This is a genomic window from Microcystis sp. M_OC_Ca_00000000_C217Col (assembly GCF_007095585.1).
Taxonomy (GTDB): Bacteria; Cyanobacteriota; Cyanobacteriia; order Cyanobacteriales; family Microcystaceae; genus Microcystis; species Microcystis panniformis.
On sequence record NZ_SFBV01000050.1, the window covers coordinates 1 to 42,499 of the forward strand.

The 42,499-nt window shown below is 42.6% G+C and carries 37 protein-coding genes; 19 read left to right on the forward strand and 18 right to left on the reverse strand.

The genetic code is table 11. From position 1 onward, the window contains the following. Positions 1-325: 325 nt before the first annotated feature. From EWV66_RS02930 to EWV66_RS02945, 4 genes are all read right to left on the reverse strand, one after another. Positions 326-3,307 carry a serine protease gene (locus tag EWV66_RS02930; RefSeq protein ID WP_287108497.1) on the reverse strand — a complete coding sequence of 994 codons (2,982 nt, stop codon included), beginning with the start codon at positions 3,305-3,307 and terminating at the stop codon, positions 326-328. A gap of 231 nt (positions 3,308-3,538) precedes the next feature. Then, a complete protein-coding gene (locus EWV66_RS02935) occupies positions 3,539-6,001 on the reverse strand; it encodes a CHASE2 domain-containing protein (protein ID WP_287108498.1) in 2,463 nt (820 codons plus the stop codon). Between the two features lie 15 nt (positions 6,002-6,016). Then, positions 6,017-7,144, reverse strand: a complete 1,128-nt coding sequence (locus EWV66_RS02940) for a DUF1822 family protein (RefSeq protein ID WP_287108499.1) — start codon at positions 7,142-7,144, stop codon at positions 6,017-6,019. A 2-nt stretch (positions 7,145-7,146) separates the two neighbouring features. Next, positions 7,147-8,394 (reverse strand): sigma-70 family RNA polymerase sigma factor, encoded by a 1,248-nt coding sequence (locus EWV66_RS02945; RefSeq protein ID WP_052275779.1) that lies wholly within the window; start codon positions 8,392-8,394, stop codon positions 7,147-7,149. Positions 8,395-8,666: 272 nt separating this feature from the next. On the opposite strand from EWV66_RS02945, the gene ftsH3 reads away from it, so the two are divergent. Both ftsH3 and miaA read left to right on the forward strand, forming a co-directional pair. Further along, positions 8,667-10,520, forward strand: a complete 1,854-nt coding sequence (ftsH3, locus tag EWV66_RS02950) for an ATP-dependent zinc metalloprotease FtsH3 (protein ID WP_052275780.1) — start codon at positions 8,667-8,669, stop codon at positions 10,518-10,520. 620 nt (positions 10,521-11,140) lie between these two features. Then, positions 11,141-12,088 carry a tRNA (adenosine(37)-N6)-dimethylallyltransferase MiaA gene (miaA, locus tag EWV66_RS02955; RefSeq protein WP_287108501.1) on the forward strand — a complete coding sequence of 316 codons (948 nt, stop codon included), beginning with the start codon at positions 11,141-11,143 and terminating at the stop codon, positions 12,086-12,088. Here miaA and EWV66_RS02960 read toward each other — a convergent pair. From EWV66_RS02960 to EWV66_RS02970, 3 genes are read right to left on the reverse strand one after another with little or no spacing between them, the layout of a single operon-like run. Further along, the gene (locus tag EWV66_RS02960) at positions 12,030-13,436 is read right to left on the reverse strand and encodes a DUF2079 domain-containing protein (RefSeq protein ID WP_287108502.1); all 1,407 of its coding nucleotides are present in this window, start codon (positions 13,434-13,436) and stop codon (positions 12,030-12,032) included. The two genes, miaA and EWV66_RS02960, sit on opposite strands and share 59 nt — an antisense overlap. Positions 13,437-13,448: 12 nt before the next feature. Then, entirely contained in the window at positions 13,449-14,306 is an 858-nt protein-coding gene (locus EWV66_RS02965) for an amino acid ABC transporter substrate-binding protein (RefSeq protein ID WP_287108503.1), read from the reverse strand. Between the two features lie 18 nt (positions 14,307-14,324). After that, positions 14,325-15,362: an AI-2E family transporter gene (locus EWV66_RS02970; RefSeq protein ID WP_287108504.1), complete on the reverse strand. Its 1,038-nt coding sequence runs from the start codon at positions 15,360-15,362 to the stop codon at positions 14,325-14,327. A 463-nt stretch (positions 15,363-15,825) separates the two neighbouring features. On the opposite strand from EWV66_RS02970, the gene EWV66_RS02975 reads away from it, so the two are divergent. Then, positions 15,826-16,608 carry a pentapeptide repeat-containing protein gene (locus tag EWV66_RS02975; RefSeq protein WP_287108506.1) on the forward strand — a complete coding sequence of 261 codons (783 nt, stop codon included), beginning with the start codon at positions 15,826-15,828 and terminating at the stop codon, positions 16,606-16,608. A 48-nt stretch (positions 16,609-16,656) separates the two neighbouring features. Then, positions 16,657-17,109, forward strand: coding sequence for a DUF8637 domain-containing protein (locus tag EWV66_RS02980; protein ID WP_052275785.1), 453 nt, complete (start codon positions 16,657-16,659; stop codon positions 17,107-17,109). 17 nt (positions 17,110-17,126) lie between these two features. Here the strand turns inward: EWV66_RS02980 and EWV66_RS02985 are convergent, their stop codons facing one another. After that, positions 17,127-17,777 carry a ParA family protein gene (locus EWV66_RS02985; protein WP_052275786.1) on the reverse strand — a complete coding sequence of 217 codons (651 nt, stop codon included), beginning with the start codon at positions 17,775-17,777 and terminating at the stop codon, positions 17,127-17,129. Between EWV66_RS02985 and EWV66_RS02990 the strand changes: the two genes are divergently transcribed. After that, positions 17,766-17,894, forward strand: coding sequence for a hypothetical protein (locus tag EWV66_RS02990; protein WP_287108507.1), 129 nt, complete (start codon positions 17,766-17,768; stop codon positions 17,892-17,894). The two genes, EWV66_RS02985 and EWV66_RS02990, sit on opposite strands and share 12 nt — an antisense overlap. Before the next feature lie 50 nt (positions 17,895-17,944). Here the strand turns inward: EWV66_RS02990 and gatB are convergent, their stop codons facing one another. Then, positions 17,945-19,417, reverse strand: coding sequence for an Asp-tRNA(Asn)/Glu-tRNA(Gln) amidotransferase subunit GatB (gene gatB / locus EWV66_RS02995; protein ID WP_185237368.1), 1,473 nt, complete (start codon positions 19,415-19,417; stop codon positions 17,945-17,947). Between the two features lie 690 nt (positions 19,418-20,107). Between gatB and EWV66_RS03000 the strand changes: the two genes are divergently transcribed. Then, the gene (locus tag EWV66_RS03000; protein WP_052278388.1) at positions 20,108-21,637 is read left to right on the forward strand and encodes a pyruvate kinase; all 1,530 of its coding nucleotides are present in this window, start codon (positions 20,108-20,110) and stop codon (positions 21,635-21,637) included. After that, the gene (locus EWV66_RS03005; RefSeq protein WP_287115896.1) at positions 21,628-21,777 is read left to right on the forward strand and encodes a hypothetical protein; all 150 of its coding nucleotides are present in this window, start codon (positions 21,628-21,630) and stop codon (positions 21,775-21,777) included. Before EWV66_RS03000 ends, EWV66_RS03005 begins: the two co-directional genes overlap by 10 nt. 60 nt (positions 21,778-21,837) lie before the next feature. Here EWV66_RS03005 and EWV66_RS03010 read toward each other — a convergent pair whose 3' ends face one another. Then, positions 21,838-22,032 (reverse strand): hypothetical protein, encoded by a 195-nt coding sequence (locus tag EWV66_RS03010; protein WP_002738625.1) that lies wholly within the window; start codon positions 22,030-22,032, stop codon positions 21,838-21,840. Between the two features lie 236 nt (positions 22,033-22,268). Between EWV66_RS03010 and EWV66_RS03015 the strand changes: the two genes are divergently transcribed. From EWV66_RS03015 to EWV66_RS03025, 3 genes are read left to right on the forward strand one after another with little or no spacing between them, the layout of a single operon-like run. Continuing rightward, positions 22,269-22,844, forward strand: coding sequence for a hypothetical protein (locus EWV66_RS03015; protein WP_052275788.1), 576 nt, complete (start codon positions 22,269-22,271; stop codon positions 22,842-22,844). Between the two features lies 1 nt (position 22,845). Beyond that, positions 22,846-24,525 carry a glycosyltransferase family 39 protein gene (locus tag EWV66_RS03020; RefSeq protein ID WP_287108509.1) on the forward strand — a complete coding sequence of 560 codons (1,680 nt, stop codon included), beginning with the start codon at positions 22,846-22,848 and terminating at the stop codon, positions 24,523-24,525. Positions 24,526-24,536: 11 nt separating this feature from the next. Then, entirely contained in the window at positions 24,537-24,746 is a 210-nt protein-coding gene (locus EWV66_RS03025; protein WP_002752080.1) for a hypothetical protein, read from the forward strand. A gap of 224 nt (positions 24,747-24,970) precedes the next feature. On the opposite strand, the gene EWV66_RS03030 is transcribed toward EWV66_RS03025, so the two are convergent. The 5 genes from EWV66_RS03030 to rpmH form a co-directional block, all read right to left on the reverse strand. Next, positions 24,971-25,465: a Jag family protein gene (locus EWV66_RS03030; protein WP_185237373.1), complete on the reverse strand. Its 495-nt coding sequence runs from the start codon at positions 25,463-25,465 to the stop codon at positions 24,971-24,973. Further along, positions 25,465-26,613, reverse strand: coding sequence for a membrane protein insertase YidC (gene yidC, locus EWV66_RS03035; protein WP_287108511.1), 1,149 nt, complete (start codon positions 26,611-26,613; stop codon positions 25,465-25,467). The genes EWV66_RS03030 and yidC overlap by 1 nt, the downstream gene beginning before the upstream one ends. A gap of 84 nt (positions 26,614-26,697) precedes the next feature. Continuing rightward, positions 26,698-27,093, reverse strand: coding sequence for a PH domain-containing protein (locus tag EWV66_RS03040; protein ID WP_002738951.1), 396 nt, complete (start codon positions 27,091-27,093; stop codon positions 26,698-26,700). After that, positions 27,083-27,445: a ribonuclease P protein component gene (gene rnpA, locus EWV66_RS03045; RefSeq protein WP_185237375.1), complete on the reverse strand. Its 363-nt coding sequence runs from the start codon at positions 27,443-27,445 to the stop codon at positions 27,083-27,085. Before rnpA ends, EWV66_RS03040 begins: the two co-directional genes overlap by 11 nt. 26 nt (positions 27,446-27,471) lie before the next feature. Further along, positions 27,472-27,609 (reverse strand): 50S ribosomal protein L34, encoded by a 138-nt coding sequence (rpmH, locus tag EWV66_RS03050; RefSeq protein WP_002739276.1) that lies wholly within the window; start codon positions 27,607-27,609, stop codon positions 27,472-27,474. A 90-nt stretch (positions 27,610-27,699) separates the two neighbouring features. On the opposite strand from rpmH, the gene EWV66_RS03055 reads away from it, so the two are divergent. Both EWV66_RS03055 and EWV66_RS03060 read left to right on the forward strand, forming a co-directional pair. Next, positions 27,700-29,664 carry an amylo-alpha-1,6-glucosidase gene (locus EWV66_RS03055; protein ID WP_287108515.1) on the forward strand — a complete coding sequence of 655 codons (1,965 nt, stop codon included), beginning with the start codon at positions 27,700-27,702 and terminating at the stop codon, positions 29,662-29,664. Between the two features lie 90 nt (positions 29,665-29,754). Next, a complete protein-coding gene (locus EWV66_RS03060; RefSeq protein WP_287108516.1) occupies positions 29,755-30,396 on the forward strand; it encodes an HAD-IA family hydrolase in 642 nt (213 codons plus the stop codon). Between the two features lie 109 nt (positions 30,397-30,505). Here EWV66_RS03060 and grpE read toward each other — a convergent pair whose 3' ends face one another. Continuing rightward, complete coding sequence (gene grpE, locus EWV66_RS03065; protein WP_287108517.1) at positions 30,506-31,228, reverse strand: nucleotide exchange factor GrpE; 723 nt, start codon at positions 31,226-31,228, stop codon at positions 30,506-30,508. A gap of 240 nt (positions 31,229-31,468) precedes the next feature. On the opposite strand from grpE, the gene EWV66_RS03070 reads away from it, so the two are divergent. Both EWV66_RS03070 and EWV66_RS03075 read left to right on the forward strand, forming a co-directional pair. After that, on the forward strand, positions 31,469-33,484 hold the full coding sequence (locus EWV66_RS03070) for a GspE/PulE family protein (protein WP_052275795.1): 2,016 nt from the start codon (positions 31,469-31,471) through the stop codon (positions 33,482-33,484). A 138-nt stretch (positions 33,485-33,622) separates the two neighbouring features. Beyond that, positions 33,623-34,723 carry a type IV pilus twitching motility protein PilT gene (locus tag EWV66_RS03075; RefSeq protein ID WP_052275796.1) on the forward strand — a complete coding sequence of 367 codons (1,101 nt, stop codon included), beginning with the start codon at positions 33,623-33,625 and terminating at the stop codon, positions 34,721-34,723. A gap of 13 nt (positions 34,724-34,736) precedes the next feature. On the opposite strand, the gene EWV66_RS24315 is transcribed toward EWV66_RS03075, so the two are convergent. Further along, entirely contained in the window at positions 34,737-34,892 is a 156-nt protein-coding gene (locus EWV66_RS24315; RefSeq protein ID WP_502705677.1) for a hypothetical protein, read from the reverse strand. Between EWV66_RS24315 and EWV66_RS03085 the strand changes: the two genes are divergently transcribed. After that, the gene (locus EWV66_RS03085) at positions 34,872-36,086 is read left to right on the forward strand and encodes a type II secretion system F family protein (protein ID WP_185237755.1); all 1,215 of its coding nucleotides are present in this window, start codon (positions 34,872-34,874) and stop codon (positions 36,084-36,086) included. The two genes, EWV66_RS24315 and EWV66_RS03085, sit on opposite strands and share 21 nt — an antisense overlap. 96 nt (positions 36,087-36,182) lie before the next feature. Next, the gene (locus EWV66_RS03090) at positions 36,183-36,719 is read left to right on the forward strand and encodes a hypothetical protein (RefSeq protein ID WP_052275797.1); all 537 of its coding nucleotides are present in this window, start codon (positions 36,183-36,185) and stop codon (positions 36,717-36,719) included. Between the two features lie 236 nt (positions 36,720-36,955). Here the strand turns inward: EWV66_RS03090 and EWV66_RS03095 are convergent, their stop codons facing one another. After that, positions 36,956-39,526, reverse strand: a complete 2,571-nt coding sequence (locus tag EWV66_RS03095) for a TIGR03960 family B12-binding radical SAM protein (protein ID WP_287108520.1) — start codon at positions 39,524-39,526, stop codon at positions 36,956-36,958. Here EWV66_RS03095 and EWV66_RS03100 point away from each other — a divergent pair. From EWV66_RS03100 to EWV66_RS03110, 3 genes are all read left to right on the forward strand, one after another. Continuing rightward, positions 39,498-39,809, forward strand: coding sequence for a hypothetical protein (locus EWV66_RS03100; protein WP_287108521.1), 312 nt, complete (start codon positions 39,498-39,500; stop codon positions 39,807-39,809). The genes EWV66_RS03095 and EWV66_RS03100 overlap by 29 nt on opposite strands. Before the next feature lie 232 nt (positions 39,810-40,041). Further along, complete coding sequence (locus tag EWV66_RS03105; protein WP_287108523.1) at positions 40,042-40,824, forward strand: ABC transporter ATP-binding protein; 783 nt, start codon at positions 40,042-40,044, stop codon at positions 40,822-40,824. A gap of 46 nt (positions 40,825-40,870) precedes the next feature. Continuing rightward, positions 40,871-42,205, forward strand: coding sequence for an MlaD family protein (locus tag EWV66_RS03110; RefSeq protein ID WP_052275800.1), 1,335 nt, complete (start codon positions 40,871-40,873; stop codon positions 42,203-42,205). Positions 42,206-42,499: the final 294 nt, after the last annotated feature.

Sequence of the window (42,499 nt, forward strand, 5' to 3'; positions counted from 1 at the left end):
AAGTAAACCCAACAAAAAGATTCAGACGGATTTAGGTGTTGGGTGTTGGGTTTCGCTTTTCCTGAGAATTGAGAGGTTTTCTTTAACATATTTATTCGCTCAACCCAACCTACGAAACTGTAGGTTGGGTTGAGGCACGAAACCCAACCATAAACCCAAGGAAACTAAAGTAGGTTGGGTTGACGTAAGGAAACCCAACAATACACCCAAGGAAACCCAACAAAAAGATTCAGACGGATTTAGGTGTTGGGTGTTGGGTTTCGCTTTCCCTGAGAATTGAGAGGTTTTCCTTAACATATTTATTCGCTCAACCCAACCTACGAAACTACTGATTAACATAATTTTTTAGTTCAGGATGTGCTAATAATTTTTGAACATCAGCAAAAATTTTGTTTGTCCGTAAAATCTTTTTGAGGAAATCAATATTGGCAAGTTGAGAATTAATACTTAAAGCACTTTCAGCGAGTTTTAATGCTTTATCTTTTTCGCCTTGATGATAAAAAGCAACGGCTAAAGCTAATTGAATTTCGGCTGATTGATTGTTAATTATTAGTGCTTTTTCCCATTGTTTAATTGCTTCACTTATTGACCCTTGTTCATACTTAACTAAGCCGATGCCCATCATAGCAAACCAAGCATTTTTGTTAATTTTAATAGCTTTGTTGTAGTCAGAGAGGGCTAATTCGTATTTTTGTTGGAGATAGTAAAGATTCCCCCGATTGTAGTAAGCCTCAACTAAATTAGGATTAATTTCAAGAGCTTGGTTGAAGTCAGCTAAAGCTAATTCGTCTTTTTGTTGGAGACTGTAAATACCCCCCCGATTGATGTAAGCTATAGCTAACTTAGAATCAAGTTCAATAGCTTTGTTGAAGTCAGCTAATGCTAATTCGTATTTTTGTTGGTTATAGTAAATACCCCCCCGATTGTTGTAAGCCTCAGCTAACTTAGAATCAAGTTCAATAGCTTTGTTGAAGTCAGCTAAAGCTAATTCGTATTTTTGTTGGTTATAGTAAATGCCCCCCCGATTGCTGTAAGCCCCAGCTAACTTAGAATCAAGTTCAATAGCTTTGTTGAAGTCAGCTAAAGCTAATTCGTATTTTTGTTGGTAATAGTAAAGCTCCCCCCGACCAGAGTAAGCCATAGCATAATTAGGATTAAGTTTCATAGCTTTGTTGAAGTCAGCTAAAGCTAATTCGTATTTTTTTTGCAAGTAATAGTTACTCCCACGAATCGCATACCAAAAAGCACGAGGAGCGAGATCAATTGCCTGAGTAATTGTGTCTAATCCCTCATCATAACGTTTTAACTCATATAATACTACCCATTTTATGATATAAGATTTAGGATTATTGGGAAACAGAGAAATCGCCTGATTAATCACCGTTAAGGCTTGCTCATAATTTTCTAAAGAGCGATAAACTACACTTTGCTGTTGTAAAATACTACTGTGAAAGTTCTTTAAATCTTCCCCTTTAGGTAAGGTATTAATCGCTTGTTGCAAAGCTTCTATAGCTGGTTGATCTTTATCTAAAGCACCTAACGCTAATCCCTTCCCATACCAGGCTAAATAGACATTCTTGGGGTCATTTTGCTTAATCGCCTCATCAAACGCCTTAATTGCTTCCTCATGCCTCCGTAACCGCCATAATTGTCCTCCCCTTTCTATCCAAATATCCGCCTTCGCATTGGTATTAGGGACAATAACACCAGTAATCGCTTGAATAATTTCTTGTTTTTGTTGCGGACTAACTTGGGGTTGAGCAGTGGTTAATAATTGCGGTTTTACCTTCAATCTTTCTTGCAATCCGATAAAAGTGCTAATGGGAATCCCTAAACTAAACCCTAGCTGAATTTTCCCTACCCCTGCTGTTTCCGAACTTCCATGAATCCCTATTACTCTCCCCTGAGAGTCTAAGACTGCACCGCCACTCATGCCCCCAAATGTGATGCTGGTATAAACTAATTCATAGCCTCCGGTTAAAGAAGCAACACTTTGTAATGTTCCACTTTGTTGAGTGCTTAAAGGACTTTGGCGGGTTAGTAGTAATCCCGTTTCTTTATCGTTAATTCTACCGCCACTAAACAACCATTTCGAGGGATTGTTGCCAATTTTGGGGAAGCCTGCGGCAAAAACAAAATCACCGGTATTTGGGTTATAATTCGCTATTTCCGCAACGGGATAATTGTCTCGGCTTTCAAACTGAAAGACTGCTAAATCTACCCCTTCCTGCCGAATAATGGTGCTTTTCTCGATGTTTCGAGTTTTGCCGTCGCTGGTGACGACGGTGTAGGTGTAATCAGCACAGCTGTCGGTGCGTGCCATTTCTCCGCAAAGGACGTGATCGGCGGTTAGGACGGTGTAAATATTCCCTTCTTTAGCGATAATTACGCCACTTCCATTGGCAATTACGCCACTTCCATTGGTTTTACTGCTACTATCAATCCGGACGGTGAAACCCTTCGCTTTCGTTTCTAATTCGGCGATATAGTCAGTAGGGGCGGTGGTTTCTATATCGGGGTTCACCGGCGGTAGAGGTAGGTTATAGGCGCTGAGGATTTCCGGACGGATGTAGGTTAATAGGGTATTGATGGAAATGCCCCAGTTAACCGCTCTCATCTGTTGGATTTCTGCGTCTGTGGGTTTTGTGCCGTCCTCGTAGATGTAGTTAGAGAGAATCGGATAGGCCGATCGCCCGTTAATACCGATTAAATCCCGCTCGACAAAAATGCCGCCGCCACTCATTCCCTGCACGATATCGCCACTATAACCGACGCTGTAGCCATCCCGGAGGGGTCGATCGCTCACCTGTTCGAGGGTTCCCTTTGTCGTCCGATACTGTCCCGTTTCGGCAACATATCCCGCGGCCACCACTTCTAAACCGATCCTGTTTTGATTGATGGTAAACTCCGCGATGGTGGCGATCGAATAGTCCCGGGTATCGCTAAACTCCAGCAGAGCGAGATCTTGATTCTCCGATAGGGAATTGGGGACAATGCGGGCCGCACGGCTGTGGCCGTCGTAAGTTTGTACCTGTAGGGTTTTCGTGTTGCGGGTAACGTGGGCGTTGGTTAGGATAAGGTAATTATCGCCTTTTTTAGCGATAATCGTCCCCGATCCCCGATTTGTCTCGCTAGTAATCCGAACGGTGACTCGTTGTAGGAATTGCTCCTCGGTAAGCTCCCGATCGCCCTGTGCCGTCAGAATGGGATGATTAGAAATATTTCCGGCAGCCGGGGTGACAAGGGTTAACCCGGGTTGAGGCAGTAGGGAGAAAAGAAGGATGAGGGCGATCGAAGGTTTGATCATGGCTGTTACCTAGAGTTTGCTGAATAAATGTGAAATGTAGGCAAGGTAAGAGTTTTGTCGTTTTTCTCGTGAAACAGGTGCAAGATTTTGAGAGAATCGTGCTTCAAAACCTTGCGTCTTCATCGGCCCGGGTCCTGTAGGGGCGAAGCATTCGGGCAATAACCTATCGGTGAAACCGGAGATTTTCTATCCGAATGCTTCGCCCGTACTTTTTCAGCAAGCCTTACCTAGCTATTTTAAGTAGTAAGAACGAAGAAAAAAGAAGATACCGGAGGTGGTGAGAATTGCGATCGCTGGGGGAATAATCGGAACCCAGAGACCGAAATAACTAAAGAGAAGCCAACCGATACCAGTAAGGGAAATCACAGCGATCGCCACTGTCAAAAGTACCGTTTTTACCCGAAGAAAACGCCACGTTAATAATCCCCCCACCAGGGACCAACCTAGCACCCAGAAAGCCTCCTGTAGAGGATTCCAGAAAGCGATCGAGGTACGTTTTCCTTCCATTGTATCGAGAATTTGACTGACCGCGTGCGCGTGCAAATAAACCCCCGGAATTGCTTCCGATGGGTTGCGACTAAAGGGGGTTAAAAAATCATCGATCCCGGGTTCTGTTACTCCAATCAGGACAATTTTTTCCCGGACTGATTCGGAATTAAAACCCGGATCTAAAACCTGTCGGAGAGATTTTTTCGGAGCAATTTTTATGATTGCATCGATGCCATTATCGGCGATTCGACGGTAAGCGAGCATAACTTGACGGCCGGATCGGGTATCGGATTGACTGGTTCTGTAGGGGCCGCGGTTGGATTGCAGCCAGTCACCGAGATGAGTATCCCCGATATTAATTTCTAGAATTCCCCGCTGCAGTTTATTGCAGTCAAAATCTTGATTCTGGGATTCTAGATATCGTTTGGCAATTAGGAGACTAAAACTAGGAGCATAATCTTTAAAATTACAGGACATTGAGTCAACTTTGGCCAAAGAATCCGGGGGAAGACAGGGAGAGGTGCGATCGAGTTTTGCCTGATATAAAAAACGACGAATTCGGGGAACTCCGGCAATGGTTTCGTCTGGGACTATGTTACTAAAACCACTCTGATTTTTTGGCAGTTCCGGTGGTGGGGGAAATCCGTCCGGTTGCGGGTAATTATTAAACTTACAAATCGAGATAAAATTAGGAGTATTTTGTAATTGTTTGGCTAGGGGTGGATAATCTTGACTGGCAGCGATGGGACGGAGGATATCTAAGGCGATAATTTGCGGTTCGTAGGGCAGTAATTTATTTAAAAGCTGCGATAATGCTTCTCCTGCGAGGGAACGTTTTTGATCGCTTCCGGGTATTGTTGGTCTTTTCATACCCATGCGATCTTGATATTCCCAATCTTGGCGATCAATGGTAATAATTAATAATCTTTCATCGGGTTTATCTTTGGGTTTTAGTTGCATCAGGCGATCATAAATATTTAATTCTAAGGGTTCTAAAATTCCTGTTTCTCTTATTGCCAAGACTGTCATGGCTACGGCTAAACCTAAACCGAAAGTTAGAGCAAATCGTCGCCAATTTTGTTGTTTTTTAGGGGAGTTACTAAAACTATGCCAAGTGGGGGGTTCTTCGGTGGGATTGGGGCAAACTACGGGCAGCCAACTGGCACAGGGATAGTCTTTTTCCCAGTCATCGTGGAGATTTTTTTGGGCTTCATGTACGGCGCTATAGAGAGATTTATTATTGGTAAAAGCGGTTAAAAAGTATTGCAGAAATTTGGGAGAAACGGGATCGGGTAATTTCTCGCGCATAAAGATTAGATGGGGTAATGCCATCCCTTTTTCCCGGGATAGTTGTTGTGCCAAACCGATACCATCACAGGAGTTAAATATCGCTAACTTTAACCCGTTTTTAGTAGCTTCTCCCAGAGAAAAGCTAAAATCAGCTATCTTTAATTTATGAGTTTCTGTTAGTTGAATTTCGCAATCTTGCCCATCTTCTGTACTGGCACTATGACCGCTAAAAAAGAGGATATTCCAAGTTTCTTGACGCAATAACTGATTTAATTTTTGCGGGTGAGGGGCTTTTTCCCAGATAATTTCTGCTCCTGCTTTTCCCGCAATATCGTCTAAAGTTTTGCGATCTTCTTCGAGAAATCTTAAGTCGGTGGCATAGCCTAAAATGGCTAAAATCCGAATTTTTTCATGATTTCTTAATTGTCTGGTTAAGGTATCGTATTCTGAGACAATAATGGCTATATCTGCGCCAGTATTTTGGAGGATTTCCCATTTTTCCCAGGGGAATCTTTGCAGCCAAATATTATCGGTTTGTAACCAGATACGAAAGTTATTGCCAGAGCGCAGAATTGCGGTTTTGATCGGTTCAAATTCTGGGCTATTATTCAACCATTTGTTTAAGTTATCCTCAAATAATTTGGCTTTTTCTTGGCAGTTTTTAAAAACTAAACTCTGCTGAGAACTATTGGTAATTTGTTGGGGATTGCTATCTTTTAAGACTTTAAAAAATCCCTCTAATTCACTATAGTGACGTTGCCATTGACGGTAAAGAGTTAATAACTCTAAATTAGCTGGTAGCCTTGCTTTGATCACAGTTTGGGGACGAGAATTAAGATCGGGACAAATTTCTAATTTTACTTTAAATCCCCGATCAAATGTGCCATCTAGTTCGAGAGTTAAGAGTTTAATCATGAAGTTTTTCCTCGCTTATACTTGTAAATATTCGGTTACTCTTGCCGATTCTAAAGCCACTTCAATGAAGAATTTATCCCCCAATTCAGCATCAAATCGATAACGAATAAATTCATCGTTATCTGTGGCAATTACTTCTCGAAAAACCTGGCCAGTTTCGGTGAGAATACTTAATTTTAAATGGGGGGGTAAAGTGCTTGTTTCTCCGGTGGGGTAAACAGTCGCTTGCAGGCTAAATATTTCTTGAGTTTTAGCGATAGTAATCATCAAAGCGAGGGGATTTCCCAGTAATTCTACTCCTAAATCTTTGATGCGTTTAATTTCTGTATTTTTGAAAGCTGGAACCAGTGACAGTGAGCTAAAATTGAGGATACTTTGCCAATCAATGGGGAAATTATCAGTAAACCAATTGGTTAACTTGACGGGAGATTTTTGCCGACGGGTAATTAAAATTTTTCTCCAGTTACTATTGACGATAACTGCTGCCCATTCTTGAAAAGCAATAGCTTTTCTGGGAAAGATTAACTGAGGATTAGCTAAGATGTCTAGTAAGGTTGTCAATCTATCTAAAGATAGTTTTTCTTCCATCTTTTCCTGTTCAATCTTCACTGGTTGTAATTGACACTCTCCCCATAAATCTAAAGAATCTGATCCTGATTGCAGTTGATTTCTCGGTAGAGAGTAGTTAAGATTACGCTTAATATATTGTCCTTTTTCTTTAATATCTTTATGGGTAGTAGAACCCCAAATTCTCAGATAACTTTCGGCAGTGTTTACCTGTACCGCTAGATAATAATCACCAATTAATTGAGAAATATCTACCCATTCTTGAGGAATTTCGATCGCTTCTAGATCCAGAGTTTCGCTGGCAATAACGACCACTGACTTTTCGCCTAATTTAACGGTAAAACCATTAACTCCTAGTTGCCAGAAATCTTCTTGATTTTCTACTAAGCTAACCCCAGTCATCCCTGACTGTAGATAGTTAAAAATAACTTGTTGACAAAGATAATTAACATAAAATCTCTGACGAATACTGGCATCAGTAAAACTGGCACTTTTTGCCCAACTTATCTCTTGAACATCTGCGGGTATTTCTAGCCAAATGCTATCAGGAGTTAGTTCTAACCAATCATTAACCATAATTAATCCTCCTGAGTTGTTGCGCTGGTTTGATAGTAGTATGTTAGCCATGGTTCTATTGCCTTACTAATAACTTCTCTATCGTGAGACTGGGAAGGAATATGCAGGTTTTCGCTGGCCCAGGGTAAAAACTTTTTAGCGAGGTGACGATAAACTTTATCCAGTTCCCTAGAAACCTGATATTGTTTGATAACTACCGTGGTGATTTCTGTAATCTTAGCGGCAATTGCCACTTGTCCCAACCCTAACCCATAAGTCATCTCTAGAATTAACTGAATTTGCGGATGCAGTTTTGCCTGTTGCGGCTGCTGACAAATCTGTGAAATTTCTGCCCCTAACCAAGCTAGAATTTTTTGGTGGTTTTGTTGCGACTCGCGAAAATTTTCCGCCGCTTCTAATTGCTGCCAAGGGGTATCATGGTCAGTATCTTCGATCATTTCTTCCCTCGTGGTACTTTCCTCACCCCCGAAAGGTTGCTGTAGGGAAATTGTTTTTCCTTGGGGAAATAAATAATCAAAAATAGCTTGTCCTGCATCCTGTAACCATCGGGTAATTGTCCCAGAATTGATTTTGATGGTAGAGTGGCTATCCGAGTTATAGGCAGCGGCGATTTTTTGCCAGATTTCTGGACTAGGTTCCTGAATTTTACCATCGGTTTTTATTTTTGCCTGGGCATAAATTTCTTTATAGTAATCCCAAGCTAAAAGGTAATTTTCGAGAGTTTCTCCCACTAATCCCCTCGCCAGGAGAGCTTGGCTGAGACGCGCTCCGGTAGAATTAAGTAGTAGGCTCCAAGTATTATGGCCGAATGCTTGACTAATCTGACGGATGCGATCGATTAAGCGATATTTAATCCTCTGGGTGGCAAAATTATCGAAGCGAGTGGAGAATAAAGGCTTAAAGTCAGCTAAGATAGCCTCAAAATCAAGAATTCCTTCGTTAAAGTAGTCTTCGATCTGATAATCCAGTTTAGCTTGATATTTTTGATAGATTTCGGCAGCTGCCCAGTAGCAAGGTTCCTGCAAATAAGCGTATAAATGCCCACGAAAAAGATGATTTTTGGAACCGTGATTCTGGTACTGTTGGTGAAAGAATAGAGACCAATATTCCTCGGACTCGACATTAGGATCGATTGGGCCATAGCTTTCCATGTTACGACGCAAACGCCGATCGCAATTCCATTGTGTCCTATTTTGCTGCAAAACTAAAAAGCAACAAAACTTCTCCAGCAAAGTCTCTCGTTTTTTCATCTAGCTAGTCCCCGTGGAGGTCAACTAAACTCTCTATCGTTCCACTTGCAGCTTTTATGCAGTATTTTGGCATTTTGTTACAAATTGATCATACTCGGTCTAGGAGAGTCACATTCACATACTCCCCCACCCCCAACAGCTAACCCCCATGGCGGACCAGAACAGGCATATTAAAAAAAAACCTGTCCACTGTTCCTGAGAAACGTTAACATAAGTTAACAACCCCTTAACAACCGATAAGATCATCCTCAATTTATCAGGAGTTCGACAGCGTGAACAAAAACGGTAATAACAAAAAATGGCGCAATGCGGGACTATATGCCCTATTGTTAATCGTAGTCCTTGCCTTGGCCTCAGCTTTCTTCGATCGCCAGCCAGCAGTGCAACAGACTTGGAAGTATAGTGAATTTTTACAGGAAGTACGGGAAGGTAAAGTGGAAACCGTGCGCTTAAGTGCTGACCGGCAACGAGCGATCGTACCCACCCAAGATGGAGCAAATGTATTAGTTAACCTGCCCAACGATCCGCAATTAATCAACATCTTGGCAGAAAATAACGTTGATATTTCCGTACTGCCCCAAAGAGAAGAAGGAGTATGGGTAAGAGCCTTCAGTAGCCTATTTTTCCCTATATTGCTTCTTGTTGGTCTATTTTTCTTGCTCCGTCGCGCCCAAAGTGGTCCCGGTTCCCAAGCGATGAACTTCGGCAAATCGAAAGCAAGAGTACAGATGGAACCCCAAACCCAGGTTACTTTCGGTGATGTGGCCGGGATTGAAGGGGCAAAATTAGAATTAAACGAAGTGGTGGACTTCCTCAAAAATGCCGATCGCTTCACGGCAATTGGGGCAAAAATCCCCAAAGGAGTCCTTTTAGTCGGTCCTCCGGGGACAGGTAAAACCCTACTCGCTCGCGCAGTAGCTGGGGAAGCAGGAGTCCCGTTTTTTAGCATTTCCGGTTCGGAATTCGTGGAAATGTTCGTCGGGGTGGGTGCTTCTCGCGTCCGCGACCTATTTGAACAAGCGAAAGCGAATGCACCTTGTATCGTCTTTATCGATGAGATTGATGCTGTCGGTCGTCAACGGGGCGCCGGTTTAGGGGGTGGTAACGATGAACGGGAACAAACCCTCAACCAATTATTAACGGAAATGGACGGTTTTGAAGGTAATACAGGTATTATCATTATCGCCGCCACTAACCGTCCTGATGTGCTGGATGCCGCTTTATTACGTCCGGGTCGTTTCGATCGCCAAGTGGTGGTGGATCGTCCCGATTACGCTGGCCGTAAGGAAATCCTTAATGTCCACTCCAGAGGCAAAACTTTGGCCCAAGACGTGGATCTCGATAAAATCGCCCGTCGTACCCCCGGTTTTACCGGTGCGGATCTGGCTAATTTGCTCAACGAAGCCGCAATTTTAGCCGCACGTCGCAATTTAACCGAGATTTCTATGGATGAGATCAACGATGCGATCGATCGTGTCCTGGCCGGTCCTGAGAAGAAAAATCGCGTCATGAGCGAAAAACGCAAAACTTTAGTTGCTTACCATGAAGCTGGTCATGCTTTGGTGGGTGCTTTAATGCCGGATTATGATCCTGTCCAGAAAATTAGTATTATTCCTCGCGGTCGCGCCGGGGGTTTAACTTGGTTCACTCCTAGCGAGGATCGCATGGAATCCGGGTTATATTCTCGCGCTTATCTGCAAAATCAGATGGCTGTAGCTTTGGGGGGTCGTTTAGCTGAAGAAATTATCTTCGGTGAGGAGGAAGTGACTACGGGTGCTTCTAATGACCTGCAACAGGTGGCACGAGTAGCGCGGCAAATGGTCACTCGTTTCGGCATGAGCGATCGCCTAGGACCGGTGGCCTTAGGTCGTCAAAATGGTAATGTTTTCCTAGGTCGTGATATCGCTTCCGATCGAGATTTCTCCGATGAAACTGCGGCAGCTATTGACGAGGAAGTGCGTAACTTAGTGGAACAGGCCTATCGTCGCGCTAAAGAGGTTTTAGTCAATAACCGCGCCATCTTGGACCAGTTAGCACAAATGTTAGTGGAAAAAGAAACCGTGGACGCGGAGGAGTTACAAAATATCCTCGCTCATAACGATGTGAAAATGGCGGCTTTAGCTTAAGTTTTGTAACATTTTCTTGACAAACAGCATCCTGATGGGTGCTGTTTTTTTTGTTAAATGAAAATTAATGACAAACTTAAGCTGTTAATCGGGTGTATCTCAATTTTTGTCAATCCCACACAGAGAAAACGGGTTTCTCGGAGAAACCCGTTTTCTACTCATGTAATTTGGGATTTTTAAGCGGAAACTTTCTCCTAAAGTTGATTCAAGGTAGGGTTGATTCAAGGTAGGGTTGATTCATGAATCAACCCTACCCAAACCCCGAAGCGCATTAGTTTTTCGGTGGGATGCTTACAGATAGCTGCTGATATATCTGTAATAATTTAAGAGTCACTGATAATTAATGTGGGATGTACCCCTGTTAATCAGCTTCACAATACCCAGTTTAAATGCGTCTTAAGTAGGGAGGCACAATTATTTGTAGGATGGGTTAGCGGTAGCGCAACATGAGCGGACGTTGGGTTTCATGCTTCAACCCAACCTACGTTGATCTTATATTTAATTCCACCCACCCACTTAGCTTAACAGTCCTGTCTTTTCACTGATTACTGATTACTGATTACTGTTCACTGATTACTGATTACTGTTCACTGATTACTGATTACTGTCATGTAGCATCGATGACTACTTCCTCTTTACCTATTTTAATTGTTATTTGTGGGGCAACTGCCACAGGAAAATCCAGTTTAGCCCTACAATTGGCCGAAAAGTTTAATTCAGTAATTCTCAGTGCCGATTCCCGACAAATCTATCGAGAATTTAATATTGGTACCGCTAAACCTAGCTTAGAAGAATGTCAGCGGATTTCCCATTATCTAATTGATATTTGTGATCCTCAAGATAATTTTACCCTAGCACAGTACCAAGAACAGGCTGAGGATTTAATCAACAATCTCCACTATTCTCCCCTGTTTTTAGTCGGTGGTACGGGACTTTATATCAAGTCCATTGTCAAAGGTTTAAAAATACCGAGGGTTTCCCCTCAACCGGATTTAAGACAGCAATTACAAGCTTTAGGACAATCCTATCTTTATCAAATTCTGACGCAGGTAGATGAAGATGCCGCTAAAAAAATTCATCCCCATGATCAAGTCAGGACTTTACGCGCTTTAGAGGTTTTTTATCTGACAGGAAAACCTATCTCTAGTCAGCAGGGAGAAAATCCTCCCACTTATCCGATTTTACAAATTGGTTTAGATTGTTCCCCAGAAAGTTTAGGCAAGCGGATCACTGTTCGTACTGATCAAATGATCGCCAGGGGATTAGTAGCAGAGGTGCAGAATTTGGGGGATAAATACGGTTGGGATTTGCCACTTTTGCAGACTTTGGGTTATGCAGAGATTAAGCAATATCTGCTCGGGGAAATTTCTTTAGAACAGGCGATCGATCTAATTATCCTCCACACCCGTCAATTTGCCAAACGTCAGCGCACTTGGTTTCGTGCCGATGCTGATATTGTCTGGTTTCCCGTCGATAAAGAAAATTTATTAAAATCGGTGGAACGAAAAATTATTTTGTTTCTTGAGGGGTTGTCAAGGCCCGATATAAAAACACATCATCCTGATTAAAGATTAACCGGAAGTTCTCATTTTGATTGAGTTTATTTAAGTGATCATCAATTAGTTCTGGTGAACTAGACCAACCGGGATGACGGCGATCGAGTAGGATATAATTAAATTGATTTAAATCTAGGGATTGGGAACCTTCGATCGCTAATTTGATCATTTCTCGATGGGTAAGATGGGGGGCAATTCTAGAAGTAGTCAAGACACTCTCACTGGTGGTAATTTGGGTTAGAGCTTTTTGGGTGGCGGACCAAGTATCGAGGGAATTTAAATACAGTGACCAAAAATAGCCGTATTTAGCTAAGGCAAAAAAGGCAATAATTGCCCAAGTAATTATCCATTTAGGCTGCTTCAACCAGTTACTATTATGGGCTAAAGTGGCGATAACCGCTAGAAATAAAAAGGGCAAAATTGGCAGGGAATATTGAGTGGTTAAGTTTTTTTGTGGGGCATGATCTGCTAATAAATTTAAAGCGAGTGCGGGAATAGCGGCAATTATTGGGGCAGAATAGCGCCAGGATAAACCCCAAACTAAGGGAATAATTAATAGGATGAGGTATTCTAGATTGTTGCCAGTAAAGATTTTTCCTAAGACAAGATCGGGTTTGAGGAAAAGATTAAAGATAATTGCTGGCAAACTATCTCCTAGATAACTATATCGAGAATCAGCCATTTCAATAACTGCCGATTTTCCTGTCAGGAGGGGAATTAATAACTTCGTGGTGATAATAAACCAAAGAATGCCAGTAATCATGGCAATTATTCCGGGGATTTTTTTCTTTTCCCAGAGAAGTAACCAGATACCCATTCCCAACAATGTTAAAGAGAGAATTGCTTTACAACCGAGAATAATAATGATTCCTAGACAAAATCCCCAGAGATTATTTAATCTTGCAGCCAAAATTGTCCAAAAAATGGCTGGAACTGCTATAACTTCTGGATGAAAATCAAAGAGATTAACATTAAAAATTAGGGGATAGAGCAGATAAACTAAGGCTAATGTATAAGCTTGTTTTTCTTTTAATCCCGCTTGTATTGCCAATTGCCAGAGGGGAAAAGCACCAAGAGAAAGGGAAAAAGCTTGTAAGAAAAGCAGCCAATAAACGCTAGGATAAATTTTATAAAGTAAGGCTATAGGATAGAGAATAAAAGCGATATGATCGCCTAAAATATGGTAGCCAACAAAAGATATAATCGGTGGTTTACCTTGAGAAATTAGGTAAACTCCTTGATCAAACCAACCAAGATCGAGAGCATTAGATTGAAATAAAATATGTCTGACAGCACTGCAAATAAACAGAATTATTGTCGCGCAACCAATCAACCAAAATAAATCATTTTTTTTGTGCATAATCGTTAATTTTTACTGGGATTTTTCGGGATTATTACGACAATACTGCCAGGTATCTCTAAAATAGGAAGCAACTTCAGTAAACCATGCTTTAAAAATATTTCTGTTCTCACTGGTGACGATAACCCCATTAATAAACTCTTGCCATTGGGGATCATTAGCGGGAAGAATGAAACCATAATAATCACAATTTAAAGGATTGCGCGGGATAAGTTGATAATCTTCTTCTAAGGATAAACCGAGAATGACAGCTTCTCCAATTAGCAGAATACCATCACTAGCAAAAGCATCTATTCTATTCCTTCTTAAACTTTGGATACCTCGCAGTCTTCCCGTCACTCCTTGAAATTCTTGATAGGTAGCAAGAGGATATTTTTGTCTTAATAATTCTTGAGTGGTGGTATCTCGCAAAACTCCAATACTTATACCTTCTAAGGACGAAGAAAAGTTAAAATTTTTCTGATTATCACTCCGAACTAAAAACTGAGTTCCCGTCACAAAAAAAGGACGAGAAAAACTGACACCATCAGGTATATTTTTTCTGATACTATTGGGACCACACTCGAAATCAACGGTTTTATTTTCCAATAACTGGAAGCGATTAAATAAAGTGGATTTATAAATTTTGACACTGATGATCTGGAGGTTTAATTTGTGCTTTAGTTCCCCTCTGAGCAATTGGATAAAATCTAAGCATAATCCCTGCAAATTATTATTACTATCTCGATAGCCAAAAGGAATGGCATCTTCTCTCATCGCTACTTCTAATAATCCCGTGCGTTTAATTTTTTCTAGAACCGTTTCCGACTTAGCTGGGAGAGCAGCAAAAATATTAGATAAAATAACGAGAGTAAGAATGATTAATTTCATGACTTTTGCCGAGATTATTTAAGATTTGTTATGGACTTTATCCCATTGATCTAAAATGTCTTTGAATAATAATTCATCTAACCATGTTTTTACTACCACTGTCAAAGGTAAAGCCAATAATAAACCTAAGATGCCAAACATTTGAGCAAAGAAAATTTGAGCAATTAGGGTAATTGCCGGTAGTAAAGATACCTGTTTAGCCATGACAGTGGGTGTCAGCCAATAACTTTCGACATTTTGGATAATAAAATAGAGAATCAGAATAGCGACAATTTTCCAAGGTGCATCGATAACAGCAATTAGAATGGGAAAAATCACACTAGCAGTCGGTCCGATATTAGGGATAAAATTGAGCAATCCTGCTAAGATAGCATGAACGAGAACTAGATTAATTTGTAGAACGAAAAGACCGAACCCACTTAATAACCCTACCATAGTTGAACTAATGGCAATTCCCAACAACCAATTACCCAAACCCGCTTCCGATAGGGTCAGAATTTCCTCGGCGCGACGACGATAGAAGTTAGGAAATAATTTTAAGAAAGCTTGTCGATAGGGTTGGGGGTTGGCTAACATCATCATTGCTAACACCAGCACGAATAATAATTGCAAAATGGCCGCCACTGAGTTAGAAAAGAAGGTAAAAAAGTTACTAAAAACAAAGGTTCCTAAAGGTTGTAACTGCTGGACTAAATCAGTTAAATTAGGCAAGGGTGGCAACCAATCAAATTGAAATTGTTGTCGCCATTGAATCGAGTTATTGCGGACTAAATCCCAAGCTTGCGGTAAAAGTTCAATTAATTTTTGAAACTGTTCGATAAAGGGGGGAACAATAATTATAAAAAATAAAATCACAATTCCTAGACTCGTCAGCAGGGTGATTAAAATAGCCAAACCCCTTTTAATCCCCAATCTCTGCAATCCTTTTACACATCTATTTAAGGCTACGGTAAACACGATCGCCATAAAAATCAATAATAACAGCTGTCGAATCTGCCACAATACATACAGAGCCATTATTAAACAGATAAACCCCAACCACTGACCAAATTTCACGACCTTGATTTATCCTATCGGGACAAGTTTTATCATACAGCAGTCGGTCGGCGGTCGGCAGGAGATAGGTTTTAGGTCTTGGGGTTTTGGAGTCTTGGGGTTTTGGGGTTTTAGTTCAATTTCCCCAGTTCCCCAGTTCCCCAGTTCCCCACTTCCCCACCTCCCCACCTCCCCACTTCCCCACTTCCCAACTTCCCCACTTCCCCACTTCCCCACTTCCCTAACAGCACAAATCAAGTTCTGTATCAAAAATTTGCTAATTTTGCTGTTATGTGCTATACAGTTACGCATCAAAACAGGATAGAAAAACGAGATTTTTTTAATTACCAGACATTTTCTCAAATTTTATGGCAACTCTCCCAGAGTCAAATTATCCTAAAAGAAATCCTCTCCTAGAAAATCCGACAAGACTCAGAGAAATTGTGGCCGTTAATGCTTTTATCCTTGTACTAGGACTTCGATAATGAAAGAATTGGAGCGATACTATAAAGTTTTAGGGTTAGATCATGGGGCATCTCTCGACGAGATCAATCAAGCCTACAAAGATTTGGTGTTTATTTGGCATCCCGATCGCATTCCCAAAGATAATCAGCGTCTTTTGGAAAAAGCCACCGCTAAACTGCAAGAAATTAACCACGCTAGGGAACAGTTACGGCAAATTCATCAAAATTCTCCTAAACGCTCCAATTCCCCCCCTAAAACTGAAAAACAGCCCGCCCACGCCTATAAAACTGCTTCCCCCTATCAGCCTCACCCTAGCCAACCCGGCCAAAATTCCCAAACCCACAGTCATAAAACCCACAGTCAACAAACCCACAGTCAACACAGCCACTCCCAGAATAACCATCAGGTCCACAATCATGCCGCCTGGCGCCCTCACTATCGGGATTTAAACGGAGCCGATTTACAGGGAGCTAACCTGAAGGAAAAAGATTTCTCTAGTCGCAGTCTCATCGGGGCAGATTTAAGCCATGCCGACTTAAGCGATAGCTTCCTGCACAAAGTTAACCTAGAAAAGGCTAATCTGTACAAAGCTAATCTTTTTCGCGCCAATCTCCTCGAAGCTAACCTTAAAGGCGCAAATTTACAGGAAGCCAATCTCATCGGAGCGGATTTAAGTGGGGCAGATCTGTCGGCGGCAGATTTACGCGGGGCAAAAATTGGCTTTGGTAAGCGTATTATGGTGAAATTAACTGGAGCAATTTTAACGGGAACAATTCTCCCCGATGGTTCGATTCATCAATGAATAACCTCCTGCTAATTTTGATTTTTCTTTAATAGGAACTATCACCCGATGGGCATTTATTACACAATCGCTGCTGTTTTTCTAGGGATGCAATTAGCTGGAGGAGAAAATTTATCTGCAGCGAATCCTGATTTTTTACTGCTGCAAAAAGCTCTAGAAAAACACAATTTTATCGTCAAACTTGCCCCACCACCAGTGCGAGGAGCCTACGGTTTATTTGATAGTAAAACTAGAATTATTTGGATTCATCCCCTAGTTTTTGACTTAGGTATTGCCCGACCAACATTAATTCATGAAGCTGTCCATGCCGCTCAACTTTGTCATGGAGGCAAAACAGTTAAAGCTCTTAATTTAGCCATAGAACCACCGGCAATGACCAGAAGATTTTTTATGCATTATGAGGGTTTTAGCAGACAAATTGAAGCCGAAGCCTATACTGTTCAAGTTCAGCCCGATGGTCTGGATTTAGTGATTTCTTTACTGCAAAAATATTGTCCTTAGAAAACCTGTCCATAAATCTACCAATCTCGTTCTAATTCTTCGGCTACACGACGATAATCAGCGCTGGCTTCTTGGGCATTTTTACCGCGCCAATTGGTAATAGCAACCCCGTCTAAAACGGCTTTTTCGTGGGCCTTATAATTTCTGACAAAAGCATGACAGGCGGGAATACCTAATTCTAATAAAGTATTTTGTGCTTCTAAAGTTTCCTTAAGACTACGGGAATCCACTTTTGTTAATAAAACCCGATAGGCAATTCCTAGGGGTTTAACTGCCGTGCGTACCGTGTCAATTAAAGCCATTAAATCCATCGGTGCGGGAGGAGTCGGTAAAATTAAATAATCTGATTCTGCTATGACTGCGGTAAGTAATTCGGAACGCAAAGCTGGTGGTGTGTCAATCACGATCAGATCGTACTCGATAATTTGACGCAATTCTCCTAATTTCTCTGTATTAATTTGCTTGGCTAAATCAAATACCATACCCGCTTGATTTCTTTCTACCCACCAAGTGGAGGAACCCTGCGGATCCGCATCCACCAGCAAAACACGCTGATTCTGCCCCCAAATTGCCGCTAAATTAACCGCAGTGGTGGTTTTACCCACACCACCTTTACCGTTGACAACAGCGAGAATTTTCGGGCCATTAGGCTTTAATTGCGAGGTCATTTTCAGTTATCAGTTATCAGTTATCAGTTATCAGTTATCAGTTATCAGTTATCAGTTATCAGTTATCAGTTACCAGTTATCAGTTACCAGTTATCAGTTACCAGTTATCAGATTTGAGTTTTAAGTTCACTGATTACTGTTTACTGATTACTGATCACTGAATATAACTAACCAGAAAGTTTTTGATCTAAGATTTGGCTAGTTAATTTAGGATCGGCTTTACCGCCGCTTTTTTTCATGACTTGACCGACAAAAAATCCCTTAAGATTGGTTTTACCCGCCCGGAATTTTTCTAACTCGCTTGGATGGGAGGCGATAATTTCCTCGATCAGTTTTTCGATCGCAGAACTGTCAGAAATTTGTATTAATCCTTTCTTTTCCACCAGTGTTTTTGGTGAACCGCCCTGGGTGAGAAGTTCCGGTAAAATTTCCTTAGCAATTTTGCCACTAATTGTTCCCGTTTCAATCAGTTTAACTAATTCCGCTAAGTCTGGTGCTTGCAGGGCAATTTCTGTGATCGTCAGCTTATTATTATTCAAATAAGCGGCGATATCTTGACTGATCCAGTTAGCGACTAATTTCGCATTTGCCCCGGCAATTACCGCAGTTTCAAAATATTCAGCCACGGTGCGATCATCGGTTAAAACCCTGGCATCGTAGGGGGAAAGACCAAATTCTTCCTCATAACGACGACGTTTACGAGCGGGTAATTCCGGTAATTCTTCCGCCCAAGCTTTTAACTGTTCGGGGGAAACTTCTAGGGGGGGTAAATCCGGTTCGGGAAAATAGCGATAATCGCTAGAACCTTCTTTTTTCCGCATACTAATCGTCCGTTGAGTAGCTTCTTCCCAAAGACGGGTTTCCTGTACGATTGGTTCGCCATTTTCGATCGCTTCAATTTGTCGATCGATCTCGTATTCTATGGCTTTTTGGATAGCACTAAAGGAGTTCATATTTTTGATTTCTACCTTAGTCCCGAACTTTTTAGCGCCTTTTTTGCGAACGGAAATATTGACATCGCAGCGCAGGGAACCTTCCTGCATATTACCGTCACTGATGCCGAGATAACGCACTAAACGCCGTAATTCTTGGGCATATTCCGCCGCTTCGGTGCCGGTGCGTAAATCCGGTTCTGAGACAATTTCCAATAATGGTACACCTGTACGATTAAAATCCACGAGGGAATGGGTGGAACCGGAGAGACGTTCGCTGCCAGCATGAACCAGTTTTCCCGCGTCTTCTTCCATGTGCAGACGGGTAATGCCGATAATTTTGCGGCTAACTTCCTTAGTTTTTTTATCGACGATCTCGATTTCTAGTTGACCCTGTTCGACAATAGGGAGATCATACTGGGAAATTTGATAATTTTTCGGCAGGTCGGGATAAAAATACTGTTTGCGATCGAATTTGCTATGAGGTGTGATTTTACCATCGATAGCTAATCCCAGTTTAACAGCACTGGCCAGGACTTCTTGGTTAAGGACGGGTAATACCCCCGGATAACCCAAACAGACGGGACAGACGTTAGTATTGGGGGGACTATCGAAGTTGGTAGGACAGGAACAAAATATCTTGCTTTTGGTGTTGAGTTGACAGTGGGTTTCTAAACCGATAATTGCTTCGTATTCAGTGGCAGACATATTTTCTCGCTCTAGCCGACACAGGAATGATCTGTTTACTCATTATAGTCGCGATTCTGGATCATTCCCTCCCTTCATAAAACTTAATACTGTAGTTACTAATCAATTTATACAGCCTGAATATAGCTCAAAAAAGATAATTGATTTAACCAATGTCCGCCATTATTTTTAATTTTATGGAATAAAACAGGGAAGCTTATCGATAGTTTTTCACCGATAAACCTAGCTTTTCTAGTAGCGACCACCGACCAGCGACTCCCGAAAAAGAAAACTTACCACCTCACTATGAAGATAACCGCCACAAATCGTAGCAAAAATTAACTTCTAGAGGCGGGATATTCGCTTAGTATAGAAACAGAGAGATTATACCTGAGAACTGACCCCATAACCAGCCAAAAGCAATATGAGCGGTGAAAGTGATCATTTTCTAGGCGAGTATTGCCTTAGTAAGTAGGTGGGTGTTAAAAATTGTCAGATACCTCCCTTATTAAGGAGTAAGCTAAACGGCGCTTAACCTGCATGATCCAACAGCTATAACCCTTTTGGAGTCTATATCGGTGATCCGAAGTAAAAGCCGTTTAGCTTATCCCCCCTTATCAAGGGGGGCAGGGGGGATCAAGGACAAAATCTATCTTCGATTTAATTGAAACCACTTACTTAATTGACGATTTTTACTTTTTACTTGATTTTATGTCTTTAACTCTCTCAGAACAACTCAAACGAGAACAATTATCCTACCCCCAAACTCTCCTCCATCATCTGCAAAAGTTACGGCATTTTGTAACAGTAGAAGGAGAGGAGAAATTGCAGCAGTGGAAAAACCTGATTGAAAAGGAGAATTTTCAACCTAGCACCCGTAATTTAGCCTATTATCTCGCCCTGAGACAAGAAGATATCCGGGATTTACAATTAGCTTTAATGCCCTGGGGATTATCTTCCCTAGGCCGGATTGAATCGAAAGTTTTACCGACCCTCGATGCGGTAATTGCCACTTTAGGTGCGGTTTGTCATCAAGAAGCCTCATTATTACCCAAACATCCCCCTTTAGAGGCATTTTTCCAAGGAGATCAACTTTTAGCCTCCCATAGCGCCGAAGTTTTTGGTCTGTCTTCCCCCCGGCGTCGGGTGCGAATTATGGTGACAATGCCGACGGAAGCGGCAACCGACCCCGATTTTATCGCTCAATTACTGCGTTGCGGGATGGACTGTATTCGCATTAATTGCGCCCATGATGGCCCGAAAGAGTGGCAGGGAATGATCGAAAATCTGCGCGAGGCGGTCAAAAATCCCGAAAATTTAGTCAATGGACATACCTGTAAGGTTTATATGGACTTAGCCGGCCCGAAAATCCGTTTAGAAGAGATTTTAGCCCCCCAGTCCCAAACCAAACTATATCAAGGGGATTTTCTCCTCTTAACCACCCAACCGCCTCACACTGCCCATCCTCAGTATTTTCAGGCTAATTGTTCCCAACCGGAAATTATTCCCCAAATTCCCGTCGGGGCGAAAGTTTGGATTGATGATGGTCATATTGGGGCTGAAGTTATTGCCATAATGCCGGAAGGTCTTTTACTAAAAATTACCCACGCTAGGGAGAAAGGGGAAAAACTCAAAGCAGATAAAGGCCTAAATTTCCCCGATACCGTCTTAAATATCGATCCTTTGACCGCAAAAGACCGGCAAGATTTAGATTTTATTGCCGAAAATGCCGATATTATCGGTTACTCTTTTGTACAAAAAGCCAGCGATATCGAGACACTACAGCTAGAGTTACAAAGTCGTTTGGGGGATGCTTGGCGACAAAAAGCAATCGTGGCCAAAATAGAAACACCTTTAGCCGTGAAAAATCTTCCCGAATTAATCATCCATGCCGCCGGTAAACAACCTTTTGGGGTGATGATTGCCCGGGGTGATTTGGCTGTAGAAATTGGCTATCAAAGACTAGCAGAAATTCAAGAGGAAATTCTCTGGTTATGCGAAGCGGCCCATATTCCGGTAATTTGGGCCACCCAAGTCCTAGAAAATCTGGTCAAGAAAAGTATTCCTTCCCGGGCCGAGATTACCGATGCCGCTATGGCCGAAAGGGCTGAATGTGTCATGCTGAATAAGGGGAAATATATCCGCAAAGCGGTGACAATTCTCGATGATGTTTTACAGAGAATGCAGACCCACCAAGCTAAAAAAACCCCCCAATTACGCGCTCTCCATTCTTGGGTTTAGGCAGCTTCAGTTATCAGTTATCAGTTATCAGTTATCAGTTATCAGTTATCAGTTATCAGTTATCAGTTATCAGTTATCAGTTATCAGTTATCAGTTATCAGTTATCAGTTATCAGTTATCAGTTGTTCACTGTTTACTGACCACTGAAAAAACTCCCACTCCCCCACACCTTTTCAACAGGATTGAGAATCAGAGGCAAATTAACGCATATTATTGACCGCACCACTAACTAAACCAGCGCTAACATAGCGACCATAACCATCAAGACGGTTTTGTTGAGCGATTCGGGAGGGATTATTGACGAGATCGGCAACTCCCACACCCATCATCACCACGGAGATAACTGCGATTAAGTAGTTACGGACAAAAGTTGGATTTTGGTGGCTGACTAACATGGTTGTTACCTCTCTTTCCTGTCGATAACCTTAGAATACGAGAGGGTTTGGGGTGATGTCAGTCCCATAATTCCGGGTGACAGAAGTGGAAAAAAGTGGAATCCACAGATAAGCTATGATTTTTTGTCGATTAGAATCGGTAAATAGGGAATGGGGAACAGGAAAAGGGCAGTATTCGTCGTCAATCTGGTTAAATAATCGATAAATTACCTAAAAACTCAGATATTCTCCAGAATATGACCTTAAAACCCGCGATTATGACCATAAAATTTTTCTGGCCTTTAGTTTTAGGATTATCTATTGTTATTATTGACAATGGGCAATATTTGAGAGCAGAAACGGTAACTTTGAGCGCCAGTCAACGCCAACAACTGCGATCGCTAGATGCTAAGATTATTTTACCTAACTATATCCCTCCCGGATTTCGGGCCAGCGAGATTAAAATCCTCGCAGAAGAGGGGAAAGGATACGCAGTCCTCTTTGAAAATGCCGAGAATAGCTGTTTTTTGGTGGAGGGAATCGAAAACGCCAGGGGCGATGATGGTTTAGAATTAGAGGGAACCCTAGCGCTCAATTCCCCACTATTTGGAGAAGGATACTGGCTTAATTATGGTACACCTAAAAACTCGGAATTAAGGCAACAATTCCCCGAACCTGATTTGTATTCCGATTGGATGAAAATGGGAGAATATTTTTATCGTCTCAGTGGGGCATTAATTGCCCGGGAGGAGTATGATTATCCTAATTGCCGTCAAGATATTTCCCCATCGGAAGCGGTTAAAATAATCGAATCTTTTGGAGATAACAATTAAATTGAATTTATCTACAGTCATTTCTGATCTACAACAAAGAAGCAAGGAGCGGTTAGCTTGGTCTGATTTTTGCTGGTTAGGATTAGTAATAATTTTGGGACTGGTTATTAGGTTAACACAATTAACAAGCAAACCTCCCTGGACGGATGAATTTGCCACTATGGTTTTTAGTATTGGCAATAATTACCAGATAGTGCCGTTAAATCAAATAATTTCCCTAGACACCTTATTAGCACCTCTCCAGAGCAACCATCAGGCAACTATTGCCGATGTAATTAAATTAGTTATTCAGGAGGACAATCATCCACCTTTATATTTTATTTTCGCCTATCTCTGGAATAAATTATTCTTTGATCGGGGAGAATATGTATCTTTAGAAGGAATGCGATCGCTGGCGGTATTTTGGGGAGTTATTTCGATTCCTCTAATTTATTTTATCAGTAAATTGGTCTTTAAATCCGGCTCGATCGCTTTTCTGGCGGCGATTTTAATGGCGGTTTCTCCCTACGCAGTTTTTATCTCCCAAGAAGCGCGCCATTATACTTTAGCGGTTGTATTTGTCCTCATATCTTTAGGCTGTTTTCTGAGGGCAAGCAGCAAAATTATCCACCGTCAGAGAATATCCCCTACTTTGGTTTTTTTCTGGTTAATTGTCAACTGTCTAGGGTTATTAGTCCACTATTTTTTTAGTTTAACTATCCTCGCAGAGGCAATAACTTTATTATGGATTTTATCCAATCAAATCAAACAAAAAAACTTTTGGATAACTAATTGGTGGCGTTTAAGTTTAGTTTTTTTAGGTAACTTGAGCTTTATTATTATTTGGTTTATCACCTTTGTCCCCAAAGATTATGGCAATCAGATGACCGGTTGGATTCAGAGAGACAATGATAGTTTTTTAGCAGTAATTAGCCCCTTTTTTCAATTGCTGGGAACATTAATTACTATGCTTTCCCTGCTCCCCGTTGAATCAGAATCTTTAATAATTATCTTGATTTCTGGGGCAATAATGATCGGTTTTTTTCTCTGGATTATCCCACAATTAAAAACAGCATGGCTAGACTCCTATAAACCCGAATTAGGCATTCTCTCGGCATTTTTTCTCAGTTCAATTGCCATTTTCTTTGTCATCACCTATCTGCTTTCGATCGATATTACCCGGGGAGCTAGATATAGTTTTGTTTACTTTCCCTCGGTAATTTTAATTCTAGCAATTTTATTAGATAATTGTTGGCAAAGGAAGCAGAAAAGAATAGTAATTATTGTCCTTATCATGGCTTTAGTTAGTTCCCTAAGTGTGACTTTTAATTTAGGCTATCGTAAGTATTATCGGCCAGATAAATTAGTTACTACTATCGAAAATAATAGCCGTTATCCGTTAGTAATTGCCACTAGCTATAGGAGTTTAGTGCAGGTGGGAGAAATGATGGGAATTGCTTGGGAATTTAACCAAAGATTTCCCGATAAAACCCCTAAGTTTCTCTTAGTTAACCCAGAACAAAAGCCAAATTTTAATCTGTCATCTTCCCACCCTTTTGAATTATGGTTAATTAATTTCCATTCTTCAATAGATTTATCGGACTGTCAACTCTCAGAGTTATCCTCCAATTATGTAACAGGTTATCAATATCAAAAGTTTCTCTGTGGGCGATCGATGGATTATAATAATAAAGTTAAGTAGGGCTATTAACTATGATTATTTGGGTAAATGAACAGATTGATCCCTGTGGTTTAGTACAAGCTTGTATTGCCTGTCAAGACGAACAAGCGGCAAAAGATTGTCATCAAAGTTGGTTAACCAATCTTACGGACGAACAAAAACAAGCGGGGTGGGTGGCAGTTTTAAGAACCGTAGAATCTTGGGATGATGTACCTGTAAATGCTCTGAAGTTAAGTTATTAAGTGGGTGGGTGGAATTAAATATAAGATGAACGTAGGTTGGGTTGAAGCATGAAACCCAACGCGCGCATAGTTTACGCTACCGCTAACCCATCCTACAAATAATTGTGCCTCCCTACTTAACTCTCCTGCAACAATCAAAAATCTTCCGTTAGGTGAAGAAACTCCAGACAGGAGATATCTGGCTAAAATAAAAAAGAGGGCAGGTTTTACCCCACCCTTTGATCTTATTTTAAACGAATCACTAACCGGCGATCGGGTTCCACGCCGCGACTTTCCGTGGTTAAATCGTTTTCTTCCTGAAAAAAGGCATGGATTTGGCGACGTTCCGCCGAAGATAGGGCTTTTAATTCTATTTCCTGTCCTGTTTGCCGCACTTGCGTCGCCGCTTGATTAACCCAGTCGAAAAGTTCTGACTGTCTTTGTTGACGATAGCCATTGATTTCGACAATATAGAATTGATGTTCTGCCGCCTCGACACCAATATTCAGAATCGTATTAGCTAGGGATTGAATCGCATCCAGTCCCTCACCCTTGTTAGCGAGGAGAAGTTCCACTTGTTGGGGACTCAATTGACTGCTATCAATAATTAACCAACAGGAGGAAGGTCCAGTTCCCAATTCCTGCACTCCAATCTGGACATCTGCGGACATGGCCATCAACTTTAGCAGTTTTTCCAGCCATTGTTTAGCGTTCTCGCTATTTTGCTCCCATATACTCATTACGATGTTTTTTCCTTTTTCTTGCTAGAACGTTTTTCAAAGGGGAGAGCATCGCGGGATTTTTCCGTTTTTTCCTGTTCCGCTACCAATTTTTGCAGGTTTTCCGGTAACGGTTCCCGCATCAAAATCACCGTTTGAATAGTTTGGAAGATGTTCGCAGTTAGGATATACATCAATACCCCCGCCGGTAAGGGGAAAAACAGGAACATCATACTAAAAATTATCGGGGTGATTTTATTCACCGTTTGCTGTTGTTGGGCTGCTCCCCCCGAAGGCGCACCGGCGCCGGATAACTCTTGGTTAACATAGATACTAATACCGAAAGCGATCACCATCGCCAAGATATCCCAGTGAATTTCACCATCTGGACCGGTTGCCCCAATTCTTCCCAGGGCCTCAATAAAGAGAAAACCCGTATTAGCGGCAATCCCCGGCACGATAACTTTAATACTGGCATCTCCGGGGGCTACAGCGACGATGGAACCGTCTTCATTAACTTGCACCAGTTCTTGCCCTTTAAGCACCTCGTAGGTGGGTTTTAGGTTATTTTCGGGTACTTCCGTGGCTAATTGGCTTAAAGACTTGCCCTGGTCGTTTTGCAGGTCGATTTTTACCTGTTCTCCCGGGGCGATTTTATTGCCTTGGGGTAAAAAAGCGGTGATGGGATAGTGGAGAGACTCGTCAATATAAACGTTTTGGGGTTTGGTGCCATAGGGTTGGCGCTGCACGAGGGCGATTTGTTCGCTCGGCAGCACTTGTAAATCGACAGTATAGTTAATATCCGAGAAGGGGGAACCCCGCAGCGTCGCAAATAAAGCCAAAAGAATCGGCATTTGTAATAACAGGGGTAAACAACCGGCCAAGGGATTGCCCAACTCCTGCATTAATTTGCCCATTTCCTCCTGTTGTTTTTGGGGGTCGTTTTTGTAGCGTTGTTGAATTTCTGCTTGTCTTTCCTTCATCAAGGGTTGAGTGATTCGCATTTTTCTCATATTGCGAATCTGGCCGGCGCTGAGGGGAAAGACGGCAAATCTCACCACCAGCGTTAAAGCAATGATGGCGAAACCGTAACTATGCACAATCCGAAAGAAAAAATCTAGGATTGGCAACATGATATTTGTGGAAATAAATCCGACTCCAAAATCCATGGCTTTAATCTATGCCTTCTCGTTTAATAGGGGTTCACTTTGACAAATCTAATTTATCGAATCTCGGCGATCGATTATTTTGTTTTATTGACTGATGATCGATTCTAGGGGACGACCGGTTTTATCGGCGACTCTTTCGGCAATGTAGTCATGAATTTCCCGGAATTTCGGCATCGCGCGCATTTCTAAACGACTTCTATCCTTGAGAGTTACGACAATATCCCCCCAAAGACCAATTCCTCTCGGCATTTTTGCCACTTTTGCCACTTCTGAATAGATAATATCTGTGCGATCGCGTCCCATCCACCCCCCGGTGATTGAAATCCGCCGATCGGTTATCTTATATCTTAACCAGATTGCCCGCACCACTGCCCCAACGGTTAAAGGTAAACAAATCACTGTGAATCCTAGCAGTATATTGATGATTAGGTCGCCGATGTGCGGACCGCCTTCATAAAAAGTTTCTTCTTTAATGCCCATGAATTATATTCGCCTTCACTAACAACTGCTTTAATTCTCGCAAAAAATGTTCATAATTGCACTCGATCGCCTCGGGACGGATAATGATTATCCCTCGCCATCCTGTCGCTATTTCTGGCAATAACTCCCGAATTACCGCTCGTATTTGCCTTTTTAGTCGATTACGAACCACCGCTTTTTTACTAACTTTCTTGCTAATCGAGATACCAAAACGACTCGGTTCGGGGGTATCTGGGCAAGAATCCTCTAAACTAATTAAGGTTAAGTGGGAACCGTGATAACGCCTCCCTTTTCCATAGACAGCTTGAAAATCCTGTCGATGTTTTAAGCGATGAACTTGGGGTAATCCCACGAAAATTAGTCGGTTCCCAGAATAACCTAAACACTTAAACGATAGCGCCCTCTTTTCCGACGAGCTTTAATTACTTTGCGTCCGTTGACGCTACGCATTCTCGCTCTAAATCCGGAAGTGCGCTTCTGTTTGCGCGTGGTTCCTTCTAAAGTACGTTTACTCACTGCCGATTTTCCTCCTTAAGATAGAGTTAGTCTATAGATATAAAGACACAATTTTTGATTATAACAAAATTACTAGGAATTGGGAAGCTCATGGTCAAGCTCCGTTTCGGTCGGGATATCTGTAATTGTCTCCCAGTGGCTGAAAAGCGTGAATGGTTGGTCACTAATGGTATTGGTGGTTTTGCTGCGGGAACCGTGGCCGGATTGCTGACTCGCTGTTATCATGGCCTCTTGATCGCTGCTTTGGCTCCACCGACCCAAAGAACGCTTCTTGTGACTAAAATCGATGAATCGGTACAATATAACCAGAAAATTTATCATCTGGCCAGCAATCGCTGGTTAGGTGCTACGATCGAACCGCAAGGCTATATTAATATCGAAAGTTTTCATCTGGAAGGGACAATTCCCGTCTGGACTTTTATCTGTGGGGATGCCTTACTAGAAAAGCGTATCTGGATGGAACAGGGAGAAAATACCACCTATACCCGCTATACCTACCTTCGCGGCAATTCTCCCCTAACCCTGAATCTCACTGCTTTTGTCAATTATCGTGATTTTCACGGCAATACCCAGGGTTTTAACTGGCAAATGGCTATTAGTCCCCTGGAAAAAGGAGTCAGAGTGATTGCCTATGACAATGCTGTACCTTTTTATCTATTAATCAGTCAGGGACAGGTTTTTCCCGCTCATATCTGGTATTATCGCTTTGATTTGGCCGTGGAACGTTATCGTGGTTTAATCGATCGAGAAAATCATCTCCATGCCGCCAGTTTTTCGGCTACTCTTAAAGTGGGAGAATCGGTGACAATTGCCGCTAGTACCCGTCCCGATCCCAGTTTAGACGGTCAATCTTCTCTAGAGTCTCGCTATCGCTACGAGAGTAGTCTGATTAATCCCCAGCAGCCACCATGGATTCAACAACTTACCCTCGCTGCCGACCAGTTTATCGTTAGTCGTCCTCTCCGGGATCAACCGGACGGCAAAACGATAATCGCAGGTTATCCTTGGTTTGGTGATTGGGGTCGCGATACGATGATCTCCCTGAGAGGGTTAACTTTGACTACAGGCCGACCTGCGATCGCCCGTCAGATTTTACTAACTTTTTCCCGTTATCTAGACCGGGGTTTATTGCCGAATTTGCTACCCGATGGCGGAGAAATCCCCGAATATAACGCTGTCGATGCTATTCTTTGGTATTTTGAAGCCATTCGTTGCTATTTTAACCAAAGCCAAGATATTGAGTTTCTCAGAACTATTTATCCCGCTTTAACGGAAGTGATCGCTTGGTTTCGTCGCGGCACTCGCTACAATATTCACCTAGATGACGATGGTTTGATCTATGCCGGCGAAGCGGGAGTACAATTGACTTGGATGGATGCCAAAGTTGATGATCGGGTGATTACTCCCCGCATCGGCAAACCCGTAGAAATTAATGCTCTTTGGTTCAATGCCCTAAAAATTATGGTTCAATTTGCCCATTATTTGGGCATAGATGCCACTGATTACGAAAAAATGAGAAAAATGACCTTACAAGGTTTTTCTCGCTTTTGGGACGATTCTCTGGGGTATTGTTATGATGTTTTGGATACGGACAAGGGTAATGATGCCAGTTTACGACCGAATCAACTTTTTGCCGTGTCCTTGTCGGTGGAGGAGTTATTAAATTCCCCACAGAAAAAGGCCATTGTCGATATTTGTGCTTTAAAATTGTTAACTTCTCGCGGTTTGCGATCGCTTGATGCCGATCATCCCGATTACCGTGGCGTTTACAGTGGCGATCGCTTAAAAAGAGATAGTGCCTACCATCAGGGAACAGTCTGGGGATGGTTATTAGGGGCATTTATCGAAGCCCATCTGAAAGTCTATCGCGATCCTATCCTAGCCGAGAGTTTTTTAACACCGATGATCGATCATCTTCGGGATAGCTGTATCGGTAATTTAAGTGAAATTTTCGATGGTAATGCCCCTTTTACCCCTAGGGGAGCTTTTGCCCAAGCATGGACAGTGGCAGAGGTATTAAGGGTTTGGCAAGTGATCCGAGAATTTCGGCCATAATCCTTTAAAATAAGCAATGGTTAGGTGTGTTAGTCCTCCCAAAGGACCGACCCTAAAAACCTCAGTTAGACCGTTAAAGACAAAACTCTCATGGAGAAACCGCAAGTTATTTTTCTCGATGCTGTGGGGACCCTTTTTGGGGTAAAAGGCAGTGTCGGAGCAATTTATAGCCAAATAGCGGCGGATTTTGGGGTAGAGGTGGTGTCCGAGAGTCTAGAACAATCTTTCTTGGCTATTTTCCCCAATTCTCCACCCCTAGCTTTTCCTGATGTTGAACCGGCACAAATTCCTCAGTTAGAGTACCGCTGGTGGCGATCGCTGACTGGGGCAGTTTTTAATAAATTAGGTTATCTGGAAAGATTTCCCGATTTTGAGGCTTTTTTTGGCGAACTTTATCATCATTTTGCCACGGCCGAGCCTTGGCTGCTGTACGAGGATGTCATTCCCGCTTTAAGACTCTGGCAGATTCAGGGGATCGAGTTGGGCATTATTTCTAATTTTGATAGTCGTATCTACCAAGTTTTGGCCGAATTAGGCTTAGAATATTTTTTTCGATCGATCACGATTTCTTCCCAGACAGGAGCAGCCAAACCCGATCCGGAAATTTTTCAAATCGCCCTACAAAAACATGATTGTCCCCCCGCACAAGCTTGGCATATTGGCGATAGTAAAAAAGAGGACTATCAAGGGGCAAAAGCCTTGGGTATAGAAGCGTTTTTAATTAAAAGATAAAAGCGAGAAAAAGTCTTTCAGTGGGGATGAGGGATAGGTGATCGGGAGGGAATACAGACCCTACTGGCTAATACCTAACCCTCAAACCAGTTTAATCCCCATCGGAATTTTAGACTGATTCCTGGGATGGAATGGAAGTGGATTCTGACGGATCAGCGTTAGGATCTGTCTCTTTGGGGGCAGCCACTTTTACCAAAGCATGACGCAAAACATCTTCTCCGAGAGTGTATCCTCGCACTAGCTGCTCGACTACCGTGCCTTCGGGATGTTCATCGGTGTACTCCCGCATCATCGCTTCGTGGTAGGTGGGATCAAAGGGTTGACCTTCCGGACGCATGGGGGAAACGCCTAAACGCTTGAGACTCTCTACTAAGATTTTATAGACTCCTTGGTAACTCTTGTGAATACCCATCTCGCCATCATTAGCCGGTTTAATTTGAGTACGAGCGCGCTCAAAATTATCCACCACGCCAAGAATTTCCATCAGGGTTTTGCCCTTGATTTTTGTTTCCAGTTCCTCTTTTTCCTTGGCTGTGCGTTTGCGAAAATTGTCGAACTCGGCCGCTAGAGTGATATAGCGTTTCTTATAGGCATCAACCTGTTGGGTTTGCTCCTCTAACTGCTGTTTGAGAGTATCAATTTCCTCTTGTAGAGTATCGATAGTCATTCCACCTAGAAAGGAAAATTCCTCGCTAGAGGCGGCCTGATCCGTCACAGTTTTGGCTTCATCGGTGACACTGGCTTCCGATTCGGTGGTCAGGGATTCGGGGGAATTAGGAAAGGATTCTTGGTTTTCGTCGAAAATTACTGAGGTATTTGGTTCTGCACTCATAGTAGACAATTTTATTGGGTAATTTGGCAATATATGACCATTTACTGCTAATTTTGGTCTTTAAGTACCAGCTAATAATCAAGGTTTAACCCTTAATGTAACATTTTGTGGACAAGATGCGTAACTGGATATAAGCGACCCCGATAGATAATCGGTGATCTGGAAAAATTTTTGCTAGAATGCAATTTTACCAGTAAAATTGGGAACATTTAAGGGTAGTGGAGAGGTTAAGAATCGTCTATGACATTTTCTTCCAAGAAAACCCGTGCCGTTGCCCTACGCAATTACTTTTCCCCTTTTGGTAACAAGTTGGTGCAGTCGGGATATATCGGTGCCGACCAAATGCAACAGGCCCTGGTGGAAACACGGAAATCGGGACGATCGCTAGTAGAAATATTACAACAACTAACTGGGCGCCCTTTGCCCCCGGATTTGCAGCGACAGTACAAGAAAAATCAGTTATTTGAATTAAAAATTCTCTACGGAGTCGAATCGATCGACCCCGAATTAAGCGATGTGGATGGACTGGAAATAGCCCGATTGATCGATTCTTTGATTCCGATCGATCTTTGTCGTCGCTATCGTCTCATCCCCCTGCGAAAGATCGAAGGAGAGCCGGCTGCGATTTTGATAGCCATGGTCGATCCCGACAACCTCGAGGCTTCCGACGATATTAATCGTATTCTCCGCCCCAGGGAGTTAGGTTTACAGCGTTTGGTGATTACTAGCGAAGATTATGAAAGATTACTGGAAAAATTCCACTCGGCTCAATCGGAATTAGAACAGGAAAAAGCCCGACTGCAAAAAGAAAAAGAACTAGAAAAACTCTCGGATCTCACTGGTATTGTCAGCAATATTGAGGTGGCCTCTGGTGCGGCTAACGATGAAGTGGCCGATGATCTCGGAGAAGGGGAAGCTAATCAAGCTCCCGTCATCAACCTCGTCAATAAAATTATAGCTAAAGCCCTACAGGAAGGGACTTCCGATATTCACATCGAACCCCAAGAAGAATTCCTGAAAATTCGCTTTCGCAAAGATGGAGTTCTTCATCAAGCTTTTGATCCACTGCCGAAAAGAATTACCCCGGCGGTGACAGCCCGTCTTAAAATCATGGCCGAGCTCGATATCGCCGAACGTCGTCTTCCCCAAGATGGTAAAATTCGGCGGATGTATCAAGGGCGGAAAGTGGATTTTCGGGTTAATACCCTGCCCAGTCGCTACGGGGAAAAAGTCTGTTTACGGATTCTCGATAACTCGGCTACCCAGTTGGGTTTAGATAAACTAATCACCGACCAAAAGACCCTGCAAATCGTCCGAGACATGGCCAGTCGTCCCTTTGGTCTGTTGCTGGTGACAGGCCCGACCGGTTCGGGGAAATCCACCACTTTATACTCGGTGTTAGCCGAAAGAAATCACCCCGGGGTCAATATTAGTACGGCCGAAGATCCGATCGAATATTCTCTACCGGGCATCACCCAGGTGCAGGTAATTCGCGAAAAAGGCATGGATTTCGCCTCGATTCTGCGGGCATTCATGCGACAAGACCCGGATGTGATTCTGGTGGGAGAAACTAGGGACAAGGAAACGGCCAAAACAGCGATCGAGGCGGCCTTAACTGGTCACTTGGTCCTAACTACCCTACACACCAACGATGCCGCAGGTGCGATCGCTCGTCTCGATGAGATGGGGGTTGAACCGTTTATGATTTCTGGTTCTCTCTTGGGAGTCTTGGCCCAGCGTCTCGTGCGGCGCGTCTGTAGCCAGTGTCGAGTCGCCTATCACCCCAGTCAAGAGGAATTAGCCCGTTTTGGTCTTTCCGCCGCCAATGAACGGGAAGTGACCTTTTATAAGGCTAATACCCTCACCCTTGAGGAAATTCAACAGGCGCGAAAACAGGGCAATCTCTGCCTTAAGTGTAGCGGCAGCGGTTATAAAGGTCGCATTGGTGTCTATGAGGTAATGCAGAATAGTGAACGACTACAGCAGTTAATTAACCAAGGGGCAACCACTGATCGCATTAAGGAGACGGCCGTCGATGAGGGCATGGTGACACTCCTAGCCTATAGTTTAAATCTGGTGCGCGAGGGTTACACCACCCTCGAAGAAGTGGAACGGGTGACATTTACCGATTCCGGTCTGGAAGCGGAACTAAAAGCCAAACGGAAAAGCGGTTTAATCTGTCGTGGTTGTCGCGCCGAACTACAACCAGAATGGCTCGATTGTCCCTATTGTATGACACCGCGATTTAGTGATTAAGACAGTTTTTCAGTTATCAGTTATGAGATTTGAGTTTTAAGTAAGGAGTATTAAGTGAGTAGTCTTAAATAGCACTTTCCCAATGTCTTTTCACTGGTTACTGTTCACTGATTTTACCTTAAAGATGGGGTTTAACTTATGGAATTAATGATCGAAGATTTAATGCAACAATTGGTCGAGATGGGCGGTTCTGATATGCACATTCAGTCTGGGGCGCCAGTCTATTTTCGCATTAGTGGCAAACTCGCCCCGATTAATGAAGAATCTTTAACCCCGCAAGATTGTCAGAAATTGATTTTTAGTATGCTCAATAATACTCAAAGAAAAGAGTTAGAGCAGAATTGGGAATTAGACTGTTCCTACGGGGTGAAAGGATTAGCAAGATTTAGGGTCAATGTTTATAAAGAAAGGGGGGCTTATGCAGCTTGTTTACGGGCTTTGTCCTCTAAAATTCCTAACTTTGAACAATTAAATTTACCTAGAGTAGTACGGGAGTTATCGGAAAGACCGCGGGGATTAATTCTCGTAACTGGCCAAACAGGTTCGGGTAAAACTACCACTTTAGCGGCAATTTTAGACTTAATTAATCGGACTAGGTCTGAACATATTTTAACTGTAGAAGACCCAATTGAATACGTTTTTACTAATATAAAAAGTCTGTTTCACCAACGACAAAAAGGAGAAGATACCAAGAGTTTTGCTAACGCTTTAAGAGCATCTTTACGGGAAGATCCTGATATTATCCTTGTGGGAGAAATGCGGGATTTAGAAACAATTAGTTTGGCAATCACGGCGGCAGAAACCGGTCACTTAGTCTTCGGAACCCTGCACACCAACTCAGCAGCGGGAACAGTGGATCGGATCATTGACGTTTTTCCAGCTAACCAACAGGCACAAATTCGCGCCATGTTATCCAATTCTTTACTAGCAGTTTTTAGTCAAAACCTAGTCAAGAAAAAAAATCCTAAACCGGGGGAATTTGGCCGGGCAATGGTACAGGAAATCCTGGTGGTAACTCCAGCGATCGCTAACCTAATTCGGGAAGGAAAAGCCCCCCAAATCTACTCAGCAATTCAAACGGGAATGAAGTTAGGAATGCAAACCATGGAACAGGGATTAGCTAATTTAGTTGTTAGGGGTGTTGTCTCTTTGGAAGAGGCCATTTCTAAAAGCGGTAAACCCGATGAATTACAACGTCTTATCGCCGGGGCCAGCACTAACGCTAAAGCCCGGATTTAATCCTAAATCCTGTTTAAAAGGTATAGGAGAGTGGGAAGTTTTTTGCTGTAAACAGTAAACAGTGAACTGATAACTGATAACTGATAACTGATAACTGATAACTGATAACTGATAACTGATAACTGATAACTGATAACTGATTTGTTCTATGCCTACTTTTGTCGCACAAGTTAAAAGCGGCTCTGGAAAAGTTTTCCAAGAGAAAGTTGAAGCTATGTCTCCCGAACAGGCCCGGACGATGCTGAAGGCGAAATATGCCGCCGTCGGTAAAGTCAAAAAAGTGGGGGGAGAGATCGATCTTTCCGGTTTACAGTTGATGTTTGCCAGCATTTCCATCAAAGATAAAGCGGTTTTTTCCCGTCAATTTTCGGTAATGATTAATGCTGGTGTGGCGATTGTGAGATGTTTGGGAGTTTTGGGGGATCAATGCGGTAATCCCAAGATGAAAAAAGCCCTACAAGCGATTAGTGCTGAGGTACAGCAAGGGAGTCCGTTATCGGAAGCGATGGCCAAACATCCCGAATGTTTTGATCAACTTTATGTCAGTATGATCGAAGCTGGAGAGACGGGGGGGGTACTCGATGAAGTGCTGAACCGTCTCTCGAAACTTTTGGAAGATATGGCCCGCTTGAAAAACCAGATTAAATCAGCGATGACTTATCCAGTAGCGGTGGGAATTTTGGCGGTAGTTGTGTTTTTCGGGATGACGATCTTTTTAATTCCCGTCTTTGCGAAAATTTTCACCGATTTAAAGGTGGAACTACCGGCTTTAACGCAATTTATGCTCTTTTTAAGTGGTGTGATGCGTAGTTGGTTGATTTTAATTCCGATTGTCACCATTGTTGCCACGGTTTTTTTACTGCGTCGCTATTACAAAACCCCGATGGGTCGTCTGCAAATTGACCATTTTTTCCTTAAAATGCCTCTTTTTGGTGATTTGAATGAAAAGTCGGCTGTGGCTAGATTTTGCCGGGTTTTTGGGACTCTGACGCGTTCTGGTGTCCCAATTTTAAGTTCCCTCGACATCGTTTGTAATACGGTGGGTAATCAGGTAATTGCCAATGCGATCGCTGGTGCCAAGGCGGAAATTCAGCAGGGGGGAATGATGAGTTTGGCCCTACAAAAAGCCAATGTTTTCCCAGCTTTGGCAATTCAAATGATTAGTATTGGGGAGGAAACGGGAGAATTAGATGCCATGATGATGAAAGTGGCGGATTTCTACGAAGATGAGGTGGAACAGGCCATTAAAGCTTTAACCAGTATCATTGAACCCTTGATGATGATTGGTGTTGCGGGGATGGTGGGAATTATTCTTTTGTCTATGTACTTGCCCATGTTTAAAATCTTCGATGCCTTGGGATAAGTTTAGAGGAGTCATTTCCGTTATCAGTTAGTCGTCGGTAGCTTGAAATCAGAAAAATTTTAATTTTCATCTCCCTTTATTTGATTAGGTGAATCTGTGTCTTACGAAACTTTATTAGCGGAATACAGCTGTCGTGAAGGGGCGATCGAATTATTGCGACAATATCGCCCCTATTTAGAGTTAATTCCTAGTCTGCGTCGTCCTGAAGAGAGTTTAATTACTATTCCCTTGCCCTTGGTCAGAATTCGTCCACCTTCTGGCCTTGAATCTAGAAAGACGGTACAATTAGCCTGTGATTTGGCTATTCTGATGTGTGATCCGGAATGGAAAATTAAATTAGGTTCAGAAATCCTGATTTTTATCCATCGTCCGGGGGAAGATTTCTCTGATTTGTTGAAACGCTGGCGCGAAACCCAAATCTGTTTAGATAAAGAATATGAATGGTTAATGCCCCCCAGAGAACAACATATGTTTAGTGAAGGTGCAGAAAAAATTCATCCTTTATTTGTGGTTTTTGATCAAACGGCCGAGAGAATAAAAAAGGGTTTAAGAGGGGCTTTTTTACCGATGGTTGTTCAAAATTATCGGCCAGCTTTGATTGATGATTCCTTAGAATTAGTCGATCAAGATTAGCTGACTCTCTTAAGTATCTAAGCACAATTAATTACACATCTAAGCCACTACTCCGTCAGAATTCTGCTGTGATCAGTAAACAGTGAACTGAAAACTCAAATCCGATCCCTAATAGCTGTCTCGGAGTCTCCCGTCTCGGAGTCTCCTGTCTCGGAGTCTCCTGTCTCGGAGTCTCGACTAGGAAATTAATTTTGCACGACTACTTAGTTTAGTATAAAGGGAACAGTTGACGATGGTTAAGCCCCTAAAATCAAGCGCTGACGATGAAAATTCAGCAGCGAAAGTTCTTGGCCAGAAACCCTTTCTAACATCTCGACGATATGATCGGGCTGCAGTAAAGTGCCATCATTGCGACAACTGCCCACATAGCACAAAACGGCTTGATTGTCAACAGTTTTTAACTCTAATTCATATAATTGTTCTCGCAGATTAATCGTGACTTTTTTGCCGGATTTGGTGGTTTTTTCCCGTTCCATCACCGTTGCTTGCTTAATTGCCTCGAGCCAATTTTGCCACTGTTGACAGTCAATTCCCTCGCTATTAAAAGTGAGCAAATACTCGGCTTTTTCTAACAAACGGGTGGCAGCAGGGGCATTTAAGGGAATTTCTTCCACCTGATAAACTGGTAAATCTGCGGGCAATTGTGCGCTTAATTGCTGTTTAAACCTCTCTAAATCCATCACTTTTGTCAATTCAAAATCGACAATCTCACCGCTACTGGTTGCTCCCAAGGATAAGGCATTTGCGATCGAAATGCGCGGACCGGGGTGAAATCCACCGGTAAAGGAAATGGGAATAGCAGCCCGACGGACGACGCGATCAAATAAACGCACCAGATCCAAGTGGCTAACTAGGGCTATTTCGCCAATTTTGCCAAACCAAACCCGAATTCTTTGGGCGCGTTCTTGATTGGGTTGAAAATGTCCGGCAAAAGCGGGAATCGGAGGCGCTTCAATAACGATATTATGGCCAAAATCGACGCTACAAACGCCACAATGGGAACAACCCTCAAAAGAACAATCGGGAACCGTTGCCGCGTCTAGGGCGCGTTTTAAGTCCTCCTCTAGCCATTTTTTATCGATACCGGTATCCAGATGATCCCAGGGCAAAGGACGCTCTAAAATATCTTTGTCTGTATCGGCAAAAATATTCCATTCTCCCTGTTCTACCTGACGATATTTCCAAGTTAAACCGGATTCTTTGATCGCCTGTGACCATGCTTGATAGGCTTTTTCCGTATTATCCCACCAAGCATCCATCCCGGCTCCCAATTGCCAAGCGCACAGCACCACTTTCCCTAAACTTCTGTCACCGCGACCGATAAAATCTTCCATGGCCGAGATGCGGACATCGGTATAATTGACTTTTACCCCTCTCATGCCTTGGAATTCCTGTCTTAATAACTCCTGTTTGCGGATAAATTCGGCCGTTGAGACGGAATGCCACTGGAAGGGGGTATGGGGTTTAGGGGTAAAATTCGAGATAGTTATGGTAAAATCGAGGGGTTTCCGCTTCGGTAAACGACATTCCCGACGCAACCAACGCACCGTTTCCGCAATACCGATGACATCCACATCGGTTTCCCCTGGCAAACCGATCATAAAATAGAGTTTGACCTTATCCCAACCCTGTTCGACGGCAGTTTTTATCCCTCTGAGTAGTTCTTCGTTGGTTAACCCTTTGTTAATCACATCGCGCATCCGTTGGGTTCCCGCTTCCGGTGCAAAGGTTAAACCCGATTGACGATTGCCCCCAATTATGTTAGCAATATTTTCGTCAAAGCGATCGACTCTTTGACTGGGTAACGATAGAGATATATTCTCATTCTGGAGACGGTTTTTAATCTCCATACCCACGGCAGGTAAAGCTAGATAATCGGAGCAACTGAGAGATAATAAGGAAAATTCATTATATCCCGTCGCTCGCATTCCTTTTTCAATCGATTCGATGACTGCTTCTGGTTGCACATCCCGCGCAGGACGGGTTAACATCCCCGGTTGACAAAAACGACATCCCCGAGTGCAACCGCGACGAATTTCCACCACCAGGCGATCGTGAACCGTTTCCACGAAGGGAACTAAACCGATAGAATAGGCTGGGATAGGAGTAGCTACCCGGCGTAAAATTCTTTTCGGTACATCGTCACGATTGGGGATAACTGCACCGATTGGGGTGACATCGTAGAAACGGGGGACATATACCCCCGGAATTTGGGCTAAATCTAGCAATAGTTCTTCTTTGCTTAGATTAGCTAGTTTACCTTCTTCTAAAATTAAACCGATTTCTGGCAATAATTCTTCGCCATCACCGAGGGCGATAAAATCAAAAAAGTCGGCGTAGGGTTCGGGGTTAGAGGTGGCAGTTTGTCCCCCGGCAAAAATTAGCGGATAGTTACCTGAGTCTCTTTCTCTCCAAGTCAAGGGAATTGCCGCTAGGTCGAGCATTTCTAAAATATTGGTGGCTCCTAGCTCGTAACTGAGACTAAAACCCAGAATATCAAAATCGGTGAGGCAACGACGGGATTCTAGGGCAAATAGGGGGGTTTTTGTCTGTTTGAGTTTTTGGGCTAAATCCGGTGCGGGTAGATAAGTGCGATCGCAAAGTTGGCGGGGTTGAGCATTGAGGATATTGTAGAGGATAATATGGCCGAGGTTAGATGCCCCCACTTCGTACACTTCCGGATAGGTTAACACCCAACGAACCACAGCACTTGCCCATTCTTTATGTTTAGCACCTAACTCGTTGCCCAAATAACGCGCCGGTCGAAAAATGTCGGGGGTGAGCAGTTGGTCTAAAGCAATAGTCACGGCAATCTACCTCAGATATCGTCAGCAATGGGTGCTTTTCTACTATAGCAGCCAGAATCGAGTCAGTTATCAGTTATCAGTTATCAGTTATCAGTTATCAGTTATCAGTTATCAGTTATCAGTTATCAGTTATCAGTTATCAGTCAGGGTGAGAGCATCTCAAAAGCTATTGACAATTGGCCAATTTTGTGATCCGCTTGCTGTGTGGGCATTTCAGGTGATACCAGTCAATCAGAATAGTTACGAAATCTTCACATTTGGTCGATTTTTGCTTAACAATTGAGATGGCCAATTCTCCTCAAATATGCCTGAATCGCTCTCTGGGTAAGCAACTCATATAAAGTTCATTTTGTCAAGGATTGTTAAGATGCGCTTACCCTGAGTTATCAGTTATCAGTTATCAGTTTTCAGTTCACTGATTACTGTTGACTGATTACTGTTTACTGTTCACTGAAAATACTTCCCACTTCCCCATCTCCCTAAAATTCCAGAGGTTATAAGATAATTAAGCGACGATGAAAGAACCGTTAATTGAATTGAGAGGAGTATCGAAAAGATTCGGGGATAACGTTATTCTCGAAGGTTTAGATTTAACCATTTATCGAGGGGAGGCCCTGGTAATTATCGGACCGTCGGGAACGGGAAAATCGACGGTTTTACGAGTAATTGCGGGATTAACGGGGATAAATGCGGGAGAAATTCGTATTAAAGGTCAATTGCGTCAGGGATTGCTAGAAGATGGTCGAGAAGCGATGCGAACTTCCTTGGTTTTTCAACAAACGGCCCTGTTTGATTCTCTCACCGTCGGGGAAAATGTCGGTTTTTATCTTTATGAACAAACTAAGTTAAAAAAAGCCAGAATTAGGGAATTAGTGGAAAAAAGCCTGGAAATGGTCGGTTTACAGGGAATTAGTGACCTTTATCCTTCGGAACTATCGGGGGGAATGCGTAAACGGGTGGCTTTTGCCCGCGCTATTATCACTAATCCCGATAATCAGGCCGATAATCCCGAATTATTGCTATATGATGAACCTACCGCGGGATTAGACCCGATAGCTTCCACAATTATCGAGGATCTAGTGCGGACTCTCCATGAAAAATCGGGGTCTGCGAACACTTATGTAATGGTTTCTCACCAACAAAGTACCATCCGACGCACCGCCGATCGAGTAGTATTTCTCTATCAGGGAAAAGTGCAATGGCAGGGATTAGTGGCAGATATCGATCGTACCGATCATCCCATGATTCGGCAATTTTTTAGTGCCAGCATTGAAGGTCCGATTAGGACAATCGTTTAAGCTAGATTAAGCTAAATTAAGAACTATCGAGAATGAGAGAAAAATCATGCAGAGTTCGCGAGCTTTACGGGAAGGAAGACTAGGTTTGTTTGCCCTAGGCGGATTATTGGTCTTTGGGGCGCTCGCTATCTGGGTTCGCGGGGGAGGATTTGGTCAAAGAACCTATCAATTAATCTTCGAGTTTGCTGACGTGGAAGGGTTACAAGTCGGGGCGCCGGTACGTTTTCGCGGGGTGAGAGTGGGAAGAATTACGAGTTTTATCCCGGGGAGTAATCAAGTGGAAGTTATTGCCGAGATTGCTTCTGCTACTTTAGTTATGCCTAGGAAGGTAACTGTTACTACCAATCTTTCTGGATTAATTGGGGAGGCAGCCATCGATATCACTCCCTTAGTTTCTTTAAGTGCTGAGGCCAAAAATCTCGACCCTCTGGGTCCCGACTGTGATCAAGAGTTAATTCTCTGTAATAATAGTCGTTTACAGGGGACAACAGGAACACAATTAATGTCTAGTGTTGGTCGTTTAGTGGATACTTTTACCAGTCCTGAATTTGTGGGTAATCTCAATGATGTCACCAAAAATACCGCTATAGCGGCCCAAAAAATCGCCCGTTTATCCGATGATACCTCCCAAACTATCCGTAATGCCCAAAGAGAAATTTCTCGTCTATCTTTGGAATTAGCCGCCACCAGTCGCTCGGTGACTAATACGGCTAATAATGCCTCGCGTTTTATCAATACTTTAGATAGTACGGTTCAGGAAAATCGCAGTCAAATCAGCAGAACTTTTCAACAATCTTCCCAATTAGTCGCTAATCTTAATGGTGTTCTCAGCGAAAATCGGGGACAAATTGTTAATACTCTCGATAATATTAATCAAGCTAGTTTAGGTATTGGTAGTCTCGCTAATAATCTCAATAATACCGCCCTGAGGTTGAATGCTGGTTTAGATGAAATTGATACTAAACAAGTCATGCAAAATATCGAGACGATTTTGAATAATGCGGTGGAAACATCGAATAATTTACGAGAAATTACTAAAACTATTAACGATCCTGCTACAATTGTCGTGTTGCAAAAAACTCTCGAATCTGCTCGGGTGACTTTTGAAAATACTCAAAAAATCACCTCCGATATTGATGATTTAATCGGTGATCCCCAATTTCGCGAGAATTTAAGACGTTTAATTGATGGCTTAAGTAATCTGCTTTCTTCTGGGGAACAATTAGAATATAATTTGCGTATCGCTCAAACTTTAGATACCATGACTCAAGAGTTAGCTAAACAAAAAGTTTTGACTATCTCTCGACCTTCTTTAAATCCTAAGCAAATGCAACTCTATCCCCAATTTATCGTTCAACAACCCCCCACCAGTGAAAAATGACAAAACAGCACAATTCAAGCTATTTGCAGTGAACAGTAATCAGTGAAATGAGGCTCTTCGTTACTTGTTATGGTTCGATAGGGGGGCATAAATCGACTAAATCCTTATCTGGCAAGAGACTTAATTGATTAGTTCGCTCTAGAGCAAAAACAATTGACAAAAATCGCCTCACATTTGATAACTGATAACTGATAAGTACCTAGGCAAAATTATTTACACATGACGATCATTGCCCCGTAAGGGTTTTAGCTCGATCGGGCAGGTAATTAATTTTGCATGACTACTTAACTGATA

Coding starts and splice junctions, on each gene's coding strand:
- EWV66_RS02930 (WP_287108497.1), bottom strand. CDS start 3,307: ATGATCAAACCTTCGATCGCCCTCATCCTTCTTTTCTCCCTACTGCCT.
- EWV66_RS02935 (WP_287108498.1), bottom strand. CDS start 6,001: ATGATTAAACTCTTAACTCTCGAACTAGATGGCACATTTGATCGGGGA.
- EWV66_RS02940 (WP_287108499.1), bottom strand. CDS start 7,144: ATGGTTAATGATTGGTTAGAACTAACTCCTGATAGCATTTGGCTAGAA.
- EWV66_RS02945 (WP_052275779.1), bottom strand. CDS start 8,394: ATGAAAAAACGAGAGACTTTGCTGGAGAAGTTTTGTTGCTTTTTAGTT.
- miaA (WP_287108501.1), top strand. CDS start 11,141: ATGACTACTTCCTCTTTACCTATTTTAATTGTTATTTGTGGGGCAACT.
- EWV66_RS02960 (WP_287108502.1), bottom strand. CDS start 13,436: ATGCACAAAAAAAATGATTTATTTTGGTTGATTGGTTGCGCGACAATA.
- EWV66_RS02965 (WP_287108503.1), bottom strand. CDS start 14,306: ATGAAATTAATCATTCTTACTCTCGTTATTTTATCTAATATTTTTGCT.
- EWV66_RS02975 (WP_287108506.1), top strand. CDS start 15,826: ATGAAAGAATTGGAGCGATACTATAAAGTTTTAGGGTTAGATCATGGG.
- EWV66_RS02980 (WP_052275785.1), top strand. CDS start 16,657: ATGGGCATTTATTACACAATCGCTGCTGTTTTTCTAGGGATGCAATTA.
- EWV66_RS02985 (WP_052275786.1), bottom strand. CDS start 17,777: ATGACCTCGCAATTAAAGCCTAATGGCCCGAAAATTCTCGCTGTTGTC.
- gatB (WP_185237368.1), bottom strand. CDS start 19,417: ATGTCTGCCACTGAATACGAAGCAATTATCGGTTTAGAAACCCACTGT.
- EWV66_RS03000 (WP_052278388.1), top strand. CDS start 20,108: ATGTCTTTAACTCTCTCAGAACAACTCAAACGAGAACAATTATCCTAC.
- EWV66_RS03010 (WP_002738625.1), bottom strand. CDS start 22,032: ATGTTAGTCAGCCACCAAAATCCAACTTTTGTCCGTAACTACTTAATC.
- EWV66_RS03015 (WP_052275788.1), top strand. CDS start 22,269: ATGACCTTAAAACCCGCGATTATGACCATAAAATTTTTCTGGCCTTTA.
- EWV66_RS03025 (WP_002752080.1), top strand. CDS start 24,537: ATGATTATTTGGGTAAATGAACAGATTGATCCCTGTGGTTTAGTACAA.
- EWV66_RS03030 (WP_185237373.1), bottom strand. CDS start 25,465: ATGAGTATATGGGAGCAAAATAGCGAGAACGCTAAACAATGGCTGGAA.
- yidC (WP_287108511.1), bottom strand. CDS start 26,613: ATGGATTTTGGAGTCGGATTTATTTCCACAAATATCATGTTGCCAATC.
- EWV66_RS03040 (WP_002738951.1), bottom strand. CDS start 27,093: ATGGGCATTAAAGAAGAAACTTTTTATGAAGGCGGTCCGCACATCGGC.
- EWV66_RS03055 (WP_287108515.1), top strand. CDS start 27,700: ATGGTCAAGCTCCGTTTCGGTCGGGATATCTGTAATTGTCTCCCAGTG.
- EWV66_RS03060 (WP_287108516.1), top strand. CDS start 29,755: ATGGAGAAACCGCAAGTTATTTTTCTCGATGCTGTGGGGACCCTTTTT.
- grpE (WP_287108517.1), bottom strand. CDS start 31,228: ATGAGTGCAGAACCAAATACCTCAGTAATTTTCGACGAAAACCAAGAA.
- EWV66_RS03070 (WP_052275795.1), top strand. CDS start 31,469: ATGACATTTTCTTCCAAGAAAACCCGTGCCGTTGCCCTACGCAATTAC.
- EWV66_RS03075 (WP_052275796.1), top strand. CDS start 33,623: ATGGAATTAATGATCGAAGATTTAATGCAACAATTGGTCGAGATGGGC.
- EWV66_RS03085 (WP_185237755.1), top strand. CDS start 34,872: ATGCCTACTTTTGTCGCACAAGTTAAAAGCGGCTCTGGAAAAGTTTTC.
- EWV66_RS03105 (WP_287108523.1), top strand. CDS start 40,042: ATGAAAGAACCGTTAATTGAATTGAGAGGAGTATCGAAAAGATTCGGG.
- EWV66_RS03110 (WP_052275800.1), top strand. CDS start 40,871: ATGCAGAGTTCGCGAGCTTTACGGGAAGGAAGACTAGGTTTGTTTGCC.